This is a genomic window from Rubritalea marina DSM 17716 (assembly GCF_000378105.1).
Lineage (GTDB): Bacteria > Verrucomicrobiota > Verrucomicrobiia > Verrucomicrobiales > Akkermansiaceae > Rubritalea > Rubritalea marina.
This window is the reverse complement of sequence record NZ_KB899250.1, coordinates 1-57,671: the sequence shown is the minus strand read 5'-3', so window position 1 is coordinate 57,671 and position 57,671 is coordinate 1. Positions and strand designations below refer to the sequence as shown.

At 51.7% G+C, this 57,671-nt stretch carries 53 protein-coding genes and 1 pseudogene (1 of these 54 running past the window's edge); 31 read left to right on the top strand and 23 right to left on the bottom strand.

The window, feature by feature from the left end:
• Positions 1–770: the 3' portion of a sensor histidine kinase gene (locus F454_RS15540; protein ID WP_169334313.1), read on the top strand. It extends 811 nt beyond the left edge of the window; only the last 770 of its 1,581 coding nucleotides appear in the window; its start codon lies beyond the left edge, outside the window; it ends in the stop codon at positions 768–770.
• A gap of 82 nt (positions 771–852) precedes the next feature.
• On the top strand, positions 853–1,818 hold the full coding sequence (locus tag F454_RS0103955; protein ID WP_156817121.1) for a YHYH protein: 966 nt from the start codon (positions 853–855) through the stop codon (positions 1,816–1,818).
• Between the two features lie 146 nt (positions 1,819–1,964).
• On the opposite strand, the gene F454_RS16055 is transcribed toward F454_RS0103955, so the two are convergent.
• The 3 genes from F454_RS16055 to F454_RS0103930 form a co-directional block, all read right to left on the bottom strand.
• Positions 1,965–2,069, bottom strand: coding sequence for an AURKAIP1/COX24 domain-containing protein (locus F454_RS16055; RefSeq protein ID WP_018969326.1), 105 nt, complete (start codon positions 2,067–2,069; stop codon positions 1,965–1,967).
• A gap of 54 nt (positions 2,070–2,123) precedes the next feature.
• Positions 2,124–2,999 (bottom strand): ATP phosphoribosyltransferase, encoded by an 876-nt coding sequence (gene hisG, locus F454_RS0103940; RefSeq protein ID WP_018969325.1) that lies wholly within the window; start codon positions 2,997–2,999, stop codon positions 2,124–2,126.
• Positions 3,000–3,171: 172 nt separating this feature from the next.
• Complete coding sequence (locus F454_RS0103930) at positions 3,172–4,404, bottom strand: efflux RND transporter periplasmic adaptor subunit (RefSeq protein WP_018969323.1); 1,233 nt, start codon at positions 4,402–4,404, stop codon at positions 3,172–3,174.
• Between the two features lie 191 nt (positions 4,405–4,595).
• Between F454_RS0103930 and F454_RS0103925 the strand changes: the two genes are divergently transcribed.
• The 3 genes from F454_RS0103925 (at position 4,596) to F454_RS0103915 (ending at position 7,915) form a co-directional block, all read left to right on the top strand.
• Positions 4,596–5,672, top strand: a complete 1,077-nt coding sequence (locus tag F454_RS0103925) for a phosphate acyltransferase (RefSeq protein ID WP_018969322.1) — start codon at positions 4,596–4,598, stop codon at positions 5,670–5,672.
• Positions 5,673–5,713: 41 nt separating this feature from the next.
• Positions 5,714–6,145 carry a MauE/DoxX family redox-associated membrane protein gene (locus F454_RS15535; RefSeq protein ID WP_018969321.1) on the top strand — a complete coding sequence of 144 codons (432 nt, stop codon included), beginning with the start codon at positions 5,714–5,716 and terminating at the stop codon, positions 6,143–6,145.
• 186 nt (positions 6,146–6,331) lie between these two features.
• On the top strand, positions 6,332–7,915 hold the full coding sequence (locus tag F454_RS0103915) for a hypothetical protein (RefSeq protein WP_018969320.1): 1,584 nt from the start codon (positions 6,332–6,334) through the stop codon (positions 7,913–7,915).
• A 91-nt stretch (positions 7,916–8,006) separates the two neighbouring features.
• Here F454_RS0103915 and F454_RS0103910 read toward each other — a convergent pair whose 3' ends face one another.
• Both F454_RS0103910 and F454_RS0103905 read right to left on the bottom strand, forming a co-directional pair.
• Positions 8,007–9,191 carry a hypothetical protein gene (locus tag F454_RS0103910; protein WP_018969319.1) on the bottom strand — a complete coding sequence of 395 codons (1,185 nt, stop codon included), beginning with the start codon at positions 9,189–9,191 and terminating at the stop codon, positions 8,007–8,009.
• 98 nt (positions 9,192–9,289) lie between these two features.
• On the bottom strand, positions 9,290–10,165 hold the full coding sequence (locus F454_RS0103905; protein WP_018969318.1) for a metal ABC transporter substrate-binding protein: 876 nt from the start codon (positions 10,163–10,165) through the stop codon (positions 9,290–9,292).
• A gap of 143 nt (positions 10,166–10,308) precedes the next feature.
• Between F454_RS0103905 and F454_RS14100 the strand changes: the two genes are divergently transcribed.
• The 6 genes from F454_RS14100 (at position 10,309) to ribF (ending at position 16,052) form a co-directional block, all read left to right on the top strand.
• Positions 10,309–10,863, top strand: coding sequence for an 8-oxo-dGTP diphosphatase (locus F454_RS14100; protein ID WP_156817120.1), 555 nt, complete (start codon positions 10,309–10,311; stop codon positions 10,861–10,863).
• A gap of 17 nt (positions 10,864–10,880) precedes the next feature.
• The gene (locus tag F454_RS0103895; RefSeq protein ID WP_018969316.1) at positions 10,881–11,288 is read left to right on the top strand and encodes a hypothetical protein; all 408 of its coding nucleotides are present in this window, start codon (positions 10,881–10,883) and stop codon (positions 11,286–11,288) included.
• A 94-nt stretch (positions 11,289–11,382) separates the two neighbouring features.
• The gene (locus F454_RS0103890) at positions 11,383–13,221 is read left to right on the top strand and encodes an alpha/beta hydrolase family protein (RefSeq protein ID WP_018969315.1); all 1,839 of its coding nucleotides are present in this window, start codon (positions 11,383–11,385) and stop codon (positions 13,219–13,221) included.
• A 138-nt stretch (positions 13,222–13,359) separates the two neighbouring features.
• Entirely contained in the window at positions 13,360–14,349 is a 990-nt protein-coding gene (locus F454_RS0103885) for a DHH family phosphoesterase (protein WP_026292693.1), read from the top strand.
• A gap of 12 nt (positions 14,350–14,361) precedes the next feature.
• Positions 14,362–15,099: a tRNA pseudouridine(55) synthase TruB gene (truB, locus tag F454_RS0103880; RefSeq protein WP_018969313.1), complete on the top strand. Its 738-nt coding sequence runs from the start codon at positions 14,362–14,364 to the stop codon at positions 15,097–15,099.
• Positions 15,100–15,110: 11 nt separating this feature from the next.
• Entirely contained in the window at positions 15,111–16,052 is a 942-nt protein-coding gene (ribF, locus tag F454_RS0103875) for a riboflavin biosynthesis protein RibF (RefSeq protein WP_018969312.1), read from the top strand.
• 9 nt (positions 16,053–16,061) lie between these two features.
• Here ribF and F454_RS15530 read toward each other — a convergent pair whose 3' ends face one another.
• Complete coding sequence (locus tag F454_RS15530) at positions 16,062–16,715, bottom strand: L,D-transpeptidase (protein ID WP_018969311.1); 654 nt, start codon at positions 16,713–16,715, stop codon at positions 16,062–16,064.
• 79 nt (positions 16,716–16,794) lie between these two features.
• The gene (gene gmk / locus F454_RS0103865; protein WP_018969310.1) at positions 16,795–17,412 is read right to left on the bottom strand and encodes a guanylate kinase; all 618 of its coding nucleotides are present in this window, start codon (positions 17,410–17,412) and stop codon (positions 16,795–16,797) included.
• 253 nt (positions 17,413–17,665) lie between these two features.
• Here gmk and F454_RS15525 point away from each other — a divergent pair, with 253 nt between their 5' ends.
• Positions 17,666–18,280 (top strand): TetR/AcrR family transcriptional regulator, encoded by a 615-nt coding sequence (locus tag F454_RS15525; protein WP_018969309.1) that lies wholly within the window; start codon positions 17,666–17,668, stop codon positions 18,278–18,280.
• Between the two features lie 59 nt (positions 18,281–18,339).
• Here the strand turns inward: F454_RS15525 and F454_RS0103855 are convergent, their stop codons facing one another.
• From F454_RS0103855 to F454_RS0103835, 5 genes are all read right to left on the bottom strand, one after another.
• Complete coding sequence (locus tag F454_RS0103855; protein WP_018969308.1) at positions 18,340–19,623, bottom strand: M16 family metallopeptidase; 1,284 nt, start codon at positions 19,621–19,623, stop codon at positions 18,340–18,342.
• Entirely contained in the window at positions 19,623–20,297 is a 675-nt protein-coding gene (ispD, locus tag F454_RS0103850; RefSeq protein ID WP_018969307.1) for a 2-C-methyl-D-erythritol 4-phosphate cytidylyltransferase, read from the bottom strand. Before ispD ends, F454_RS0103855 begins: the two co-directional genes overlap by 1 nt.
• Before the next feature lie 6 nt (positions 20,298–20,303).
• Positions 20,304–20,750 carry a GatB/YqeY domain-containing protein gene (locus F454_RS0103845; protein ID WP_240471537.1) on the bottom strand — a complete coding sequence of 149 codons (447 nt, stop codon included), beginning with the start codon at positions 20,748–20,750 and terminating at the stop codon, positions 20,304–20,306.
• Between the two features lie 93 nt (positions 20,751–20,843).
• Positions 20,844–22,043, bottom strand: coding sequence for a LysM peptidoglycan-binding domain-containing protein (locus F454_RS0103840; RefSeq protein ID WP_018969305.1), 1,200 nt, complete (start codon positions 22,041–22,043; stop codon positions 20,844–20,846).
• Positions 22,044–22,162: 119 nt separating this feature from the next.
• A complete protein-coding gene (locus tag F454_RS0103835) occupies positions 22,163–24,040 on the bottom strand; it encodes a hypothetical protein (protein ID WP_018969304.1) in 1,878 nt (625 codons plus the stop codon).
• A 193-nt stretch (positions 24,041–24,233) separates the two neighbouring features.
• Here F454_RS0103835 and F454_RS15350 point away from each other — a divergent pair, with 193 nt between their 5' ends.
• Together F454_RS15350 and F454_RS16790 are read left to right on the top strand one after the other, a co-directional pair.
• Entirely contained in the window at positions 24,234–24,731 is a 498-nt protein-coding gene (locus F454_RS15350) for an NYN domain-containing protein (RefSeq protein ID WP_205618986.1), read from the top strand.
• Positions 24,707–24,826 (top strand): annotated as a pseudogene (locus tag F454_RS16790) (OST-HTH/LOTUS domain-containing protein); the annotation flags it as partial. The gene F454_RS15350 and the pseudogene F454_RS16790, both read left to right, overlap by 25 nt.
• A gap of 302 nt (positions 24,827–25,128) precedes the next feature.
• Here F454_RS16790 and F454_RS0103825 read toward each other — a convergent pair.
• Entirely contained in the window at positions 25,129–27,321 is a 2,193-nt protein-coding gene (locus tag F454_RS0103825) for an NADP-dependent isocitrate dehydrogenase (protein WP_018969301.1), read from the bottom strand.
• 221 nt (positions 27,322–27,542) lie between these two features.
• A complete protein-coding gene (locus F454_RS0103820; RefSeq protein WP_018969300.1) occupies positions 27,543–28,613 on the bottom strand; it encodes a 3-deoxy-7-phosphoheptulonate synthase in 1,071 nt (356 codons plus the stop codon).
• A 79-nt stretch (positions 28,614–28,692) separates the two neighbouring features.
• On the opposite strand from F454_RS0103820, the gene F454_RS14080 reads away from it, so the two are divergent.
• Positions 28,693–29,370, top strand: coding sequence for a lipoate--protein ligase family protein (locus F454_RS14080; RefSeq protein ID WP_018969299.1), 678 nt, complete (start codon positions 28,693–28,695; stop codon positions 29,368–29,370).
• A gap of 15 nt (positions 29,371–29,385) precedes the next feature.
• On the opposite strand, the gene F454_RS15520 is transcribed toward F454_RS14080, so the two are convergent.
• The gene (locus F454_RS15520) at positions 29,386–30,276 is read right to left on the bottom strand and encodes an FHA domain-containing protein (protein ID WP_018969298.1); all 891 of its coding nucleotides are present in this window, start codon (positions 30,274–30,276) and stop codon (positions 29,386–29,388) included.
• A 124-nt stretch (positions 30,277–30,400) separates the two neighbouring features.
• On the opposite strand from F454_RS15520, the gene ilvY reads away from it, so the two are divergent.
• The 7 genes from ilvY (at position 30,401) to F454_RS0103775 (ending at position 36,430) form a co-directional block, all read left to right on the top strand.
• Positions 30,401–31,279 (top strand): HTH-type transcriptional activator IlvY, encoded by an 879-nt coding sequence (ilvY, locus tag F454_RS0103805; RefSeq protein WP_026292690.1) that lies wholly within the window; start codon positions 30,401–30,403, stop codon positions 31,277–31,279.
• A gap of 160 nt (positions 31,280–31,439) precedes the next feature.
• Complete coding sequence (locus F454_RS0103800; RefSeq protein WP_240471536.1) at positions 31,440–32,210, top strand: HAD family hydrolase; 771 nt, start codon at positions 31,440–31,442, stop codon at positions 32,208–32,210.
• Between the two features lie 171 nt (positions 32,211–32,381).
• Positions 32,382–33,485 carry a porin gene (locus F454_RS0103795; protein ID WP_169334310.1) on the top strand — a complete coding sequence of 368 codons (1,104 nt, stop codon included), beginning with the start codon at positions 32,382–32,384 and terminating at the stop codon, positions 33,483–33,485.
• A gap of 190 nt (positions 33,486–33,675) precedes the next feature.
• The gene (locus tag F454_RS0103790) at positions 33,676–34,494 is read left to right on the top strand and encodes an undecaprenyl-diphosphate phosphatase (RefSeq protein ID WP_018969294.1); all 819 of its coding nucleotides are present in this window, start codon (positions 33,676–33,678) and stop codon (positions 34,492–34,494) included.
• Positions 34,494–35,150 (top strand): murein hydrolase activator EnvC family protein, encoded by a 657-nt coding sequence (locus tag F454_RS14070; RefSeq protein WP_018969293.1) that lies wholly within the window; start codon positions 34,494–34,496, stop codon positions 35,148–35,150. The genes F454_RS0103790 and F454_RS14070 overlap by 1 nt, the downstream gene beginning before the upstream one ends.
• Positions 35,151–35,192: 42 nt before the next feature.
• Positions 35,193–35,960 carry an imidazole glycerol phosphate synthase subunit HisF gene (gene hisF / locus F454_RS0103780; RefSeq protein ID WP_026292689.1) on the top strand — a complete coding sequence of 256 codons (768 nt, stop codon included), beginning with the start codon at positions 35,193–35,195 and terminating at the stop codon, positions 35,958–35,960.
• Between the two features lie 56 nt (positions 35,961–36,016).
• Positions 36,017–36,430, top strand: a complete 414-nt coding sequence (locus F454_RS0103775; RefSeq protein ID WP_018969291.1) for a DUF2721 domain-containing protein — start codon at positions 36,017–36,019, stop codon at positions 36,428–36,430.
• Here the strand turns inward: F454_RS0103775 and F454_RS0103770 are convergent.
• The 3 genes from F454_RS0103770 to F454_RS14065 all read right to left on the bottom strand — a co-directional run bounded on the left by F454_RS0103770 (position 36,427) and on the right by F454_RS14065 (position 41,164).
• Positions 36,427–37,821 (bottom strand): sulfatase, encoded by a 1,395-nt coding sequence (locus F454_RS0103770; protein WP_033367370.1) that lies wholly within the window; start codon positions 37,819–37,821, stop codon positions 36,427–36,429. The two genes, F454_RS0103775 and F454_RS0103770, sit on opposite strands and share 4 nt — an antisense overlap.
• A 94-nt stretch (positions 37,822–37,915) precedes the next feature.
• Positions 37,916–40,165 carry a tetratricopeptide repeat protein gene (locus tag F454_RS0103765; RefSeq protein WP_018969289.1) on the bottom strand — a complete coding sequence of 750 codons (2,250 nt, stop codon included), beginning with the start codon at positions 40,163–40,165 and terminating at the stop codon, positions 37,916–37,918.
• 72 nt (positions 40,166–40,237) lie between these two features.
• A complete protein-coding gene (locus F454_RS14065) occupies positions 40,238–41,164 on the bottom strand; it encodes an RluA family pseudouridine synthase (RefSeq protein ID WP_018969288.1) in 927 nt (308 codons plus the stop codon).
• 124 nt (positions 41,165–41,288) lie between these two features.
• On the opposite strand from F454_RS14065, the gene F454_RS15515 reads away from it, so the two are divergent.
• The 4 genes from F454_RS15515 to F454_RS0103740 are packed head-to-tail and all read left to right on the top strand — an operon-like array spanning position 41,289 to position 46,562.
• A complete protein-coding gene (locus F454_RS15515) occupies positions 41,289–43,766 on the top strand; it encodes a serine/threonine-protein kinase (RefSeq protein ID WP_018969287.1) in 2,478 nt (825 codons plus the stop codon).
• A gap of 45 nt (positions 43,767–43,811) precedes the next feature.
• Positions 43,812–44,663 (top strand): MYG1 family protein, encoded by an 852-nt coding sequence (locus tag F454_RS0103750; protein WP_018969286.1) that lies wholly within the window; start codon positions 43,812–43,814, stop codon positions 44,661–44,663.
• Positions 44,664–44,697: 34 nt separating this feature from the next.
• Entirely contained in the window at positions 44,698–45,645 is a 948-nt protein-coding gene (locus F454_RS0103745; protein ID WP_018969285.1) for an ABC transporter ATP-binding protein, read from the top strand.
• Positions 45,642–46,562 carry a hypothetical protein gene (locus F454_RS0103740; protein ID WP_018969284.1) on the top strand — a complete coding sequence of 307 codons (921 nt, stop codon included), beginning with the start codon at positions 45,642–45,644 and terminating at the stop codon, positions 46,560–46,562. Before F454_RS0103745 ends, F454_RS0103740 begins: the two co-directional genes overlap by 4 nt.
• Before the next feature lie 3 nt (positions 46,563–46,565).
• Here the strand turns inward: F454_RS0103740 and rlmN are convergent, their stop codons facing one another.
• The gene (gene rlmN / locus F454_RS0103735) at positions 46,566–47,675 is read right to left on the bottom strand and encodes a dual-specificity RNA methyltransferase RlmN (RefSeq protein ID WP_240471535.1); all 1,110 of its coding nucleotides are present in this window, start codon (positions 47,673–47,675) and stop codon (positions 46,566–46,568) included.
• A gap of 166 nt (positions 47,676–47,841) precedes the next feature.
• Here rlmN and F454_RS0103730 point away from each other — a divergent pair, with 166 nt between their 5' ends.
• Together F454_RS0103730 and F454_RS14055 are read left to right on the top strand one after the other, a co-directional pair.
• Complete coding sequence (locus F454_RS0103730) at positions 47,842–48,963, top strand: MFS transporter (protein ID WP_156817117.1); 1,122 nt, start codon at positions 47,842–47,844, stop codon at positions 48,961–48,963.
• Positions 48,964–49,164: 201 nt separating this feature from the next.
• Positions 49,165–50,481, top strand: coding sequence for an SAM-dependent methyltransferase (locus F454_RS14055; RefSeq protein ID WP_018969281.1), 1,317 nt, complete (start codon positions 49,165–49,167; stop codon positions 50,479–50,481).
• A gap of 26 nt (positions 50,482–50,507) precedes the next feature.
• Here the strand turns inward: F454_RS14055 and F454_RS0103720 are convergent, their stop codons facing one another.
• The 4 genes from F454_RS0103720 to F454_RS14050 are packed head-to-tail and all read right to left on the bottom strand — an operon-like array spanning position 50,508 to position 53,816.
• Entirely contained in the window at positions 50,508–51,293 is a 786-nt protein-coding gene (locus F454_RS0103720; protein ID WP_018969280.1) for a hypothetical protein, read from the bottom strand.
• A gap of 2 nt (positions 51,294–51,295) precedes the next feature.
• Complete coding sequence (locus F454_RS0103715) at positions 51,296–52,501, bottom strand: DCC1-like thiol-disulfide oxidoreductase family protein (RefSeq protein ID WP_018969279.1); 1,206 nt, start codon at positions 52,499–52,501, stop codon at positions 51,296–51,298.
• Positions 52,498–52,989, bottom strand: coding sequence for a hypothetical protein (locus tag F454_RS0103710; RefSeq protein ID WP_018969278.1), 492 nt, complete (start codon positions 52,987–52,989; stop codon positions 52,498–52,500). The genes F454_RS0103715 and F454_RS0103710 overlap by 4 nt, the downstream gene beginning before the upstream one ends.
• Entirely contained in the window at positions 52,986–53,816 is an 831-nt protein-coding gene (locus F454_RS14050; protein WP_018969277.1) for a sterol desaturase family protein, read from the bottom strand. Before F454_RS14050 ends, F454_RS0103710 begins: the two co-directional genes overlap by 4 nt.
• 218 nt (positions 53,817–54,034) lie before the next feature.
• Between F454_RS14050 and guaB the strand changes: the two genes are divergently transcribed.
• The 3 genes from guaB to F454_RS16050 form a co-directional block, all read left to right on the top strand.
• Positions 54,035–55,486: an IMP dehydrogenase gene (guaB, locus tag F454_RS0103700; protein ID WP_018969276.1), complete on the top strand. Its 1,452-nt coding sequence runs from the start codon at positions 54,035–54,037 to the stop codon at positions 55,484–55,486.
• A 103-nt stretch (positions 55,487–55,589) separates the two neighbouring features.
• Entirely contained in the window at positions 55,590–57,104 is a 1,515-nt protein-coding gene (gene guaA / locus F454_RS0103695) for a glutamine-hydrolyzing GMP synthase (protein ID WP_033367359.1), read from the top strand.
• A 332-nt stretch (positions 57,105–57,436) separates the two neighbouring features.
• A partial coding sequence (locus F454_RS16050) for a transposase (protein WP_205618985.1) occupies positions 57,437–57,671 on the top strand: 235 nt, incomplete at its 3' end.

Sequence of the window (57,671 nt, the reverse complement as noted above, 5' to 3'; positions counted from 1 at the left end):
ATTATTCTCAACGTATTGATTTGAGGAAGTCGGCCAATGAGTTGAGTGGTTTGGCCAAGGTGCTGAATGATAGTTTTGAGAAGATTGAGCAATCGTTCACGCAGCAGGTGCGCTTCACGGCTGATGCCTCGCATGAAATGCGCACCCCTTTGGCTGTTATTTTAGCCAAGTCTGAGTTGGCACTAGCACGGGAGAGATCGCCTGAAAAGTACCAAGAGACCATTCAATCTTGTTATGACTCAGCCTCGCACATGCAGGGCTTGATCGAGTCGTTGCTAGATCTATCGAAAGTCGACTCTGGTCGCTTTTCCATTCATCGAGCACCCGCTCGTTTGGATGACTTGGTCCATCATTGTACCGCATTGCTAGAGCCGCTGGCAGACAGGGCCTCACTGCATGTCGTGAGTGATCTGAGCCCAGTGGAATGCATGGTGGATGCCTCGCGCATGAAGCAGGTATTTATCAATTTGTTGAGCAATGCGATCAAGTACAACCGCGAAGGTGGGACGATACGTTTAGAGCTTGGTGTCGATGGCGAATCTTGGGTGTTGAAGGTCGCTGACTCTGGGAAGGGGATTTCTCAGGAGCACCTCCAGCATTTGTTTGACCGTTTCTACCGTGTGGAAGCTGCACGCACTGGCAAAGAAGGAAGCACTGGTTTGGGGCTCGCGATTACCAAGGCGATTGTAGAAGCCCACGGTGGCGCGATCTTGGCTGAGAGTGAGGTGGGGAGCGGTTCATGCTTCACCTTGCGTGTGCCACTCGCCTGAGCTCCTGCGATATCTCAAATTTTAACCCATTTTTAATCAAGCATCTGCTATCAATGACATGATGAAAATTGGTTCACACATAATGACTGTAGTATTCCTAAGCGTTGGGGGAGTGATGGCTCACGACGGTGATCACGAGCGCACTAGGCGTTCTACCCAATCGCTAGCTCGCGATAATGAGGTGAAGATCACGGTGGAGGGGGCTATGCGGGTGATCGAGTCGAATGGCATTCCAAATCACAGCACAGGCCGATTCCCGAACCGCAATAATCCAAACACGATATCGGAACAAAGCTATCGGTTTGAGATGCCATTGGAGCCTGAGCAGAACCCCGCTCCTACGGTTGCGCGTGGTATCTTTGGTGTGGCAGTCAATGGTGTGGTATTCGAACCAGGAACTGCGGAGCGCTGGAACAACCAAGCTCAGTGGAGTTATGAAGCATTGACCAGTGCGTTGAACCTCGGTCTGGATGAGAGCCATGCGCACGTACAACCGACGGGAGCCTACCACTATCACGCGATGCCAAATGGCCTGATCAAGGCCTTGGATGGTGCGAAAAAGTTTAAAGACAAGGAAATGGTGTTGGTTGGCTGGGCAGCTGATGGTTTTCCGATCTATGCTAAATTTGCATACAGTGATGCCGCTGATGCTGCGAGTGGGTTGAAAGAGTTGCAGTCCAGTTACCAATTGAAAGATGGTATCGAGCGGCCAGATAGCCCTGATGGGCCAGGTGGGGATGCCGATGGGAGTTTTGCCAGTGATTATGAATATATTGAAGGTTCAGGTGATCTCGATGCTTGCAATGGTCGTGAAGGGGTCACTCCGGAATTTCCAGAGGGTACTTACTACTATGTGGTGACTGAAGATTTCCCATTCATTCCAAGGTTTTACAAAGGAACACCTGACCCAAGTTTCAATCAAGGTCGTGGGGGGCGTGGTGGCCCTGGAGGTAGGGGAGGACCCGATGGGCACGGCCCGCCACCCCACGGCCATGGCCCGCCATCGGGCGGGAAACCGCCTCACGGGAACCGCCCACCCCGACGGTAGCGCCTCTTATTTCTCTCTTGGTTATGAAAGCACTCTTGAATGGTTCTTGAGTGCTTTTTTCATGAGAATGCTCATAAAAAAAATGCGTGAGCCCGAGAGCTCACGCATTTTTTGAGGAAGAAATTCTTCCGCTTCTTACAGGTCAGTTATGACTTGTAACGAAGGCGCTTCTTGTGACGATTTGCCTTCGAGCGCTTGGAGCGCTTGTGCTTGTTGATTTTTGCCTTACGGCGTTTTTTTAGGCTTCCCATAATTTTATGTTGGTTACGGTTCGATTAGATTGTGATTCGGCGTTGTGCGTCGGGTTAGCGAACGAGTTTATTGAGTGGGTACTCGATAATTCCTTCTGCGCCGAGTTCCTTCAGAGTTGGAATGATTTTGCGTGAGACTGTTTCTTCGATCACAGTCTCTACCGCGAGCCAGCCATCTTCAGCAAGCTGGGAGATAGTCGGACGGCGGAGTGACGGTAGTGTATCGATCACTTGTTGCAAAGATTTTTCTGGGAGGTTCATTTTAAGACCTACCTTGTCCCGTGCGTCGAGTGCGCCTTCGAGCATGAGGACGAGGCGCTCCATCTTACCGCGCTTCCATGCGTCTTCGTAGGCATCCTTGGAGGCGTAGAAGTGTGGGAATGAGGTGAGAAGTGTGTCGAGGATGCGAAGTTTGTTCGCACGGATGGAGTTTCCTGTTTCCGTCACATCGACGATGGCGTCAACGAGATCTGGTACTTTCACTTCGGTAGCGCCCCAGGAGAATTCGATGTCAGCTTTGACACCTTTTTCTTCGAGGTAGCGTTCAGTGATGCCGACGCCTTCAGTGGCAATTCGCTTGCCTTCGAGGTCGTGCACCGACTGGATTGGAGAATTTTCAGGTACCACGAGTACCCACTTGGTTGGGCGTGTGGTAGCGCGTGAGTATGGAAGCTCAGCGAGATCGACGAGGTCGGCACGGTTTTCGTATGCCCAGTCGAGGCCGGTGATTCCACAGTCGAGGAATCCAGAATCGATGTAGCCACCGATTTCTTGCGCGCGGATCATGTAGATATCGAGCTCAGCATCGTCAGATGATGGGCGAAGTCCGCGGTCAGAAGTATACACATTATAACCAGCTTTCTCAAGGAGCTTGAGAGTTGGTTCTTGGAGTGATCCTTTTGGTAAGGCGATTTTTAGTTTGTTTGCCATGGCAGTGAAACGCGTTGGGACGTGGCTTATGGACATCAATCCGCTGAGAAGCAAGGCAAATTTAGGGAAACTAGGGGGATTCTCTGAATTTGCGGCTGACCGAGCGCTTCAGGACGGGGAATTGAGAGCTGTCGATACTTCGCATTCGTGAGCTTGCCCACCTGATGGAGGGCTACATGCTCGGTTTGCTGGAGCTATTGGTGAGGACAGATTCTTGATTGAGAATACGCAGGGGGGCTCCCTCGGCAGCAAAGGATAGGCGTGTGGTTGCTAGTAGTTTGCCATCGAGTTCTGGCGTGTCTGTGTAGACGTAGTCGATGGTTGACCAGAGGATGTTGATGGTCTCGCGTTTGATGTGTTGGTCGACTGCGAGGATGATTTCATCTTTACCATAGAGAGCTGATCGTGGGATCGCGACCACATCTTGCAGCGTGATTGCTTCAATGGTGGCTGTCACTGGCTGGTTCATACGCAGCGGGTGCTTGCGTGAAACGCCATGGATGCCAAAGGGATCATGAACACGGGCCACCACGAAGAGTTCGCGCGAGTTTGGGTCTAGCTCACCTTCTGCTCGTACCAAGGTTGCCTCCCAATGGCGGTCAGGCATGTTGTTGAGCGAGTCATTGAGGGTGACGGGCACCTCGGAAAAATTGATCTCATCGATGTCGATTTTTCTGAGTTGGCGGATTGAGAGTGGGAGGCGGACTTCGGCGAATGCGGTTGGGTACAGCTCGCCTAGTTTTGTGCCAGTCCCGACCGACTGGCCAATACCGACATCACGCGAGCGCACGCGCGCATCGTATGGTGCTCTGATTTTACTACGTTCTAGATTCCGCTTTGCGAGTTCGTATGCGGCGAGGCGTGCGGCTAGGTTTGCTTTGGCTTGCTTCAGCTGTGGTTTGCGCAGGACGAGGTCATTGGGGGCTTTATCGAAGCCGATGTCTTCCCAATTACGCAATGCCTGTGCGGCGCGAGCTTGTTCTTGGGCTAAGCCGGCTTCAGCCTGGGCGACATTGGCTGATGCGGTAGCGATTTGGGATTCGAAGTCGCTTGGGTTGAGCTCGACGAGGACTTCACCCTTTTTGACGAAGGAACCATTGGAAAAATGGTCGGAAACCGATTGGATAATACCGCTGACCTGAGGGGTAAGGGGGGTGATGGAGGATGGCGCTGCTATCCCGTGAGAACTCAAGGTCACATCAAAATTGATTTTCTTGAGTTTGACCACTTCGGTCTGAATGGCGTTTTTATATGGGTTGTACTTGGCTTTTTTCCCGGCTTTTGCGACTGCGCTCTGCTTGCCACCATCGTTCTCAGCGCTAGGTTTCTTGGTGAAAAGCTTCCAGCCGGCAAACCCCAACCCGAGGATCACGACTGCTGGCAGAAATTTGAGAATCTTTTTCAAAATAGGCAATGGCTTGTTCTATACTATAACGAGGCAGCTGTAGCAGAAGTTTCACTAGGACGCTAATGAGAGTACGAAACTGTGTCATTATTTCAGGAAATAGCAAATTGTGACATGATCGTTTTTTCCATTGCTTCTGGCAAAGGCTGTGAACTAACATCCTCGAAGTATCTTTGTAGTACCAATTTTATATGAGCGAATCTAGCAAGCCAACGACGCATTCCAACCCACTCACGGATCATTTATTTGCTGCCCTGAAGCGAAACCCAAAGCGTATTGTCTTCACCGAGGGTGAGGATGAACGCGTGGTACGCGTGGCAGCTCAGCTGGTGGCTTTGGAGGTGGCTGTGCCGATATTGTTGGGGAATCGTGCGAGGATTCAAGCGATTGCGGTGAACTTGAATGTTTCTTTGATGTTTGTGAAGGTACTCGATCCACGCGACTCGAGTGATCTAGATCTTTTCTGCAAGCGTCTGGAGAAAATGGAGCGTTACCGTGGTCGAGTGGCTGCTGAAACTCGCGATGTGATGGTGAAACCACACAATTTTGCGGCGATGATGCTGCAGTATGGTCAGGCCGACGCGATGGTATCGGGCAATCAAGCGAATCCTGCCATCATTTACCGCGCCTTGATGCAATTCATTAAAAAGTCCCCTCACACGCCGCGCTTGTTTTCGGTGGTGGCAATGGCATCAGAGGAACTTCAACACTTTGGGAGCGAGGGGATGCTCTTCCTTGCCGACTGTGGGGTAAACCCTGAGCCAAGCGTGGAGGATCTGGCTGGTTTCGCCGTGGAAACTGGCAAGCTCGCCGAGCATTTCATGGGGCACACGCCTAAGGTCGCGATGTTATCTCACTCGACGCACGGCACCATGCCGACGACGTCATCCAAGCGCGTGGCAGCGGCTACCGTGCTGGCCCGTGATCTAGCAAAGCGCCAGAGAGTGAATATTGAGATCGATGGCGAACTTCAGGCTGATGTGGCTCTCGATATGGCAGCGGCAGAAGTGAAGCTTAAAGACGCACGCGCTGCGAAGAGTGCTGATGTCTTGGTGTTCCCCAATTTGGACAGCGCGCATATTGCCTTCAAGCTTCTCGAGCATGTGGGTGGTGCGAAGATGTATGGTCACCTGTTGTGTGGTTTGAGCCGTCCTGCTGCACAGGTGCCGAAGACTGTGACCGAGGAATCGCTGCTGGGGACTGCTGCGCTTGTGGGTGTGGAGGCGATCAAGTATCGCGATCTCTATCCGGATGGTGAGATTGTATGATCTATGCCGTTTGGTATAGCCAATGTTGAACCATTCATGAGATGTTAGCGACTGTCTTGCGACTCCTATTGGGCTTGGTATTTCTCGTTTACGGGGGAGCGAAGCTTCCTGACTTGCATGGTTTCGTCTTAGATGTTGCGAATTACCAAATAGCACCCTTCAACATGAAACCCTGGGATCAGGTGCTGGCCTACCTAGTGGTAGCTGCAGAGTTGGTGATTGGCGTTGCTTTGGTATTCAACCGAGCATTGCGTGCTGCATTGTTTGGCTTTTTAGCGCTGACATTGAGCTTCGTTGTCGCGATTTGTAGCGTTTGGGTGCGAGAGATCGATATTGATTGTGGCTGCGGTGGAGATCTTGTGACCTTTAATGGATATCCGAGTCATTTACTCTTCCTTTCCTTGATGTTAACCGCAACAGCTTATCTTTTGGTGGACCAGTTTTTCCCATCACCTCAACAGAAGCCAAACTAGAGAAACAGGTTCGAATTCACGTAGAGGATTTTGCTGAGCGGGTGGTTGATTGATGGCGCTTGGGCTGAGATGGATTGTAATCATGAACTCTCTGCTAGATCTTTGAGCTTGCGGTGTTCAGCGCAGATTTAGTAAATTAGTGGATTCTAAGCTCCTATTCATATTGATTATAGTAACAAGGTATCAATGAAGCACCGTCTGACTCAAACATGTATCTCCCTTGTCGTTTCTCTTACCTCTTCGGTGGTTCTTGCCGACTGGCGAGATGATGTGGGTTGGGATGAGCTTCAGGAATGGGCCAACCTCAGAGGAGTGACTCTTCCAGTAAGAGATGACTTAACGGTAGGGATGGTTGAATCATCAACCTATGTGGATTCGGTGGAAACAACGTACATGCCAGATCCGCAGAATGGTAATTTCTCTGATGAAACAATCGTGGATGTGCCAGGCACGAATGGGGCGGGTTATTCGGGTCATGCCAGCACAGTAGCTCGTTACTTTTTTGGTAATACGACGAGCTTTACCCCAGACGTTAATGAAGTGCGATCTTATGGCGTGAATGCGTTCATCAACACGATTTTATTCAGAAGTACAGGTTGGGATGAGGCAGTGATGAGTCATGCATACATTGGCAATCTTGGTGCGTTTCAAACCTACACACAGCAAGAGGTCACCGATTTCATTATGGCCTCGATTGATCAGCAGACAAATGTTTCGAATGTGATCAACATTGTGGGTACTGGCAATAGCTCTGGTAGTGCCCTTTCTGGACTGTTTAGTTTTGCGCACAACAATTTGACGATTGGGATCAGTGAAGGGACGCACACATCTGGTCAGGTGCCAGCAGGCTATGAAGGGGCAAATCGGCAGAAACCAGAGCTCGTCAACCCACAAGGTGCGACAAGCTATGCTACTGGTGCAGTGGCGTCCATGGCTCTATATTTGCGATACGGGGTGACGCCTAATGAAGGTGAGGAAACTGAAACGGCGGAGATTACGAACAGCGAAAAAGCGTTGACGATTAAGAGTATTTTATTGGCTGGAGCGAATAAACTGCCATTTGTTGATTGGTCGAACTCGAAGGAATTGCCACTGGATTCTGTATACGGTGCTGGAGAATCAAACATCTTGAATAGTTACCGTATTCTTCATGCTGGAGAGCAAGAACCGGGCTTGGTAAGTCGTTATGGCTGGAACTACGACTCAGTTGGTGGGACTGCTGTAGGGGAGGTTAATATGCGTGTCGATGTGTATGAATTCACGATTCCTGAGACGGCGCACGCGGGGGCACTTTCTGCGAATTTAAGTTGGAACCGCGATACGACGGGGACTGGTTTTGCGACAGCCTACTTGCCCTTGAATGACCTTTCTTTGACACTCAATAAATCTGATGGGAGTGAGGTATATCAATCTGATAGTAAGGACAACAACCTCGAACATATTTGGCAGCCAGAACTTGCTCCGGGTAATTACACTCTGCGTGTTGAACATCAATCAAGCTCACCCCAAGAGTACGTTCTGGCATGGCGTGTGGATCTTTATTCAGAAGCCCCTGAGAGCGAGCTTCAATTGGGTGTGGTAGACAATCAAATCCAATTCACTGGTTTGCTTCCCAACGAAGCCTATGTGATTCGGCGCAGTCAGGACCTGAATAGTTGGTCTCAGCTTGCCACGATCACGAGCAATACTCAGGGTGAGATTCAGTATACCGATGCTGGTGCTGGCTCAGGCTCACAGTACTTTTACCAAGCTCGCTGCTATCCCGATTGATTGGTCCCTGAATTCATAAAAAAAGCTCAGAGCCAGCTTGGGGCTGGTTCTGAGCTTTTAGTGTTAGCGGAATAATCCCTATCAAATAGAATTAGCGAATTTCGCCACCTTTGCCGAGGTCGAGCTGGACCTGCAACCAAATGGAATTTTCACTTTGTGATTCTTCGAGGCGGTCGTAGTTGTATTGAAGGCGAGCGTGGCCTTTGAAGATCTCGCTCAAGTCGAACCCGCGAGTCAAGGCTAGTGAAGTGCGGTGGCGACGACCAAGACCTTCGATCGGTTCATCAACACCCTGGGTGTAGTCGTAACGTGCACCAAGTTCCCAGTCATCCAAGAAACCATAGCCAACTGAGGAGTGGATACCCCACTCAGAAGCACTGCCTTTGACGTCACCGTCATCACTCTTGAAGTCGAAGGTGCGGTAGATTGGTTCGATGATAGCGCGAACGTGATTTCCTTTTGGTTCGAAGCCATTTTCACGCCAGAGGTAGGTGAAGTCGGTGCCGATCACGTGGCCACGTTCTTTAAAACCATTCTTACCAGTGAGGTAGGAAGCTCCGTAGGTAAGTGAGCGGAAGTCGTTGAATTGGTAGATGCCTTTGAGTCGGAAGTTGATGATCTCGTCTTGAAGGAGCGCGTTCTCCCCCTCGATATGCTCTTCGTGCTCGTCGTCGTGACCTTCTTCTTCGTCATGCTCGTCGTGACCTTCTTCCTCTTCAGAATGACCATGTCCGTGGGCCAATGCGTTGGAGTATCCAACAGAGAATAGTGATTTGTGCTCGAATGGAAGCCACCAGCTGAGCTCACCACCTTCGGAGATGAGGCCTTCATCACCGAGGAAACGTGTGGTGATTAGGTTGGCATCCACAAAGTCCCAGCTGTGCATGTGTTGGTTGTTCTGGGAGCCAACGCGTGCAAGCATGCGACCACCGCGTGCTTCGAAGCCACCTGGAAGTTCCACAAACTTGGCGAAGACTTCTTCGATTTCTCCATCAAACTCATTGTTTTCGTTATAAAATCCGAGACCACTGATGAAGCCTTGAAGGTGTTGGCCGTATCTTGCGGATGCGCTTAATTCGATACCTTGAAGGGTGAAGTGGTCGTTAGGATCGTGCGCGTGGGTCGCAAGAGCTGCTGTGTCCTTGAGTGAAGAATCACCTGCGGCCATGTTGAGGTGCGCATTGAAGTCGACGCTGAAGTTGTCGAGGAGTTCATTGGCCTGAGCGATGCTGGCACAGAGGCCAATCGCACTGAGGGCGAGCTTAGTAGTTCTCATGTTTTGTATGTATCCTTGGTGTGTTGTGTTCGTTGGCTCAGGCTGTGATTGGTTTCACAAATGAAGCGCGACTGAAGATGCGGAGGGAGAAATGTGCTTTATTGCAGCGCTTGCTTGATGACGCTGACGTTGTGTCTGAACAATTCTTTGATCGTTGGAGCGGTGTCGCCATAGAGAGCCGGAGCAATTTTGGTTCCTGTGGAGTTTGCGATACTCTGGATGCCTTTTGAGTTGGCCCCTTTTTCTGGGAAGATTGCTTCGACTTTGCGCTTTTTGATGATGCTGATCGCTTCTGCGATGTATTGCGGAGAGGCGGATTGTTGTTTGTTGAGCCCCTGAATCGGGATCGCTTGGAACTTGAATTCCTTGCAGAAGTAGGTGAATGCTGCGTGTGCTGTGGTGAGCAAGCGTTGCTGGCGCGGGATGCCAGCGAGTTCTTTCTTGCACCATGACTTGAGTTTACTGAGCTCGTTTCGATAATTCTTTGCTCTTGCTTTGTAGTAGGCTGCATTGGTGGGGTCTGCTTTGCCGAGTTCTTTGGCTAAGGCTGTGCTAGCGCGGCGCCAGGCTTCAATGGAGTGCCACCAATGGGGGTCAATTGCTCCGAAACTGTGTTTGGGGCAGCATGCGTACACCGCAGAATCACCAGAGATCTTGATTGAAACGACACTACGACCTAGTTCGATGACTTCTGCCTGGCTGCCCACAATGCTTTTGAGTTTTGGTAGGTAGCTTTCTAGTCCCTTGCCTGATGCTATATAGAGTCTGGCCCCTTGAGCTTTGCTGATGTCACGCGGGGTCGGGCTAAAGTCATGCGGATTGCTCATTCCCTCAGCAAGGTTGATCACAGAAACTTTGTCTCCTCCGATCTGTTGGGTTAAGTCTCCAAGCAGTTCACTGAGGACAGCCACCTTCAGGGGGGCAGCAGAGGCGAGATTGGCAATGAGTAAAGTGATGAATATGAGAAGTTTCATGTTTTCAGGGCTTGTATTAATGCAACAATATTACAAATGCAAGTGTGTAATGTTAATGCTTGAAGAATTTACGCAGTGAGATGATCGTATGCTTGAGTTGAGCTGGTTAGGGTGTGTAACTTGTGTCCATGGAATCGACATGCATGCGTGAAAGTGAGATTGATTGGACAAACTGGCGTGGGGAGATTCTTGCGACCTTGATGTTCATTGAACGTGATGGCGAGCTACTGTTGATTGAGAAGTTGACGGGTATTGGAGAGGGGAAGATCAATGGACCAGGAGGTAAGATCGACCCAGGTGAGACTGCAGAGCAAGCTGTGATACGTGAGTGCCAAGAGGAACTCCATGTCACTCCCAAGCAACCGGTGAAGATGGGCGAGCTGCATTTCGCGATGTCTGACATTCCAGACATTCATTGCCATGTGTTTATGTCTTATGATTTTGATGGAGTGCCTACAGCAACGCGCGAGGCGAATCCGAGGTGGACAAAGCTGAGTGAAATCCCCTTTGATCGGATGTGGGAAGATGATCGTTATTGGTTGCCACAGATGCTTGAGGGACAGGTCTTCAATGGGAAGTTCGAGTTTGAGGGAGAAGAGATCCAGTGGATGGAGGTGGAATTTGGTGAGTCTGCCAAGGAACAATGGCTAGGAGAATCCGTGGATGGAACCAGCTCGGGGTTGACCAGTGCGGATTGAAGAGTATAGCTAGCGTGATGAATCAAAAAATTTTACCAGGCAAGGGATTAGCTGATTTACCCTTTGGCGCCACCCGTGATGAGGTGCTGAAAGTCTTGGGCGAGCCCGACGAGAAGGATAGCGTTGACCTTGGTGATGAAGAGTCTATCGCTTGGCACTATTGGGATCTTGGGATTTCACTCAATTTTGATGAAAGCGCTTCCTATGCATTGTGTACGATAGAGGTCGCGAGCCCTGAAGTGACTCTCTTTGGGCAAAAGTTGATTGGCAAAACCAAGGATGAGGCTATTTCCTTTTTGGATCTGCAGAAGATTGGCAAGCATGTGCCAGAGACCAGCCGTGGGATTGCCTACCCAGATGTGGAGCTCACGCTCTGGTTCAATGGTGGTGAGGTGGCTGAGATCCAATGGAGTGTGATGGATTAAGCCCGCACATGTGTTGCGGCTTCTCGCATTATCCTAAATATTATTGAAACTCTGGGTTGATACACGCTGCTAGATTGTGCGTAATTGTCGTCACATGAAACACGCAATTTTGGGGCTTTCGTTGCTCGTCTCACCCGTTTTATCCCTCCACGCAGCTGATAGTCTCAGCCCGTTCCAACAAGCCAGTGATGTGCCACAAAATGCTGTGGACCTCTGGGCTACTTTTGATCCTAGAGCTGATGCTCTTGAGGTGAACGTGCACAAAGAATGGAAGAAAGATGGGGTGGTTACGCGGCTGATTACCTTCAAGCTCGGCACCTTCAAAGGGGTGGAATCACGCATCGCTGCTTATTATAGCTTCCCTGAAAACGGAAAGAAGAACGCAGCATTTGTCTGGGCTCACGGAGGTGGCCAACGTGCAGACCGTAATCGCAGCCATTATTATGCTACTCAGGGCTTTGCGACGGTAGACATCAACTGGGGTGGGCGCCCTCTAGAAGAGGAACTCGATCCGGAGAACCAATGGGGGACGGATTGGGGGGCTCTCGATCCCACGCAGGGACCAGGGTTTTATGCTAAGGCAAAGCGTAAAGGCTTCAAACGCACTTTTGTGGCTGATGAATTTACGATCGATCCGATCATGAGCCCGCGTAACAGCAACTGGTTTCAGCTTTCCTTAGCGGGGCGCCGTGCGATCACATTCCTCGAGCAACAAGCAGAAGTGGATCCTGAGCGCCTAGGCTTCACAGGCTTTTCGATGGGCGGGACGATCACCTCGATGACCTCGATCGACAAACGCTTGAAGGCGGTGGCTCCATTTGTTGGTGGTACTGCCAACTTGAACAAGAATTTCCCAGGGATGCAGACTGGGAACATGATCCATGGCATCAAAGACATTAAGCTCTATGAGACGACGATCGACCCAGGAGCATATTGGCCTCATGTGGATATCCCAGTGATGTTCATCACCTCGACCAATGACTTTCACTCAGCTTTTGAGCGCATCAACCAGTCGATGGATTTGCTGCCGCATGACCATTGGCGTGTGAGTGGGAACATCCATGCCAATCATGGTCCAGGCCCTGAGCAGTTGGTCATGGTGAATCAGTGGTTCAAGCAGTACTTGGTGGGTGAAGAGCAACACATCCCCAAGACGGCGCAAACGACGCTCGATATCAAGGGCGGCAACGCGACTTTCAAGGTGACACCGGATCAGCCGGAGCGCTTGGAAGCATTAGAAATTTATTACAGTTACGATCCAAATTCGATCACGCGTTTCTGGAAGAGTGCGGAGGCTGTGAAGCAGGCAGATGGTAGTTACAGCGCAACCATTGCAGTTCACGCGAACTTGCCAATCTTCAGCTACGCGCTTTGCCGCTACAGCCTACCTGAAGAACAGGTGCTCGAGCGCGGATCGACGAAGACCTTGAGTATCAATTCAACGGAGCAGGTGTACCTGCCTGAAGACTTGGATCTCGCCAAGGGTTATGCGGCCCTCAAGAAGACCGGGCTATTCGATGACTTTAGTGCTGGGCTACAGAACTGGAGCACCCGTGGGCACGGTTCTTTCAAGACCTATAAGTTCCAGGACCCTGAGCTAGATCGAGCTAATGATAAGGTGTTGCAGATCACGTTGAAATTGGCCAAAGATCAATCAATACTCGTGGGCTTAGGCACGGATAGTAAGTTCCTCGGCAATGGCCGCGATCAAGGGAACTTCCATTGGGGCTGTCGTCTGAACAAAGAAGGTAACAATGTGATTTCGATCAAGAACACCGACTTCAATACCAAGGAAGACGAGACCTTGGAGTGGGATCGTGTGGTGGGCTTTACGCTCACCCTTACCGACGAGAAAACCAAGAGAAAGTTGAATCTTGAGGACCCAAGCAACATGAAGATGCTTCAGCGTATTGAGCTTGTTGATGCTGAGTGATTGACACTCGAAGAAGGTAAATCTAGCCGGCCTCGTGATGGTACGAGAGCCGGCTTTTTTGTGCCTGATGAATAAGGGGTTAAATTTCTTGCCAGTGGTCGAATGCTGGCGACAATCGCGGATATTCAAGATTTCACCATGAGTAACGCCACATTTTCCGAGATAGCCGAGCTGCTTCGTCAGCATGATTCTTTTGTAGTGATGAGCCACGTACGCCCGGACGGCGACGCGATTGGTTCACAGTTGGCGCTCGGCCATGCGCTGGAAGAAATGGGCAAGACTGTCCATTACATCAACGAGGATGGTCTACCTGACAATCTTGCATTTCTTCCGCATTCTGAGCGTATCGTGAAGCCGGCTGGCGAGGTGCTCGATGTTGATGTGGCGATTGCCCTCGACTGTGCCACGAAGCCACGTTTGGGAGCGAATGCCTTGGTCGCTGCGGAAAAGGCGAAGCTTTGGTTGAACATCGACCATCACAAGTCAAATCCAGGCTATGGCGATGTCAATTTAATCGACTCTAGCTCACCTGCGACTGGCCAGATTCTTTATCATTTAATCACCAGTGAAGGCTTGCCTATGAGTGCCGTCACACGCGATGCGATTTACGTGGCAGTGTCTACTGATACTGGGTCTTTTCAATATAGTGGCACCACTGTAGCGACCTACGAAATGGCGGCAGATCTCGTGCGACAAGGATTGGATGTGGGGGACATCAATGCCAAGACATATGATTCCCATCCCTACCGAAGAGTCGAGTTATTACGTCGCTTGCTCAATAGCTTAGAGATGTCTGAAGGTGGTCGCCTAGCCGACTGGAAGCTGGCGTATGCCGTGCAAGAAGAGCTATCACTCAAGCCCGAGGATAGCGAGGGTTTGATCGACATGATTCGTGCCATTGAAGGGGTCGAGGTAGCTGCATTCTTTGAAGAGCTGCAAACCGGAGAGATCCGGGTTAGCATGCGCTCGAAGAATCCAGCCATCGATGTCTGCGAAGTCGCCAAGCAATTTGGCGGTGGCGGGCACACCATGGCAGCAGGTATTCGTACTGAGGGAAGTTTGGATGGTGTGCGCGGCGAGGTTCTTAAGGTGCTCACTGCGCAGATTGCTGCAGTGGCTTCAGTATAAGCAACATTTCTTATGGAGAATCCAATACTCGAGGAGGTGCCCAGTGGCGTTTTGGTTGTCGATAAAGACGGCGGCATGACTTCTCATGATTTGGTTGCGATCACGCGACGTCAGTTAAAATTTAAGAAAATTGGCCACTGTGGCACCTTGGACCCAATGGCTACCGGGGTGATGATGTTGGTGATAGGGAAGGCGACCAAACTTCAAGATCGATTGATGTCTGAAGACAAAGTCTACGATGGCTCGCTGAAGCTCGGTGAGACAACTGGCTCGCAAGACAAGGAAAGCGACATTGAAGAAATTAAAGAAGTGCCAGCATTCAGCGCCGAGGAGATCGACCAAGCGTTCACCACATTTTTGGGCGACTTTGAGCAAATCCCACCCATGGTTTCTGCGATCAAAAAGAATGGTGTGCCACTCTACAAACTAGCGCGCCAAGGAAAGACTGTGGAGCGCAAGCCGCGAGCCGTTAAGGTGATGGACTTCCAACTCCATCGCGTGGCATTGCCCGAAGTCGATTTTACCGTGGAGTGTACCAAAGGCTTCTATGTGCGTACTTACGCGCATGATATCGGACAGCATCTAGGCTGTGGAGCTCATTTGATTGCGCTACGGCGCACGCGTTCTGGCAAGTTTGATCTCAGCCGCGCGATCAAGACAGAGGACCTCAAAGTGGCCACGCGTGAGCAAATCATCGACAAGATGATCAAATTAGATGAAATTCACGAGATGCTTGGCTCTGCGGAGTAAGTTGATTGATCATGCGTGTCTATCCAACCATTGATGAACTGCGAGATGCCCAGGGGGATGTGCACCTTGCGCTCGGGGTATTTGATGGTGTGCACGTTGGCCATCAAGCTGTCATTGCACAGGCTACCAAAGCTGCAAAATTGTCGCGTCAGGCCTCGGTGGGTGTTCTGACGTTTGATCCTCACCCGATACGAGTCCTCGCGCCAGCTCGCGCACCGCGCCGCATCCTCGCTTCAATTGGACACAAGGCTGAGCTCGTCAATCAACTGGGTGTTGATTTCCTCTGTGTTCAGGAATTTACTGTGAACTTTGCGCAGCAGGAAGCCGAGGTCTTTATCCGTTCAATCGTCGACGCCTGCCAGGGGAGGCTGGCCAGTATATCTGTTGGCGAGGACTGGGTCTTTGGCAAAGGGCGTGGAGGTAATGTCGGTAAATTACTCGAATGGGGCGAGATGTACCAATTTGATGTTCACGCTGCAGCTCCGGTAAGAGTCGATGGTGAGCGCGTCAGTAGCACGCGTATCCGCCAAGCCATTCGAGATGGTAGTCTAGAAGCAGTCGAGCAAATGCTCGGTCGTCAATTTGCAGTCCGTGGCACGGTTGAGCGCGGGCGTCAACTTGCGCGTCAGCTCGGGTACCCTACCGCCAATGTGGTGGCACACAACGAGCAATTGCCGCCCGATGGAGTCTGGCAGCTCGAGGTGAAGATTGGGGATACACAGTACCACGCGATTGGCAACTTGGGACGCCGCCCTACGGTGGAAACTGAGGACGCGCGTCGTCTGCTGGAGGTGCATGTTTTCGGCTTCGAGGGAGACCTCTATGATGCTGTTGTCGAGGCCACGTTCATGCGCTACATCCGCGCAGAGCGGAAGTTTGATTCTGTAGAACTACTCAAGGCACAAATTGAAGCCGATGTGGCGGATGTGAAAATGGGGCTCGGGATCGAGTAGCCGTGGCCTTTAACGGATGACTACGGGGGTTCCGACACTGACCTTGTCGTAGACAAGTGGGACTGCTTTGTAGTAGGTGCGGATACACCCATGCGAGACTGGGTAGCGCGGCACCTTACCCTGGTGCATTCCGAGTCCTTCCCAGGAAATACGCATCCAATATTTCATCGAGGCACCCACAAATTTACCCCCAGCAGGTATGGGGTCTTGGTTGATGTTGGCGTCGCTATTGGTGACGTTGCCATCCGCGTCATAGATTTTACCATAGAGGTTTGAACGCTTATTGGTACGGATCTTCTTCAGGATGCGGTATTCGCCTCGTGGTGTAGGAAAGGCCGATTGACCGGTAGAGACTGGATAATCCATGGCCACGTATTCGTTGTTGTACAAGAGGTAGCCTCGCTGACGCTGCAGGTCGATTTCGATCGAAGTATTGGACTTGTCGAGCTGCTCCAGTAGATGTGGGTCGATGAAGATAGAATAGGTGTCCGGGTAGTTTTTTGAGGACACAAAATGATCATAGGTGCCTTCACTATACGGATTGACAAAGACCGCATTGAGCTTGTCTTTTTGCCGTGAGTTGGGTGTTGAGACCGTGTTCGTGCAGCTCGCAAAACAAATGGCGAGCAATGCAGCAACAATGAGGTGAATCGAGAATGGCATGGGGGTGCACCAGGGTTAGGTGGGTCTACCATTGTAAGTGACTCAAATGAATGCATCAAGCATTCTTGAATCGTTCCGCTCAACCTACATCAAGCGTCTTCACATCCAGCCGCGAGGTCATGAGCCGTTGACTTTGGAGCAGTGCCAAAAATTGAAGGTAGTCTTCTTCATGCGTGCCGGAGCACAAGAGGTAAGAATATTGATCCTTGTAAGCCATCTCTTCTAACGAATTATTCATACGTAGTTCGATGACTTCGTCGCTGTCAGTCCCTCTACCTGTTAGGCGTTTACGGAGTTCTGCGACAGTGGGTGGCATGATGAATAAGTCGACTAATGCCAATTTGATGCTTGGGTTTTTGGAGTTGCGCACGAGAGCAGCTCCTTGAACGTCGATGTCCATGACCACGTCTTTTCCACTTTCTAGCTTTGTGACAACTTCGCTGAGAAGTGTGCCATAGTAGTTCCCATGAACCTCTGCAAATTCTAAAAATTCTCCCTTCTCAATCTTCGATTTAAATTCATGAATGCTAAGGAAATAGTAATCGACACCGTGGGATTCTCCCTCTCTGGGTGCACGGGTGGTGCATGAAATTGCATATTCAGCTTGCTGCTCAGAGGCGAGTCTTCGGCATAGTGTGGTCTTCCCTGAGCCTGATGGGCCGGAGATTAGGTAGAGAATTCCTGAACGTGATGGCATGCGGGAAAGGTGTCTGGATGGCGTTCATTCATCAAGAATTAAATCGTTTGTCCGCATGGTGTTGCGGGCTTTTGCTCTAACGTTTGTTTTGTGTCATGTGAGCGGTAAAAAAATTAGATTAATTGAGTTTGCGAATTAGCGATCCTCAAGTAGTCTTTATTTGCCCCTAGGTCATAAAGCCATGTGTACAAAACTTTTGTGGATGTAATCGTTTAGAGGAGAGTTGGGCACAGAATCAATTACGTAAATTGTAATGAATACAAGAGATCAAATACTGGCATCAGCATGGAACTTGTTCACTGAGAGGGGATTCGAAGACGTTTCCGTTCGAGATGTGACCAGCGATGCAGGCGTGAATTTAGCATCAGTAAACTACCATTTTGGGAGCAAGGATGGCTTAATTCAGGAGGTGGTGAAGCAGGTGTTGAATCCGATGAATGCTGCTCGTATGGAAAGCCTCAAAACCTTGATAGAGCAGACTGGCAGCATTGACAACGTGTCCTTGAGGCAGGTTGTGGAGTGCTACGTTCGACCGATGGCATTTCCAGAAGAGCATGGTGGCAACCATGATATTTTGGCGATGTTGGCAGCACGGTACTTAATCAAGCGCAACTACGATATTCCCTTGAGCGTCAATCAGCACTTCGCTGATGTGTTCCAGAACTTTGTGATTGTGATTGCTACTAAGGTGCCGCACATGGAGAAGGACGCGATTTTACGTGCTCTCATGTTCACCGTTGGGGCCGCCTTGCATTACCAATCTTTTGCGGAAATCGCGCAGAAAATCAAAGGGGAAGAGCCCGCTCTGGACCGAGAGGAGTCGTTCAACTCATTGATCGATTTTGTCTTGCCAGGCTTTGAACGCTAGGGCAAATCCTTGTGCAAGCCACGTGTTTGGCTCAAGTGGCTAGTGGCTACTTGGCTTGTTTAGAATGCGAGGCTTGCTACTTTTGATTCGAAGCTTGAGTGCTCTACTGGGCCGATGGAGGCGATGTGTAGGTTGTTGTTCGTGAACAGCAACTGAGAGAGGTCCTGGACTTCTGTCAAGGTGACTGAGTCGAGCAGGTTGCGTGTCTCTACTGGGTCGATGATTTTACCGAAGGAGGTGAGGGAATCTCCCATCCAGCCCATCTGGGAATGTGGGCTCTCTAGGCTGATCTTAGCTTGGCCCAGAGCGAAGCGCTTTGCTTGGTCGAGCTCTTCCTGGCTGAAGCCAGTAGATTTGATTTGGCTGAGGGTGCGGCTGATGGCCTCCAAGGATTCATCAAGTTTGCTATGATCGAAGGCTGCGTCTATTTCGAAGGTGCCTGTGTCTTCGAAGAGCGAGAAGTCGGTAGAGATATGGTAGCAAAGGCCGAGTGATTCGCGAAGCTCTTGGAACATGCGCGAGCTCATCGTCTCGCCGAGCAGTAGGCTGAGCATGCGCAAGACATGACGGTTTTCCGAATGGCGCCCTTCGGTATGAAATCCAGCAGCAAAGTGGATTTGCTCGATGTCTCGTTGTTGGTGTAGGAGGGACGCTCCTTGAGTCTCAATCGGGCGCTGGAAGTGCTGGCAGGAAGGTCTCAAGTGGTGCCCGCTTGGCATGATTGCACGGACTGTGTTGAGCACCTCAATGTGCTTCGCTTTACCAGCGACGACGATGCTGAGTCCTTCACAGGTGTATTGCTTGGAGGTGAACGACTTCAGCTCCTTGCTATCGATTTGAAGGATACTTTGTTCCGACCCTGTGATAGGGAGGCCCAATGCATGCTGGCCCCAGAGGACTTCGGAGAGGAGGTCGTGTAGGTGCTCGCTAGGGTTCTCGTAGTACATTGCGATCTCTTCAGAAATCACATCACGTTCTTTCTCGAGTTCGGCTTCGGCATAGGTTGAGTGCCACAGCATATCGCCCATGATTTGTAGCATATGCTCCATGAGCTCGGCCGGGCCTCGGGCTTCGAGGCAGGTTTGGTCCTCGGTGGTGTAGGCGTTGACGGTGCCTCCAGCGCCCTCGATGGCAATGGCGATATCGCGCGCGCTGCGCTGCTGCGTGCCCTTAAAAATCATGTGTTCCGCGAAGTGGGCAATGCCATTGAGGCGTGAGTCCTCATGGCGGCTTCCTACAGGGATGTAGAACCCTACTGAGACGCTCTCGCTGAATGGCATTTCACATGTTGCCACGTGAAATCCCTCAATCTGGTCATGGTGGTAACTGGCGTTGGTGAGCATCAGTGGCTGTGTTGCTGTAGGATCTCCGCGAGTGGGATGTCCTCGGGGAAAGTGATTTTGAGGTTGGGCGTGGTATTCGCTTGGATGAAGGTGGCGACGCCCATGTGTTCGACTGCCGAGACTTCATCAGTGACGAGCAATTGTTCTTTGACTACCTTGGCGTACGCTTGATCGAGGAGCGAACGGCTAAAAATTTGAGGGGTTTCCATGCTCCAGAGGTTCTCTCTAGAGACGCTCTCGCTGATTTTTTGCTGGGCATCGGTGCGTTTCACAGTGTCGGTGATGCGCTTGCCCGATGTGGCGGCTTGATGTGCTTGAGCTGCCTTGAAGGTGGCCAGTGTCTGCTGTGCGCTGATGAGCGGGCGTGCGCCATCGTGGACGGCCACCCAACGCGCTTGTGCGTCGAGGGCATGCAGGCCGTTGAGTACCGAAAAGTGGCGTTCACTGCCGCCATCGACACGTAAGACTTTTTTGAGCAGCTCAGGCGCGAGCTGAAGTTGTTCGAGTCGAGAGGCTGGGCTCACGAGCACCAGGCGCTCGACGCAGTCCATCGCCAGGAAGGTCTCCATGCTGTGCTGGAGTACTGGCTTGCCATTGAGCGGTGCCATAAGCTTGTCAAAGCCCATTCGCCTGCTTGAACCAGCGGCTACGATGATGACCGAAAGTGTCTCCATGCTAGCTTAAGAAAGTGCCTGCATCACGGCTTGTGAGAGTGTCTTGCCATCGGCACGACCTTCTGTGCGCTGCTGTACCAGTGGCATGACTTTGCCCATGTCAGCACGTGAACTGGCACCAGTTTCAGCTACGACAGCGGACACGATTGCCGCGATTTCATCAGCGCTGAGTGCTGTGGGAAGGTATTTTTCAAGGACTGCAATTTCAAGGCGCTCGACTTCAGCGAGCTCTTCACGTCCAGCACTCAAGTATTGTTCTACGGAATCGACGCGCTGTTTGATTTGCTTTCGAGTGATGCTCATGATGGCCGCATCGTCGAGCACGGTATCGGCATTGCCGTCCTGAATCGCTGCATTTTTGATTGCCGTCTTCAACGCGCGGATGGTGCCCAGGGCTACTTTGTCCTTGGCCTTCATCGCGGTCTTCATATCGGCTGTCAGTGTGTCGTTCATGCTCATGTTGAGCACTGTGCCGAGACCTTGGCGGAAGTACAAGCTTGGAGTCTGGAGATGCTTCAGATTCTGATCAGAGGCGGCAATGAGCCACTATTTTTGAGGCACATAGAGCTCCGAGCCCTCGGCTAGAACGGTGTCTGAGTTGAGTCTCAGACCATTGAGGATGTTGATTTTATCGACAGTGGATTGGTGTTGTGCCGCAAATTCGCCAAAGGTCATCTGTTTTTCGACTTTCACGGTGGTGATCTTGCCGTCGATGCCGGCATTGTTGGATGCAGTCTCGGTGAGTGGCTCTTTCACGTCCTCGTTGCTGGCACCAGTCGTAGCGGCTGAGGGCTCAGGAATTTCCTGCACCGGTTCAGGTGCTGGTTCTGGAATTTCGACTTTAGGCGGCTCTGGTGCCGGAGCGGGAGCGGCTGGTGCCTCAGGGGCTGGAGCTGCAGCCGGAGTAGCGGCAGGCTTTGCTTGGGGCGCTGCTTGTTTAGGAGCAGGAAGGTACATCTTGCGGCCTGCCCACATCTTGCGAGGGTCCAGTCCTGGGTTCACCGCCTTGATCGCCGCTACGGTGGTGTTGTGCTTGCGTGAAAGGTTGAACATGGTGTCGCCCTGCTGGACGATGTAGGGAATCGGGCCGCTTGGTGCTTCTTCTACGACAATGGCTGCTTTTGGCGCTGCTGGTTTGTCGGCCGGAGCTGCTGGCGTTTCCTCGACCACTGGAGCCGGCTTGGTGCCCGCTGCTGCTGCAATTTGTTCTACGGTTTCTTTAGATTCTGCACTGGCTGGTATATTGACGCGCTGGCCAATACGTAGAGCATTCGGGTTGATTCCAGGGTTGATTGCCAGAAGCTCGGCCACGCTGGTGTCGTGCTTGCGCGCAATCTTGGTCAGGTGGTCGCCGGACTCGACAGTGTAGTAAGCTGGAGCTGCTTCGACAATGAGTGCCTTGGCTGGTGTGACTGGCTTAGCCTCCTCCTCTGGAGCCTTACCCTCTGCCACAGCCTCAGCTGTTTGTGCGACCTCTGCTGGCGGGAGCTCCACGCTGTCAGCGAGAGAGGGCGCTGGGATGTCGATACTTGGCGGCGGGATGTCGATCGGCGCTGCTGGCTTACTCGCAGCTGCTTCCGTCGTCGCCGGTGTGGCCTCGTATTTGGAAAGCTTTTCCTTGAGGTCGTTGATCGTTTCTTCCTGTTGCTTGATCCGCTCGCGCAGGATCTCAAGCTCAGAATCAGCGAGGGCAGTGGAAACGAGTGTCGCGCTTGCTAGGGCCGCAGTACAAACCAAGGATTTCATTGCACACAACGATCTGCGATTCCCTCCATGATGTAAAGTTAGAAAGTATTAGAGTCGCTGATAGGGACTAGGTTTTCTTTGTGCTAGGTACCATGATCATGTGACCTAAGCGTGTGAGATCAAAACTCGATACTTGGTTCGGTGATTTTGATAAGTTCGAATGAACTGTGTTTTTTGTCTTCGGTACTCCAAGCGTACTTTGTTGGGAGAACTCCCCAATGGTGGGCTACATCGAGCGGAATGTTGAGGCTTCCGCTCTGAGAAGGAACCCCTTGATTAAAAGTGTAAATGTACTTGGTTGTACCTTGATCCGTGTGAACAGGTGAACCATTGATGAGGTAGAGCAAGCGTGTAACGGCTGGAGCTGAGGTATTCGCGTGGTGGTACTGGTTTCTTCTGAATGGTTTAATTCTTGTGGAACGACTTGGGAATTCATTGCGGTTGGCTTGGTCGCAATTGCAAAGCTCTAGGCATTGATCGGGTGGCATTACAAAGGGTGAAGGGGTGTCTTCTAGAACTGTTGAGAAATGATACCCTTCATTGATTAGAGAACGTGTGGAGAGTGTTTTCGTCTGATGGTTGTAACTGAAGGCTTTTTGAATGTGTGGTAGCTTGGCTTCAGCAATGCCATCACCATCATAATACACTTTTACAAGGGTCTCAGTATTGGCTCTTCCTGGGTGCTTTAGGCGATAATGGAGGACACAAGCAGGAAGCTGAAAGCTTTCTCCGATGTTGCTTTTCCAGAGCTCAGCTCGGATATAGCTCTCGAAATTGAGCTCATGGCGGGATAGTTTAAACTGCTTTTTGCCCTTGCGGAAAATGTAGGCATGATCGGTAGAGCCGACCAGGCTAGCATCCATTGTCTTGCCTGATGAAGAGGTCCAAGTCGAAGTAAAGGGGCGCTTCTTTTTAAAGCCATCTTTAGTGCAGGTGTCCCATTCGACAATGACGTGGTGGTGCTTCTTCGGCGTGGCTTTGTATTGATCAGCAGAGTAGACGAGGGATGTTGGGGGCGGTGTCCAGGTGTCTCCCACTTGGAGGCGTTTGTAGGGAAGACAGATGTTGAGTGAGCCTCTTCTAGAATGCTGAATAGCGAAGCTCATATCGTAGGAAAGGAAATGATTTGGTAGTTCATTTTGATTGAATAGCTCAATCGTGTAGGAGTGTGGCTTACCTGGAATTGGGATAAGTTTGCCGCTAAACTTATGACCCCAAGTGTTGAATTTGATGCGCCCGTCCAGATCGGCACTCACGAGGGTGACGCAATGCTCCGCTTTGTAATTACCTGCATAATAAACCGAGAGAGTCAAACAGGCAGCCGTGTTGTTTTGTGTGTAGAAGCATAGTTTCCCAGGTGTAATATCTTTGATTTCGAAAAAGGGGAATAAGAAGGGACGGGTGAGGTTTTTCTGAAAAAATCTAGCAGTCCCATGGGCTAACTTGCTCAGACGGGTTCCCGAATTCATTCCCGTAGAGCTGAGCATTGCCAATTCTGAATGCATCCAATCGACTTGATCCTCATAATCGCGCTTTTTTTTAAAAGGGAGAAGCTTGCGGTTGTCCCACCATTTGAGTGAATTGATCAAGCTGTTGGGAACACAGTCCGTCCAGGAGTTTCCATAATCCTGCTGATTCAGGTTCTGAATGAAGCTACGGTCTGCATCATCCCAGCCAACTAGCTGCCAACCTCTCGGAGGAGTGGGAGGAAACTCAGCGGGTTCTTCCAAGAGATTACCCATCCATTCTTTGACGAGATTTGGCTGAGGTCGGTAGAGCCTTACTTTGTTTTGTGACTCCTCACTTAGCTTATGCTCTTGAATCGTGTGTAGTGCACCTTCGGTATCGGCATACATGAGCCAGCCCTTCTGAAAGACGATCACTTGCACTTCTTTTGTTTCACCCGATTTGAATTCGAGCTCCATCTTTTCAGCGAGTAGCGTTGCTGTTAGGAATAGGAAGCTAAAGATCCAGGCTATGGCGTACTTAAGGTGCATAATGTTCGATCTAACAATATAAAACAGGTTTGAATTGAATTTGCCTATCGTAAGTTTTGAGGAAGTGTGCGGCTGCTTACTATAATTTCAAGGGAATCATAATCGATGTATAGGGAGTCTGTTGAAGTCTCGACATGATGTAGTTTTTTGTTAGGTGATATCAATATCTAATAGTTCTCATAGTTCGAGTGTTGTGGTTTTGATCGATGCTGATAATACCTCACTGACTGCTATTCCTGGTATTCTCGAAGAAATAGCAAAGTTTGGATCTACTAGTGTTAGGCGAGCCTATGGTGACTGGAGTAGTAAGCATCTTAGTGGTTGGAGGAGGGTGATGTTGGATCATTCGATTCAACCCATCCAACAATTTGCATACACAACAGGTAAGAATGCCAGCGATATAGCGATGATCATCCAAGCTATGGATTTGATGCACTCTGGTCGCTTTTATGGCTTTTGCTTGGTGTCTAGTGATTCCGATTTCACTCCATTGGCAATGCGCTTGCGAGAACAAGCATTGAGAGTTTATGGGTTTGGTGAGAAAAAGACACCGAAGCCATTTGTTGAATCTTGCGACAAATTCACCTACATTGAACTGCTTGGTGATTCTGAACAGAAAACTGAGGTTGATACGAAAGCTCCTACGGATCCCAAGTTGTTTAATTTATTAAAAATGCCATTGATGCAATAGGGGAGGACAATGGCTGGGCTCAGCTCGGTGGTGTAGGAAGCCACATCAATAATAAATCTCCGGATTTTGACCCCCGCATGTGGGGCGCTACTAAATTGTCCGACCTAGCAGAGCTGATACCCAAGGTCGAAGTGAAGCGTGCGGACGGCGGAGTGATGGTGAAGATCATTCAAGCAAAGAAGAAGGCTGCGAAAAAAGCGGCTAAATGACGTGTTAGAGGGGAGCAATGGGGCTGGAATATTTAGCTGCTGTGACTCAGTTCTGAGGCAGGGTAGTGCCTGCTTGTTTGAGGCCACAAAAAAGCGCTTCCGACTGATCGGAAACGCTTTGAAAGTAATGCTAGCTACTTGCTACTCACTACTGGCTACTCTTAAGAGGCTGGAAGCCTCTTAAGCCGTTAGCCGAGCTTCGCGAGGATCGCGTTGTAGGTGGCGGATGGGCGCATGATGGCGGATGCCTTTTCGTCGTCGAAGAGGTAGTAGCCGCCGAGGTCAGCTGCTGGGCCTTGGGCTGAGTTGAGTTCTGCTACGATGGTGTCTTCGTTGTCTGCAAGTTCCTTGGCGATTGGCGCGAAGGCGGCTTGGAGCTCTGCGTCTTCTGTCTGAGCAGCGAGTGCTTCAGCCCAGTAGGATGCGAGGTAGAAGTGTGATCCACGGTTGTCGAGTTCACCTACCTTGCGTGATGGTGACTTATCGTTTGAGAGGAACTTTTCAGTGGCGAGGTCGAGGGTCTTGCCGAGTACGGCGGCCTTCGGGTTGTTGTTCGCTGTGGCGAGGTGCTCGTAGGAAACTGCTGTGGCGAGGAATTCGCCGAGGGAGTCCCAACGGAGGTGGTTTTCTTTTTCCACCTGCTGCACGTGCTTAGGAGCGGATCCGCCAGCACCGGTCTCGAAGAGTCCGCCGCCGTTCATGAGAGGAACGATGGAGAGCATCTTGGCTGAAGTGCCGAGCTCGAGGATTGGGAAGAGGTCGGTGAGGTAGTCACGGAGTACGTTGCCAGTCACAGAGATGGTGTCTTCGCCAGCCTTGGTGCGTGCGAGGGTGAACTCAGTGGCTTCTGTAGGAGCCATGATGTGGAGCTCGAGACCTTCTGTGTCGTGGTCGAGGAGGTAGGTGCCTACCTTCTGGATGATCTGAGCATCGTGTGCGCGGTTCTCGTCGAGCCAGAACACAGCAGGTGTGCCAGTGGCGCGAGCGCGTGTGACGGCGAGCTTCACCCAGTCTTTGATTGGAGCGTCTTTGGCCTGGCATGCGCGCCAGATGTCGCCTTCTTCCACTGTGTGCTCGGTGAGTGTGTTGCCCTCTGAGTCGAGAACCTTCACCACGCCGTTGGCTGGGATTTCAAATGTCTTGTCGTGTGAGCCGTACTCTTCAGCTTTCTGCGCCATGAGGCCAACGTTTGGCACGGTGCCCATGGTGCTTGGGTCGAAGGCGCCATTTTCGCGGCAGAAGTCGATGGTGGCTGCGTAGACGCCAGCGTAAGAGCTGTCAGGGATGACTGCCTTGGTGTCTTGTTGTGCGCCAGCGGCATTCCACATTTGGCCAGATGTACGGATCATCGCAGGCATGGAAGCATCGATGATGACGTCGGATGGTACGTGGAGGTTGGTGATGCCTTTGTCGGAATCTACCATTGCGACTGCAGGTGCGTCTGCGTAGCAGGCATCGATGTCGGCTAGGATTTCAGCTTTCTTGTCGGATGGAAGTGAGTCGAGCTTGGCTACGAGGTCGCCGAAGCCGTTCTTGGTGTTGACACCGAGCTCAGCGATAGTGGCTGCGTGCTTGGTGAAGACTGGCTTGTAGAATGCTTCTACGCCGTGTCCGAAGATGATTGGGTCGGAGACCTTCATCATGGTGGCCTTCATGTGGAGTGAGAACAGGACATCCTTGGCTTTCGCATCGGCGACTTCTTGTTCGAGGAAGGAAACGAGTGCCTTCTTACTCATGAATGTGGAGTCGAATACTTCACCTTCAAGAAGTGGGATGGATGGCTTGAGAATGGTTTCTGTGCCGTCTGCAGCGGTGAAGACGATCTTGGCTTCAGTGGCCTTTTCGAGGGTTACGGATTGCTCGTTAGAAGCGAAGTCGTTGGCGCCCATGGTGGAGACGTGTGACTTGGAGTCCTTGGACCAAGCACCCATACGGTGTGGGTTGACCTTGGCGTAGTTTTTCACGGCGCCAGGTGCGCGGCGGTCGGAGTTGCCTTCGCGGAGCACTGGGTTCACTGCGGAACCTTTGATTTTGGAGTAGCGCTCTTCTGCGTCTTCGTAGTTCGGGATGTCGTATCCAGCGGCTTGAAGCTCAGCGATGGCTGCCTTCATCTGTGGCACGGAGGCGGAGATGTTTGGAAGCTTGATGATGTTGGCTTCAGGTGTCTTGGCAAGTTCACCAAGTTCTGCGAGTGCGTCACCGATCTTCTGATCTGCGGTGAGGTTCTCTGGGAAGCTAGCGATGATGCGGCCAGCGAGTGAGATGTCGCGAGTCTCCACTGCCACGCCAGCAGTCTTGGAGAACGCCTCGATCACAGGAAGGAGCGAGTAGGTCGCGAGTGCTGGTGCCTCGTCTGTCTTGGTGTAGATAATAGTTGCCATGTTCTAATTAGATTCGATGCGCGCGTGTTTAGAGCATCAGAGACTGTTGGGCAAGTGGGAATTGTGTCTATTGAATGAGGAATCGTGCTATAAATCGTCGATATCATTGTTGGTGATGATGAGCAGATTTCATAGTGACTGTGCTTTTGCTTGATGCGGTACAAAAAAAGCCAGCTACCCGGTGAGCTGGGTAGCTGGCTAGAAAAGCGAGAGGGTATGGTTTAACTATTTTGGGCACGACGCTTCTGCACCGCTTCAGAGAGCTGAGAGATCACATCTTCTGTGCTCTGCCAACTGATGCACTGGTCGGTGATCGACTGTCCATAGACGAGCTGTGATGGATCGTCGCCAAGTTTTTGTGCGCCTTCGATGAGGTTGGACTCAATCATGATTGAGGCGACTGCTTTGGAGCCTGCGCTGATTTGTTCGCAGAGGTCGGCGACGACAGCCGGTTGGTTGCGGTAGTCTTTGCAGGAATTGCCGTGTGAGGCATCGACCATGAGCTGTTCTGGCAGTCCTTTTGCCGTGAGGCGTTCTGCACAGGCGTCCACATGTTCTTTGCTGAAGTTTGGTCCGTCTGAGGAGCCTCGCAGGATGATGTGGCCTGCATGGTTCCCGGCGGTGGTGACAATCGCTGAGACACCTTGTTTGGTGACAGAAAGGAAGTGGTGGGAGCCTTGGGCTGCTTGGATCGCGTCGAGGGCGATCTGGATTGTGCCGCGCGTGCCATTTTTGAACCCGATCGGCATGGAAAGGCCAGAGGCTAGCTCGCGATGCACTTGAGACTCGGTGGTGCGAGCTCCGATAGCGCCCCAGGAAATGAGGTCGGCGACGTACTGAGGTGAGATCGCATCGAGGAATTCAGTGGCAGCAGGCATGCCCATGGTGTTGAGTTCTAGGAGTAGCTCACGAGCGATGCGGAGGCCGCGGTTGATATCGAAAGAACCATCGAGGTGAGGGTCATTGATCAAGCCTTTCCAGCCGACGGTGGTGCGAGGCTTTTCAAAGTACACACGCATGATGATACAGAGGTCTTCTTTGTGTTGCTCAGCAAGCGACTTGAGGCGCTCTGCATATTCGATGGCGGCGCTAGGGTCGTGGATCGAGCATGGGCCAACGACCACGAGAATTCGGTCGTCTTTGCCAAGAAGAATGTCTTCCGCTTCACGGCGAGCTTTGGTCACAGTTTCCACAGCCTCATCGGTGATGGGAAGATAGTAGGAAAGTACCGCTGGCGAGATGAGTGGGGAAATGGCCTGAATACGGATGTCGTCTGTCTGTGTGTTGTTCACGGCACCAATGTGTCTGTAATAGAAGAGGATTCAAGTAATTAGTTTGAGAGTTTGAGAAATCCAAATAATATCATCGTCAATGGCTGAGTTCCTATTTGATGTGTTGGATGTTTGGGTGGATCTGGACCCGCGCAGTGGCGCTGAGAATATGGCCGTGGATGAACTTCTCTACACGCAGCAGCGTGAGCGCCCATTGTTGAGGTTTTACCGCTGGAATTCGCCTACGGTTAGTCTGGGGTATTTTGATAGGCTCGCGGAGGCACAGGCGATGTTTGATGATGAGGTGGGTTTTGTGAGGCGCTGGACTGGCGGGGGGATGGTGGACCATCGGCTGGGGGGGACCTACACCTTGATCGTGCCTAAAGCATATCATCTTGCGACGCTGCGTGGTGATGCTAGTTATTATGATATTCATCAGGCTTTGGTGCGTAGCCTGGCGTTGAATGGGCAGCGAGTGTCACTTTGTGATGGGAGTGTGGCGACTGGGGGGCGGGATTGCTTTCGTAATCCAGTCGCTCAGGATGTGGTGAGTGACAGTGGTGCCAAGGTGGCAGGCGCTGGACAGAAACGTGGTCGTTTCGGACTGCTGCATCAAGGGTGCGTGCAGGCGGCAGGAGATGCCTGGCAAGGGTGCTTTGCTCAGCAGCTTTCTCCCAAGCTCGTCATGATGACACAAAAAATCCAGCCTGAGCGGATGGCTGTGGCTGGATTGGTGCAGGCGCGCTATGCTAGCGCGGAGTGGCTACAGAAGCGATGAGCGCGGGGCTTTGGCCTATCGCTCGTTGTTGTTTTGCGTTTCTTCTTTGTCAGGAGCTATTTCGTCTTGATAATAGCGGGTGAGGTAGCCGGCGCTGAGTGCAAGGATCGCAAGCGCAGTGCAGGCGCAAAAGCCGATCAGTTTGGCCAAAGGGTTTGCCTTTTTCGGAGGTAGAGGCGTGACTTGAGGTCTAGCTGCTGCTGGTGCAGCGGCCGGAGGTGCTTGGTATGTGGGAGCCTGGTGTGGCGGTGCAGCGGCCGGAGGCGCTTGGTAAGCAGGAGCCTGGTGTGGCGGTGCAGCGGCCGGAGGCGCTTGGTATGCGGGAGCCTGGTGTGGCGGTGCAGCTGCCGGAGGCGCTTGGTATGCGGGAGCCTGGTGTGGCGGTGCAGCGGCTGGAGGCGCTTGGTAAGCGGGAGCTTGATGTGGCGGTGCAGCGGCTGGGGGAGCTTGGTATGCAGGAGCCTGTTGAGTGGGGGTGGGGGCTGCGAGATCTGCCACTGGTAGCTCTGGTTCAGGTGCTGGTAGAGGGGCCGTCTTTGGCATTTGTGGCAGTTCATTGGAGGAGGATAGTGGCGCTGGCCCTTCGTTTTGAAGGTAGGCGACTTCCTCATCGCTGAACTGTAAATCAATGTGGACTTCACGACCAAGTGTGATGGTCTCGTTGCTGGCAACACCAATGCGGTCGAATCGTTCACCATTGACTTTGAGGCCATTGGTGGATCCCAGGTCCTCAACAATGTAGCCACCGGGCACTCGGAGAAAATTGCAGTGGTTGCTGGATATCGACGGTTCATCAAGTTTGATGTCGCATCCCGCAGCTCGGCCGATGCTTAGTCGTTTCGTATCCAAGCTCACACTATAGGGCTGATCTTGTTTGTTCGGTTCGATGATTACAATTCTTGGCATGGCAACTTAGTTAGTAAGTTGAAATAAAGAGCCATCTTTCAGATGACAATCATTTTCATCATAAAGCTTTGTTCAAATCTTAATCTTGTGGAGCGCTAAAGCTATGGTTTAGCCTCTTGGTACTGTGAATCAGCACGAAATTAAACATTTCCTTGCACTGGTAGAAACGATGCATTTTGGCAGAGCGAGTGAGTTGTGTAACCTTAGTCCGTCGGCTTTGACTCGCAGCATTAAGCGTTTGGAAGCCGTTTTGAATACGACCTTGTTCATCCGCGATACTCGCCAGGTCCAGCTCACCAGTGCGGGCGAGAAGTTTTACACCTATGCACACAAGGCTCAGAAAGAATGGGAGGGAATCTGTAGTGAATTGGTCGATGATGCTTCGGTAGAAGGACGCTTGTCTATCTATGCTTCGGTCACGGCGGTTTACAGCCTATTGCCTGACTTGCTTGAGGGGTATCGAGCTGCATTTCCGAAAGTGCGGCTTAATTTGAGGACTGGTGCAGCGGAAGAGTCATTGGATGCTTTGTTTGCTGGGGATATTGACATGGCTGTAGCGGCTCTACCTGATAGGCTGTCTGATCGTGTCGATTTCCTGCCCCTACAAACTACTCAATTAGTCTTCATCAGCCCGAGGGGCGCAGGCTTCGATGATCATTATGAAACCCCAGCGGATATTGGTAAGCTGCCACTGGTGCTACCTCGGAGTGGGGTGTCACGGGGCAGGGTAGACCAATGCCTTCGCGAGCTCGGCGCGCATACGGCTCGCATCACTGAGGTTTCAGGGAATGAGGGAATCATCGCCATGGTGCGCTTGGGCTGTGGTGTGGGCGTGGTTCCCCAGCTCGTTCTGGATCGTAGCCCGTTTCGAGATGAGGTAGAGCTTTTAGAAAACGCGCCTTCACTGGAACCCTATGTGGTAGGCTTGTGTGCCACTCGCAAAAGCCTATCTCGATCGAGTGTGGCAGCGATGTGGGAATTAGCGAAAAAGCATTCGCAGTAACATCTCTGTTGTATTGCGATGCATTCCTATCTCGTAAAGCACTCGTTGCTTCCAAGCGAAACTGTGTAGGGATGTTAGTATCAAGCGCTTCATCAACCAAGCCCATCAAACGCTTAGTTTGGCGCTTGCCAATCCATGCGAAGTCAGAGAGTGTGATGCAGTGAATTCTGCGGAACTAGCAACCGAGAGCTCGTATGAGTCCCCTAACGGATATGCACTGTTTGACTTAGATCAAACATTGATTCCTTGGGATACTCAGTTGCTCTTCTGTAATTATATCATCCGTAAAGAACCGTTACGCGTTTTATATATCCTCGGGTTCATCCCATTCCTGCCATTTGCGAAGTGGCTTGGCCCAGAGACCATGAAGCGCATCTTTCTCAATTATCTAGCAGGGATGGATAGCCAGAAGTTAGATGGCTATGCTAGAGACTTCGTGGACACCCTGCAGCCTGCAGACATCTACGATGAAATCAAAGCCGAGTTAGATAAACACAAAGAGGCCGGGCAATTGGTGATTCTGAATTCTGCTAGCCCAGAAATTTGGGTGAAATACATTGCCGAAAAGTTTGAGGTGGATCATTACTTCGGCACCCGAGTCGATTACGGTAGCCGCATCAGTCTCTTCCCAGATATCATTGGTTCTAACAATAAAGGCGGTGTCAAAATCAAACGCATGCAGCACTTGTTCCCGGAGGGTTGGAGTAAGGGAGATGTGCTTCCGAATAGCTCTGGGTACTCTGATAGTCACGCTGATTTACCGATGTTGATGCTATGTGAGCGCAACATCATGGTTCACCCAACAGAGAAATTGTTACACGAAGGTGAGCTATATGGATGGAAGTTGATGCAGCCGGATCGACCGACGCACAATCGCTTCTCCTTTGGGGTTGCTTGCCTTAAGCAGGCACTAGGCCTTTATCGTTCTTAGTCGGGACGTGTCTGGTCCTTCGACTCATGGTGTGGCTTGGAGTAATGTGACAGAATAAACACATTAAATTTATTCCTGAAATGCGAAATTGTTCTAGAAGTGTGATCAACGAAACGAATTAGCCAGCGCGTGATGCCAGCGTTCCTTCGTGAAAAATATACACTTATAACTATGAATAACAAAGTAGTAACAACAATGATCGGTGCAGCTGCTCTTTCCGGCGCAGCACTAGCAGGTGAAGTAGCTCCTGTTCAAGAAGCAGCAGGCGTAGTCTTCAAGGCTAAGCAGAAAGAAACAGTTGAAGTACGCTTCAATGGTCGTCTTCACCTCCAGTACGATGCACTCGATGCAGAAGACAATGGTGAAAAAGTACCAAGCACAAACCACTTCTACTTCCGCCGTGTTTACCTCGGTGCTAAGGCAAAGCTTTCCAACGGCTTCTACGGTGAGACAGTTCTCTCCCTTGCTGGTGATGATGCTCCTGAGCTTGGTTTCGACAAAGTATACATCGGCTACAAGGCGGCTGACTACGCAAACCTCAAGTTTGGTTACATCAAGGTACCATTCGGTTTCGAAGAAAATTCTTCTTCAGCTAAGATTCCAACAATCGAGCGTTCCGCAGCTAACCGCTTCTTCGCTGATGACATCGACTTCTCTGCTCGTCACACAGGTATCCACTCCACTGGTAAGCTCGGTGCAGGTTTCTCTTACGGTGCGTCATTCGTAAACGCAGCTCAAGGTGAAGGTTCCCGTCTCGGTGGTACTGCAAGCGCAAGCAATGCATTCGCTGGTTTCGGTCGTCTTCGTTGGTCAAACGACAACTTCACACTCGGTGGTGACTACGGTTACCAGTCTGAAAACGACGTTGTAGGTGACAAAGTTACAGCTTGGACTGGTTACGCAAATGCTAAGTTCGCAGGCGTAAACCTTCTTGGTGAGTACTTCTCCGGCGACCTCGGCGAAGAAGGTGACTCACAAGGTTACTCACTCCGTGCTTCATACCGCTACGACAAGTGGGAGCCAGTTGTACGTTGGGCATACCTCAAGAACGACAAGTTCGGTATCGACACTGACGAGCTCATCCGACGTGCTCCAGTTGTAGGTATCTCAGGTGAAGACTCAGAAATCAAGTCCCTCTTCGTAGGTGTTAACTACCACGTTTCCAAGGCTGTTAAGCTCATGGTTGGTTACGAAAATGCTGACGCTGAAAACGGCGCAGGCGACGACAAGAACGAAGTATCCGGCGTTCGCGTTCGTGCACAGCTTCTCTGGTAAAACGCACGGTAGGGTATAGCCCTGCCAAACGTTTACTAGTTAAACTATCTATCCGTGGAGCGTCCTGAGTAATCAGGGCGCTCTTTTTTTGTTCAGGTGATCCAGGGAGTAATATCTGTTGGGTAGTGATAGATTTAGGTTGCTCATATGGGTCTCTGCCTTATGATCAGCCAACTAACAATTTGTAACAATGGAGATTTGGAAGGCAGTGGTAGTCGGGATAGTGCAGGGATTGGCAGAATTCCTCCCGATTAGTTCAAGCGGGCACATCGTGCTCACTGAGTATTTATTGGGGATTCGCGAGGTGGGCTCAGGCCATCATGGTGACTTGGCTTTTGAGATTGTGCTGCACTTGGGAACGCTTATGAGCGTGTTGTTATTTTTTAGGAAGAGTCTGTGGAAGTTGGTGCAGTCACTGTACACGCCGAGCATGGCTGCGGAGCGGAAGATGATTCTAATGTTAGGCTTGGCGACGGTCCCAGCAGTGATCGCTGCATTGCTTTTCAAGGACTTCTTTGAAGCAGCGCCAGGGAATCCGGTTTTGGTGGCCGGGCTATTGATTGTGACTGGTGGAATTTTGTTTGTGCCTCGTTTGATTCAATCGACCAAAGGTGAGCCTGGTTGGCGCAGTTCTGTGGTGATGGGGATCGGCCAAGCGTTTGCGATTCTTCCTGGTATTTCACGATCTGGCTCTACCATTGCAGCTGGATTGGTGGCTGGGGTGAAGCCGGATAAGGCTGCTGAATTCTCTTTCTTGATGTCGATTCCAGCAATTCTCGGTGGCTTTGTCTTTACCATGAAAGACAAGGTGGAGTCCACTGGATCCGTGGGCGCCGCGATGGAGGAATGTTTCTCAAATGCATATTTAGCTGGGGCGGCGGCGGCGGCTGTGGTCGGCTTTCTAGCGATTTATCTGGTGATGGGGGCTGTGAAAAAAGGCAAACTAGAATACTTTGCCTATTATTGTTTCGTGGCTGGTATTGCGGGGATGATCTACTTTTCTAATTGATGGGTCGACCTCGCCATCCACTCAGCCCTTGGATCTTACTTGTCGCCATTCTAACACTTCTGGTGAAGCCTACAGAGGCAGGGGTGAAGGTGCGTCTTGCTGATGGTTTTGACTACCCAGTGGGAAAGCCAAATGCCGAGGGATACTACAAGGCGCGAGGCCTACGCTTGCGTAGTCCCGTGCATTTCGGTGAAGACTGGAATGGTCGTGGAGGTGGTGATACTGACCTGCATGACCCGCTGTATGCGATTGCGGATGGCGTGGTGGCATTTGCCTACGACATTCGTGCTGGATGGGGGCGTGTGGTGATTGTGCGTCATGCGTATCGCGACCCAGAGACCAAGCAGATTCGTTACATCGACGCACTCTATGGGCACTGCCGTAAGATGTTGGTGAAGGTGGGGGATAAGGTGAAGCGCGGCCAGCAGATCGCTACTATGGGAAACAATCGTGGGATGTATCGTGCCCATCTGCATTTTGAGATCAGGCACAACCTCAAGGTTGGGATGCACCGCAGTTCGGTTGGGCGCACGTATGCGAACTGGGCAAACCCTAGCAAATTCATCGAGAAGTACCGTCGCTTGAAAAAGGAATCCAAGAAGGTGGCGGTTCCCACGGGAACCTACAAACCCTACCGCAACTTCAAGGGCTTGTGATATCGGATTGACGATTCTAGCTGAGTGGTTATTAGTCGCTGCATGCTCGCAAAGCGAATTATACCTTGTTTGGATGTGACCAATGGTCGTGTGGTGAAAGGCACCAACTTTGTGGACCTCCGTGACGCTGGGGATCCTGTGGAGTGTGCGATTGCTTACAACGAACAAGAAGCAGACGAGCTAGTATTTTTGGACATTACGGCGTCTTCGGATGGTCGTGATACCATGGTTGATGTGGTCAAGCGCACGGCCGAACATTGTTTCATCCCGCTCACTGTTGGTGGTGGGATCCGTAAAGTAGAAGACATGCGTGAGATGCTGATGGCGGGTGCTGACAAAGTGGGGGTGAATACCGCCGCCATTCTCAATCCGAGTCTCATCGATGAAGGTGCGGTTGCTTTCGGAAGTCAGTGTATTGTGTGTGCAATTGACGCGAAGAAAGAAGGGCCAGGTAAGTGGGGGATTTACACCCACGGTGGTCGCAAACCGATGGGTATTGACGCTGTTGAGTGGGCTAAGGAAATCTACAACCGCGGTGCTGGTGAGATTTTGCTGACCTCAATGGATGCGGATGGTACCAAAGATGGTTACGATATCGAACTCACAGCCGCAGTGAGCGAAGCTGTAGGAATCCCAGTTATTGCCAGTGGTGGTGCAGGGAATCTGCAACACATGGTGGATGTTCTTGAGGGTGGCAAGGCTGACGCAGTGCTTGCTGCGAGTATCTTCCACTTCGGCCAGCACACGGTGGGTGAAGCGAAGGATTACTTTGCCGAGCGCCATATCCCAGTGCGACCGAGTGTGCAATAGGCTGGAGCCTATCGCGCTTGCCATTGCTGGGGCTACTGGCCCATACTGGCGTCGCCATGGATATTGATATTTCCACACCCGCCTTACTGTTTCCGGCGGTGAGCTTGTTGTTCCTGAGTTACACCAATCGCTTTCTTGCTCTCTCGGCATTGATTCGCAAGTTGCACACGGATTGGATTCAATCGCCGCAGCACTGCAGCGATCATTTACTTGCGCAGATTGCCAACTTACGCAAGCGCTTGATCTTGATTCGTTGGATGCAGGTGAGTGGTGCGTTGAGCTTGTTCCTCTGTGTTTGCTCGATGGGGGTCATGCTTTTTCAGCTTCAAAGCCTGGGCGCGGTAATGTTTGGGATCGCGTTGGTGTTGATGGCTGTGTCGCTGGTGGCATTGGTGCGGGAGGCTTATATTTCTGGGGGAGCTTTGAACATTCTTCTGGATGCTACAGGACAGCCGAAGGACAGCTGTTAGTTTGCGGTTTTTGGCGCAGTGCGCTGGTCGTAGCTGGGGTTTAATTCTGTAGGGATTGGAGCATGGAGTTTTTTTCTCCAATTCTGAAGCATCCCCATCAACTCTTCGGTTTTTTCTGGCATTTGTTGCGCCAGATTATTGCTTTCACCTTGGTCGGCACTGAGGTCGTAGAGTTCGATGCCACCATCTTCAAAGTATTGGTGCATCTTCCATTTACCATAACGAATTACGGATCCTGGGCGGGTGCGGAACAAGGGGTCGCGCCCTCCATCTTCATCGCTATATTTTTCCAGATAAATAGGAAAGTGCCAGTAGAGTGCCCGGTTTGGGATGGATCCTGATTGGGTCATTAATGGCATGAGGTTGGTGCCATCGATTGGCTTCCCGGGTTTGGGTGTGCCACCCACTGCGTGGACCATTGTTGGGTAGAAGTCTAGCCCGGTGATGGGGACATCGCAGGTCGTGTTCGCTGGGATTTCATTTGGCCAGCGCATCACGACTGGTACGCGGATGCCACCTTCATAGTATGCGCCTTTGCCGGAGCGTAGTGGTGCTTGGCTGCTGAATTTGGTGATTCCTCCGTTGTCTGAGCTAAAGACGAGGAGGGTGTTGTCGCTAAGTTTGAGTGTGTCCAGGGTGTCGAGTAAACGACCAATATTTTCATCGAGTGCTTCTACCATGGCCGCGTACTGGCGCTGCACGCCTTTGAGTTCTGGGTAGTTTTTTAGGAGATCTCGGCGACCTTGTATGGGGGTGTGGACCGAGTAATAGGGGAGGTAGAGGAAGAAGCTTTGGTCCTTGTGCTTGGTGAGAAATTGGATCGCTTCATTGGTGAGGCGGTCGGTGAGGTATTCATCAGCGGGGCCATCTTTGAGGTGCTTATTTTTGTATGGTGGGTAGTAACCTCCGGGTGGGGTGCCCCAGTGTGCGCCAGCAATGTTGATGTCGATTCCTTGTTTCTCGGGGTCTTTACCCACGTGCCACTTACCAATCTGACAGGTGAGGTAACCAGCAGCCTTCATTTCGTCGGCGAGTGTCACGCAGTCGTTGTCGAGGTGCGTGGTGTTTGGGGTTGGGATCAACTTGCGTGTTGCTTTTTTGCCGCGCTCGGAAGTGCCCACAGTGTAGACGCCAGTTCGTGGCGCTGCTTGGCCGCTGAGGCAAGCGGCTCGGCTTGGAGCGCAGTTGGCGGAGGGCGCATAGGCTTCCGTGAAGACCATTCCTTGCTTCGCTAGTCGGCTTAGATTCGGAGTGTGGTAGCGGGTGTCGCCCATGAAGGCGACATCCATCACTCCGAGGTCATCGGCATTGATGTAGATGATGTTTGGTTTTTCTGTGGCCAAACAATAGCCCGTGAGTACGAAGCTGAAGAGCAAGAGTAGGTGTTTCATGGAGAATGAGATCGAGTGGAGAATGGTGTGGCGTGATTCAATCAAATGCTAGAGCCACTGCGGAGTGGTGGTTCGAACCACTTGAGGGGGAGGCTTAGATGCCAATCTTTTTCTCAAAATTCTGGTTCGGCGCGAGTCCGGCTCTCAGGGCATTGTTGTAGGCTTTAATCGCCTGTTTGTTGTTGCCCATCATGTTGTAGATGATCGAGAGGTTGAAGTGTGCTGCTTCGAAGTTGGGGTCGAGTTCGATCGCATTATTGAAGTGTTCGATGGCACTTTGGTAGCGATGGTTTCTGCCTTCGATGATTCCACGGTAGAGGATTGCTTCTTTGTAGTCTGGTTTGAGGGTGATCGCTTGTTCGATTGACTTGCTGGCGAGGTCGTCGTCTTCGAGGTGGAAGCGTGTCATGCCTAGCATGAAGTGGCTGTAGGGATTGCGCGGGCGCTGCGAGGTACTAAGCTCAAAGATTTCCTCTGCTTCGTTGTAATTTTGTAGGCGCATTCTGATGACGCCGCGGTTGACGAGAAAACTGAAGTCAGGGATCGAGTCGTAGGCTTCATCGTAGATGTCTTGGGCAAATTCTAACTGCCCTTTACTGACGAGTTTGGTGGCGATGGTGTGGAAGGTGGAGATGCGTTCATCGGCTTTAGCTTTGGCAATCTGTTGGTCAAAGCGATTGGATCCTGTGAGTGGGCTACGCAGGGTGCTTTCGGATTGGTGCTCAAGCACGACTTGGCGCTCGCGCTCGGTGAGTTGTATATCCTCGCCAGCGATTTCGAGGTATTCTTTGGTGAAGGAGGAACTCGCTGGTGCGAGCTTTTGGTATTCCATCCATAGCAGGCGTTCAGCTTGGCGGCGTCGTGAGGATTGCGCGATCAAGCGATTGACTGTTTTCTTGAGAATTTCTGCTTCTTCGCGCGCAGCGGGGTCGTCTTGTGGTGCGTTGTTGCTGGCGATGAGTTGTTCTTGCGTTTGCTTTAGGCGTGATTCTAGTTGGGAGATTCGCTTGCGGAACTCTGCGTTTTCTTGGCGCTTGAGGATGAGCTGGTGCTTGGCGATGGCCAGGCTGTTTTCTGCTTCTGTGACGCGATCAAGGGCGACATTTTTGTCGCTGTGGAGTTGTTTGAGGTGCTGCTTTGCAGTGCTGAGCTCGCGGCCGAGTCGCAGGTTTTCGCGCATGAGTTCTTGGGCGCGGTCTGCATCGCTTAGTTTGAGCATACTACTGAGCTGGTCACGCTCGGCAGTGACGTTGGTGAGTTCTTCACGCAGTTCGTCAGTGAGGATTTCTGATTGGGCGACACGGTCGATGAGGTCAGCAATTTCATCTTTCTGGCGGGCGATGGTGTTCTCGGCATTTGAGAGTTTCCGCTTCAAGCTGGAGATTTCCTGGCGCATTGATGCGACCACGTTGGCTGTGTTGGTTTTTGCGCTCTCGAGTGACTGAACTTTGAGTTTTAGCTCGAGTTTGGTCTCGGCGAGTTCTTTGCTCAGTTTTTGGTTTTCAATCGTTTTTAGTTCGATTTTTTTGGTGGCATTGCGGTGGGCATTGACGAGGAATTTGAGTTCTTTTTCTTGCTGAGCTTTGATTTGACGTAATTTTTCTACATCGGCTCGGAGTGGTGCGGTGGCGAGTTTGGTGCGAGTTTGTTGGAGTTCTTCGATAGTGGAGAGCAACTTTTGTTGGTCATTTTTACCGAGCTCTCGGCTGCGTTTGAGTTCGCGTTGGAGTTTGGCGATTTCTTGGTTCAGCAGTCGGCTTTGGTTACTTTCAATCCCGAGCCCTCGCTGGCTGTCTTGGAGTTTTTTCTGAAGCTCCACAATTTTCTGTTGGTAGAGGGAGGCTTCTTGGCTGTGTTTTTTCTTAAGTTGATTGAGCTCTTGTTGCTGCGCATTGATGCGTTGGTTCATGCGGGTGAGCTGGGAGAGTTGTTCGTCCTGTAGCACATTGGTGGTTGTGGGGTCAGGGATCTGGGCGAAGCTATTTTCGTCTGTAATAAGGTGCTGCAACTTGGCCTTCTCAGCGAGTACTACCTGCTGCGCTTTGGGTTCTACATCCTTGATGGCTTTGCTAGTGAGCTCGATGCGACGGTGGACGAGTTCTGGTTTCCAAGCAGGAAATGATGCTGCGAGAGATTGGTAGTACTTGAGTGCTTGGTGGTAGTTTTCCCACGCTTGCTTGTACTTCTGGTCTTGCTCGCATTTCTTTGCTTCAGAAACAGTCTGGTAGGCGGAGAGGAATAAAGTGCCCGGGCGTACAGGGCCTGTGCTATCGGCAGCCAGTGTCAGAGTGCTGATCTGAGCACAGAAGAGGGCAAGGGCAATCTTGACGAGGATAAAGCGCATAGGTATGGCAGGCTTTTACGAGATTGATCCTCAGAGTGGAAGGGTAAAATTTGTGCTGCGCCTCTCCTTGCATCAGGCCTCGACGGGATCTGTGTAGAATCGATCTGTCCAGGGATGGAATTCCTCGGGGATCGGGGCGCGGAAGGTGAGTCGCTCCTCGGTGACCGGGTGCGTGATGCTCAGACGACGTGCGTGGAGCATGAGGCGGCCAGTGCTGGTTTTCTGATGTTTGACCTTCGCGTATATTGGATCGTCGAGGATAGCGCAGCCGATGTGGAGCATGTGAACGCGTATTTGGTGGGTGCGGCCGGTGTGGAGGTCACAATGGATGAGCGAGCTATCGGTGAGGTCATCGTGGCCGAGGCATTGGTAGTCTGTGATGGCGGTTTTTCCTGAGCCAGGATTGACTACTGCCATTTTCAAGCGGTTCACTGGATGGCGTCCGATGTGGGTGAATACCGTGTCATTTTCCTTGAGTGGTGTGCCATTGACCACTGCGAGGTATTGCTTTTTTGTGCTGCGTTCTTTGAATTGTGCCACGAGGCTGCGGTGGGCTGTGTCAGATTTAGCCACTACGATGCAGCCCGAGGTGTCTTTGTCTAGACGATGAACGATGCCTGGGCGGCCTTCTCCTCCTTCTGCCGCTAGCTTGCCGTGGCAATGATGTAATAGCGCATTCACGAGTGTGCCGGAGTTATTTCCCGCTGCTGGATGAACGACCATGCCAGTGGCTTTGTTGAGCACGATGAGGTGCTCGTCTTCAAAGAGGATTTCTACCGGGATGTCCTCTGCTGCGACTTCCTCGTTCTCTGGCTCGGGGATGTCGACTGCGATGGTGTCGTTGTGTTGGACTGAATACTTGGCTTTGCAGGCCTTGCCATTGACTGTGACATTGCCTGACTTGATGAGGGTTTGGATCTGCGCGCGCGACATGTCATCTATTTTCTCGTTGAGAAAGATGTCGAGTCTAGCTCCAGTAGTATCGGCTACAATTTCCATAGTCAGAGGCTTGTATAGAGCGATGTATGCTGATTGTGAGAAGCGATAAATAAAAAAATGCTGTTGGTCATCAGATAAAAGGGGTTGAGTATTGTTAATAATTGTTAAATATAGGATCTAGCAAATGGAGGACGAACCCCTAGATTTTGAGATAGAGCTCGAAAAGTGTCCGGCATGTGGTGGAGAAATGGAGATCACCATGTTGCCGATCTACACCAACGTGCAGTGCCCTCACTGTGGAGAACACACCCACGTGAAAAGCCGCATCGGGGGATATCAGATTTTTAAGCGTCAAGGAGTTGGGGGGATGAGTGTGGTGTATGGTGCCACCGATGTGAGCCTTGGGCGCAATGTGGCGATCAAGTTGTTGAACGAGGAATACTCGCAGGACAAGAAGCGCGCGGCAGAGTTTGAAAAAGAGGCGCAGATTACCGCCTCAATCAGTCACCCGAATGTGGTCCGTGTCTACACGGTGGGACAGGAATTCAATCGTTACTACATCGCGATGGAGCTGGTGGAGGGAGAAAGTCTCGAAGAGATGATCGCTCGCAGTGGGCCGCAAGATGAGGAAATGATTGCCAAGTTGGCGATTGAGATTGCGGATGGCCTCTATGCTGCGCATTCCGAGAATTTGTTGCACCGCGACATGAAGCCCGGCAATGTGTTGATTGACCGGGATGGACACGCGAAGATTGTAGATTTTGGTTTGGCATTGATGACGTCTGGTGGGACTGCCATTGCTGATGAAGTATGGGCCACACCGTATTATGTCCCTCCTGAAACGCTTGAGATGAAGCCTGAGGATCTGCGTTCAGATGTTTTTGCTCTGGGAGCGAGTCTGTATCATGCGCTGTCAGGTAAACCTCCATTCACCACCGAGACGCGTTCGACCACAGAGCTACTAAAAATCAAGCAAGAGGTTGCTCCTCTAGAGGAGGTGGCTCCGAATGTGAGTCAGGCGCTTTGTGATGTGATCAACAAGGCGATGGCTTACGAGGTGGGGGATCGCTATCAGGACTACGCAGAGCTCAAGCAAGCGTTGCGCAAGGTGGATGAGTATTATCAATCTGGGCGCGATCCCAAGGTGTTGGAAGATCCGGTCTCATTGGAAGAGGTTTCGCGCGCGCGCTCTGCTTCGCGGCAGAAGGCCACGGGTTCATTGATCGCTGTCTTTTGCTTGATTGTTGTTGCAGGGATTTTGGTGGTGATGGATCGCGGTGCTGAACCTGTGGTGGCTCCGGTGCTTAGCGAGGTGGCTGAGGTGCCAGAACCAGAAGAAGAAACTGAGGAAGAGCTTGAGGCAAAAGCTCAAGAGGCGGTGCGCCTCATGGTGGCCTCGATGATTCGAGATGCTCAGACGCTGATGGAGGCCAAGAAGTTCAGCGATGCACAGAAGGTGTATCTCGCCTTGGCGATGGAGCCGAATGTCGAAGGTGAAACCGTCTATTGGGCTGGTGTTCACTCGGCGATGGCCAGCTGGATGAAGGGAGATTCTAACCGAGCTCGTAGAAGCTTGCACCAAGTACTCAAGCGTCGTCAGGAGCAAGAGAGTGAGCCGAATGAACTGGAGCAGCGACTGCGTGCGGCGCTGAGCGAGTTACAAGGGTTTGACTCAGTGATGCTGCGCGAGGAAGGCGAAGTGGGGGAAGACCTTCATCACATCATCTTATTTGCTTCGGCACTCAAGGAGTGGGAACAGGGGAATTGGAAATTCGCCGTTTCGAAATTCCGACGTGTGATGAGTGCCTTTTCTAGTAGCCATGGTACAGCGGGAGCCTACTACGAATCAGTCAGTCGTGACTACCTTGCGGACTATCAAGTGCTGCGCAACTACGCGGGTGCACAACCAGAAATTAATGATCGTCGCGATGCAGATGCAGCCCTAGCCAAGCTAGGTAAGTTGGCAAAGGCGCTGAAAACTCAGGGAAGAGCACCCTACAATGTCATGCTCTGGAAGCAGCAGGTGGGCATCCGTTTGCTTGAAGCCCAAACGCGACGCGAAGAACATCAGGAACGCATCAAGCAAGAGGAAATAGCCGCTGAAAGATCGTGGCAAAAGCGACAGGACGACATTCGTGCTAGTATCGAAGAGCACCGGCTAACGCAGCTTGCTGATGAGCTAGAGGCTGCGAAGCCGCGCACAGATGAGGGTAAGGAATGGATCAAGCAGCTTTCTTACCTTTCTGGGCTGGTACAGAATCTCTTCAAAATCACCGAGAAGGAACTAGATGGTGAGCTCTTTAATTTTGCTCTGAAAGGCAGTGAGGGGATTCATTACACTCTCATCTTGGGTTCTACACCTGACGGCTTCCTCGTGTCTGACCAATCAGGTGTGGAGAGTCTGCTCAAGTGGGACATGGTTGATCCTTCAGATTTTATCGACCTTCACCGACAATTGATTAGTTCTGAGCTATCTGAGTCTGCCCGCCGCGAAGGCCTGGTGGCGTATGCCTACCTCACTGGTTTGGAAGAGTTTGCCGAGCTTGGTGCGATGAAGTTGGCTGAAGATGATGAGGACTTTGCCCAGCGCTGGATGGCATGCATGTCGATCATTGAGAGTTACGGGGTTGATTCTAACGATGAATCTGATTCCAGCGAGTAAGCTTGGAAGTGTTGACATTCGCAATTTCTAAAGGATGCTAGATGCATGAGTTTAGAGCGGATTGTGACTCATCCTGGTGGTGCCCATAAGGATGATTTTTTGGCCTGTAGCTTGATGATCGCGCGCTATGCTGTTCCAGTATTGCGGCGTGAGCCAAGTGCGGATGATTTGAGTGACCGCTCCACAGCAGTGGTGGATGTTGGGGGCGAGCATGCTCCAGAGCAGATGAACTTTGATCATCACCAATTTCCGGCAAACTATGCGCCGACTTGTGCCTTGAGTTTGGTACTCAAGCATCTCAGATTGTATGAAGAGGCGCGTGAGTTCTGTGATTGGCTTGAGACCACGGAATGGATAGACACTCGTGGGATCGTGAAGACCTCGCAATGGTTGGGTGTTGATCGATTGACTGTTGCAAAGCTCAACTCGCCGGTAGACATCACGCTTCTAAGACGCTTTGCCAAGGAGCAAGAGCACCACCCAGGTCAGCCGATCTATGAGGTGATGCGAATGATTGGCGAGGACATGATCAGCTACCTCGAAGGGATGCGCACGCGCATGGATGAAATCGCAAATGCCTGTGAGGTTTGGGAGCTTGGCGAAGGGTTTAAAGCGTTGTTTATGCCACGTGTCGATGCAGATAATGGTGAACTGTCCGCCTGCATGAGCCGCTATATTGAGAAGAATCAACTCGGCTGTGCCGCGATGGTTTACCCGGATCGTCGTGGAGAAGGATATGGTCTGAGCCGTTTTAATGATGATCTCAGATTGGACTTCACCCGTGTGAATGATTGTGAGGATGTGCATTTTGCCCACAAGGCGGGTTTCATCGCGAAAACGACAGCATTAGAAGTCGACCGTCTCAAAAACATTCTTCATACTAGCTGGGTGGGTTGATTTCTCCGACCCTCAGCAATTTCTAGTTTAGGTGATGACCGAAAACCCATACATGCCGGCAGTCGATGTCAGGGGAGTGCGCAAGCGCTACCGTGGTCGTTTGCAGGCCTTGAAGGGGGTGAATTTTACTGTGCCTCGTGGCGAAATTTTCGGTCTGTTAGGTCCTAATGGCGCAGGCAAGAGTACCTTGTTGAAGATTCTACTTGGGATCATTCGGCCATCGACTTGTTCTGGAGTGATGCTCGGGCAACCAATTGGTACGAAATCGGTGCTACAGAAGGTAGGCTACCTTCCCGAGAATGTTCAATTTCCTGACTACCTGACTGGCAAGCAAGTGGTGCGATACGCTGCTGGGATGTCAGGGGTTTGCCAGAAGTTTTGTCGGAAACGCGAGGAGGAGCTCTATACCTTTGTCGGGGCTCAAGGCTTTGCTGGGCGCAAGCTACGCACCTATTCAAAAGGAATGCGCCAGCGGATTGGCTTGGCGCAGGCATTGGTGAATGACCCCGAGCTGATCTTCCTTGATGAACCGACCGATGGGCTCGATCCCGAGGGCCGTTGTGAGATGCGCCAGATGTTGCTGCGCCTCAAGGAACAGGGGAAAACCATTGTGATTAGCAGCCATTTGCTGGGTGAGCTTGAAATGCTCTGTGACCATGTGGCAATTCTCAAGGAAGGTAAAATGGTTGAGCAAGGGAGGCTCTCGGAGTTGCAAGCAGAGTCGTCGCGGACCGAAGTGTTGGTAGATGGATTGATCGAATCACAGCTTGAGAAGGCATTGTTCGACATTGCACCCATGAAAGTCGATGCGGGTAAATTGAGCATCAAGAATTTAGAAGCGGCCAAGCTCCAACAGCTTATTGATCTACTTAGGAGTGAAGACATGACCATCACAGGGATTGCTCAACAACGCTACAGCTTGGAAGAAATTTTCGTGGATCGAGTGACAGATTCGGACGTGACAGCAGGAGGGGAAAGATGATTCAAACTGTCACCATTCTGCTCGAAACGATGCGCATGCTGCGCGCTCGATTTCTTTTCTGGGCATCAGCGACACTGAGTGTGCTATTACTAGTACTGTACGCCTCGATCGGGTATGCAGGTGAATCGTGGAGTATTTTCTTTGGAGCTTCAGAATTTCATGGCAGTAGCTGGGCGATGGATGAGCAAAGCAATAGTGTGCTCTATCAGCAAGTGTTTCGCGATGCCATTGTGCCATATTGGTTAGGTAGCGGATTCATTCTGCTCTCCTTGCTTACGACGGCCTCAGTATTCCCGGAGTTCATCCGTGGCGGACTGATTGAAGTATCTCTTTCGAAACCAATATCACGCGTGCGCTTGATTTTACTGAAGTACCTCAGTTGTTTGATTTATGTGGGGTCACTTCTATTGGTGCTTTGTTTGATCGGCGTGATCTCCATTTACCTGCGCACGGGAGTGCTCAATCTTTCGCTTTTCTGGGTGGTGCCAATCGTGACTTTTGCCTACAGCTGTTATGCTGTGATCATGGCGTGGGTCGGTGTCATCACCCGCTCTAGCCTGATGGCCTTGATGGCTGCTGTGTTCTTGTCTGCTGCAAGTTGGGGCCTACAAATTGCGCAACAAGGGGTGGAAAGCGGGGTTGCTCAAATCGAGGCCATGCACTTGGATGAGGAGCCAGACGAACTCATCAAGCTGAAGCAAAGTCAGCGCTACCTGAGCACGGTGAACCGCCTACTGCCGAATGTTGCCGCAATCACGGATCGCCTTGAGTCAGTGATTCAGATCAAAGGTGAAATCCGCACTGTGGGGGGGACAGCAACTGCATCCAAAGGCAATCCCTGGTGGGTGGCTGCTCTGTTCCAAGTGGTGGTGCTCAGCTTCACCTGCTGGCAGTTCAGACGCCGGGATTACAATTAGAGATTATGATTCCGCGGTTTTTTTCATCTCCTTGAGGCGGAGCTGGCCGCAGGCGGCGTCGATGTCATGGCCCTTTTCAAGGCGCATGGTGGTCATCACGCCAGTGGCTTTAACGGTATCGCGGAAGAGCTTGCAATGCTCGTCGCTCGGGCGTTCCCACTCGAGGCCTTCCACGGTGTTGTAGGGGATGAGGTTGACGAAACCGCCGAGTTTTTTAGCTTTTTGAGCGAGTATATTTGCCTGCTCAAGCGCATCATTGATGCCTTGGATGAGGATGTACTCGAGGGTGATGCGTTGCTTGTTGGTGCTGGCGAAGTAATGGAGAGCGTCGAAGAGTTCATCGACATCCCACTTGGAGTTCACCGGCATGATCTTGTCGCGTACTTCATTGGTGGCACCGTGGAGTGAGATGGCGAGTGAGACCTGTTGCTCGCGTTCAGCGAGTTTGCGGATCATGGGAACGAGGCCTGAAGTGGAGACGGTGACGGAGCGTGGTGCGAGGTGCAGACCCCAGTGCCCGACAATAATGTCGAGTGCTTTGTTAAGGTTTTTGAAGTTGGCGAGTGGTTCGCCCATGCCCATGAAGACGACATTGGTGACGGTCTTGCGGCTGTGTTCCTGAATGGCGACGAGCTGGCTGATGATCTCTGCTGTGCTGAGGTTACGGGTGAGGCCGTCGAGCCCGGAGGCACAGAATTTGCAGCCGTAGGCGCAGCCGACTTGGGATGAGACACAGACAGTCATGCGCTCGGAGCGGGTGCCGTCTTCTAGCGGTGTGGCTGGAATGAGCACTGATTCGATGTAGCGTCCGTCGTGGAGCTGGAACAAGTACTTGCGAGTGGTGTCTTCTGAACCTTGAACCTTCACAATCTGAGGGAGCTCGATGACGAAGTGCTCGATCAGTAATTCTCGGTACTTTTCAGTGATTGAGTCAATCTGCGAGAAGCAACGGATATTCTGTCGGTAGATCGCTTCCATCACTTCTTTGGCATGGAAGGAGGATCCTCCGTGCTCGGTGAAGAAGGTGCTGAGGTCATCACGTGTAACCCCTAGGATGTTCTCTTTCGTGCTCACAGACTTGTGAGTGCCAGATTCTTGAGAAAAATCACGCACAATTTTGACTTTTGTTCTGACGTGCTCTGAGCGTCTGCTCAATCGTTTTCTCCTTGCTATTGAGTGAGTGTGGGCGCACGACAGGGTGGTGATTTGGTCGGAGACATGGCGTAGAACATTTACCTTAGATATCCTACGCTCTGTGCCGATGGGGGTGACTGAGACCGTGAGCTCAACCTTCGCCATGTTCATTGCTGTGGCAATGCTCGACCTGGGTAGTCTTGCCAAGTCTTTGATCATCGCTGGCCCAGCCTGTGGTTTGATTTTGAGTTTATTCTCTGTCGCCATTGTGCGGCGGATCGGATGGTCGGCCAATGTCTCTGCAGCCCTCGGGTGGATGGTGGCGTCCATGGGTTATGGCTTGGTAGCCATGACGGAGGGGAATGCGCATGCCTTTGTGGTGGGCGCGGTGACAGGACTCACGACTCACACACTGGCGGCACCCTTGCAGGCACAAATCTACCGCGAGCATTATGCGGACTCGATTCGGGGCCGTTTGTTTTCATTGATGGGTACGTCGCGAGCGATCGTGGCGGCAGTGTTCGCCTTCTATGCCGGTCGTTGGTTGTTTGAGCATGATGATTCCTATGCGGGTTTGTTTTGGGTATTCAGTGGCGCGAGCCTCATGAAAGCATTCTTTACCTTGTGCATGGAACGGGTGTACTTGCGCAAGAGTATGAAACTCTCGATTTTGGGTTCATTTGGGCACCTCAAGGCTGACCCAGTCTTTCGCAAATTGATCAGCTCTTGGATGGTGCTAGGCTTTGGAAATTTACTCTGCATGGCCTTGTTTGTGGAGTACATCACCAACCCGATTTACAACTTCGGCTTTGGTGCTGAGAAGGTGAGCTTGATCACGACCACGATTCCCATGCTGGTATTCATCGTGTCGATCGTCGCTTGGGGGGCGATCTACGATAAGGTGGAATTTTACCGCCTTCGTGTGATCATCAATGTCTTTTTCTTTGCTGGTCTGCTCGTCTATTATTCAGTTCCTAGTTTCTGGGGGCTTTGCTTTGGGATGGTTCTGCATGGTATTGGCAAGAGCGGGGGGGTGGTGCTTTGGTCACTCTGGACCACCAAGTTTGCCCCTGCCGACAAGGTCAGCGAGTACATGAGCGTGCATACCTTTTTCACTGGTGTGCGCGGCATCGTCTCCGCTTTCCTTGCTTTTGAACTGGCTCAGTGGGTTGGACCCACCATTGTTGCGATTATTGGCGCCAGCTGCATCTTCATCGCCTCACTCATGCTCCTGCCCGAGCTGAAGGCGAATTGGAAGAAGGGGTAATCGTTATTTGAAACTAGTGAAATGGTGTAGCCATTACTTCATGGTTGCCCATTCCGCTTAGTGTCGATGTTTCAGTGTTAGCTCTGGGTCTTATCACGTAGATCTTTCTGGGATTTAAGTGCAGATGCACTCTTGTAAGGCGCTCCCCCATTCGCTAAAGATGCGGTGAGCTAACATTAGTTAGATTAGATTTTTTTATTCATGATGACCCTGACCCATTCTTCTGAGGCAGCTGAAGCGAAGGTGCAATCCTTGCTAGAGCTGATGGAGCAATTGATTTCGATGCCGCGTGATTTTGCGTTGGCCACACCGTTGGTGCAGGCGATGGCAGATGGCTTGGCTGAGCTGACTGGGGTGTCGGTGGAGGAGGAGATGCTGACGCGCGACGATGCTGAGACGCAACATGGCGTGGCCATTTCGCCGGTGCAGGCGGCGAAGTGTCTGAAGGAACCCTTGCGCACTCAGGTGTTCATGCAAGGGGTGAAACAGGCGATCGAGGATGCTCTGGCAGCGAACGAGCGCGTGCGCATTTTGTATGCGGGAACTGGGCCCTATGGCTTGTTGCTATTGCCGTTGGTGGCGCGCTACTTCCGCGAAGCGCCACTAGATATTTGCTTGATCGACATCCACGCGCGCAATGTGTCCTCGATCCAGCACTTGGTGTCGCTCTACGGCATTGAAGAGCGCGTGGTCTCGGTGGATGAAGCAGACGCCACGCTGTGGCAGCCGAGCGCGATTGATGCCTTTGATATTCTGATTTCTGAAACGATGACGGCGATGCTGCGCCGCGAACCACAGGTGAAGATCTTCGCCCACCTTGAGCAATTTTTGAAGCCCGAGGGCGTGCTCATCCCGCAGGAGATTCAGATCCACGCATCCTTGGAATCTAATGATGGCAATGAGAGGGTGCTTTTGGGGCACGTCTTCACCTTATCGCGCGAGACTGCTCAGGCGGCGCGCGAGGAGCGGATGGATGCCTACCAGGGGGTGCTCGAAGTGCCGGATGGGGAAGGACTACCGACGCGCTTGTGCGTGGAGACCGATCTCAAGGTCTATGGCGAGCATTGGCTGAGGCGCAATGAGTGCAGCTTGAACATGCCGATCTATGTGGATGCTCTTTACTTTGGCGAACGACGTCAGATTCCCTTTCACTACGACTTCTCAGAATCGCCGGACTTCATCTATGACACACCACACTACCAGCCCGACCCACAGCTCACTAGCCGCGAGGACCGAGGCTCCCTTGGCCTTATGCACCTGAAGCGCTTTTGGCACAAGGTGCAATTGGATAAAGCCGGGCGGCTGGACAGGGAGCTTCGCAGCCAGGAATTTGATTTGGATTTCACCCTGGTTCAGGCGTGTGGTGGACAGCTTCAGCAATGGTATGAAGCTGCCTACAGCCAGCACCCACCGGACTTTGAGAGCTTTGAAGCGTGGGTGCAAGCAAGCCATGCATTAGACGCTCCGCGTTTGGCGGTAGTGAATGATCAGCTACAAGCCCCGTGTGGATGTGAGTGAGCGGCTTGTTTGGGCCCCATTGCCAGTCATTGCGCCATCGTGAGAGTGGCTGAAGCTTTGTGGCGCGGGGCTCCCCAAGCGCTGATGACTTGCTTGGGGGTGAGCACATCCATGAAGCCTGAGCGCTGCATCGGGTAGAGACTGAATCCCGCATAGTGTAGCGCTGCCACGGCGAGGGTGGTGCAGGTGTAGCTCGATTTGATTTCATCGAGGGTGTTCGGGTATATCATGCCATTGCTTATGCCAGACGTTGCTGTGTAATCATACTTGGGTGCTGGGTGGGAGGAGTGGCAGAGGTGTTCCACAAATTCAGTCAAACGTGCTGAGTCAATCGCCCCTGATGGAGCTCGGTACACGTTCCAGGATTTCCCATCGAGGTAGCTGAGGTCCTCATCGATGTTGCAGCGTTGCTTCATCGCGACCTGCAAGAGCTTTAGTTCTCCTGAGGCAGGGTGTTCGACCACCACGGCAAGGTGGCCGAAGCTGAAGAGCTCGTAGGGCAGTTTCTGAATCTTGCCCCGCTTGAGATAGTGACGCGCTTCTTTGTGCGGCATGTAGAAGGCGATGACATCACCCGCTTGGAGTTCAGTCATATCGGGTGCATCGTGTTGATGGTGATTGTGGTGAGCAACCGGCTCTAGTTGGGTCGTTGCTGTGTTCGCCCGTCTACTTGTTCTTCGTTCACTCGGAGCCTTTTCCATCAATGAGAATGGAAAGATCCCTGTGTGAGCTTTGCCTTTGCCGATATTTCCTGAGCTGAAAAAAATGAGTGCGAGCAGGAAGGTGCATAGTTTGAGTTGTTTCTTATTCATGGTTAAGGAAGGAGTTGTTGACGTTGTTCTTGAGTTGGAATGGGGCACAGGGTGCTCATGGAGTACCTATGGTTTGCGATGACTTGGTAGAGTTTGTTTTTGAGAAATTGGGGTAAGTAATGCAGTGCCCAGATCAACGAGCCGTAGCCACCAGCGAGATAGAGGGAGCGAAGGATCGCATCGGCACCGCGCCACGTTCGCGCATCGGCTGCTCCAGCATGTTCCAGGAGCACTGCGGCGTCTGCGGCCTGGCCAGCGTCTTGGATTTGGTATTGCTGTGCGGTGAGACCTTGCAGTGTGCTAAAGGAGAGTGCCCGCTCTGGGTCTAATCTTGTGAGTACCTTGATAGAGCTGTGGCAGAAGCTGCATGCACCATCGACAAAGAGGATGTGTGTCCCACGGCGAGCTGGCAGCCAATCCCGCTGGAAGGTGAATAGATGAAACAGGAGCATGCCGCAGCTGAGGTCGGCGAAGTCGATCACGCACATGATGCCTATGTGCATCGCAACGGTGGCGAGCCAAAGCCAGGGCCGAGCTTGCTTGATCAATGCCAGCGGGAGGAAGAGGATCTCGAGTGCCAGTGTGAACCAAGTCAGGAGCATCAAGAACACGGGTGGGAAACTCAGCATGAGCTCACGCAATCCATTTGGTCGCGCCAGTGGGTTCTCGAGCACAAAAGCGAGTGCGGAGCCATCACACCAGCTGGGGCTTGAGAGTTTCAAGATGCCGGAGAACGAGTAACCGATAGCGAGAAGCAACCAGGCGGTCTTTTTGATGGTGGAGGGAAAGTGCCAATCCGCTGACTCTGGTCGATTGAGGACCCATGTTTCACCATGGGGGATGAGTGTCAGGAAGATCAATAGCAACCCAGTGTAGGCTTGTGATGGATTTGAGATGAGTGGGTTTGCTGTGAAAAGGCAGGTGGAGAGGTACCACAGGTAGAAGGCTGCAGTTTTTCTCAGCCTGCCCACGATGATACAGATGGAGGCTAGGCAGCCGAGACTGACCATCGCGCTTGCTAGATGTGGGGTGGCGCTGAAGAGCGGGTTGGGCCACATCCCTTGAAAGGGACTGGGGCTAGTGTCAGAAAAAATGACCGAGTAACTGAAAAGCTCTTCGGCATAGGGGAGCAGTTGAGCGAAATGAATGAGTAAGTACGTCCCAAAGAGAATGCGGAATAGGCTGAAGGCTGTGCTGTTGTGGTTCATGGAGTGAGTAGGTAGTTAGAGTGATTGAGCTTGGGGTTTTTGGAGCGGATAGTGAGTTGGAAGTCTGTGCTGCCCTCTGGGATGCCAAGCTCATCGATGATGGCATGCGATGAGAGCAATGCTTGTTGGAGGCCACGAGCTCTGAGTTCTGGCGAGAGGGCGGGGCCATAGGCGAGTAGAGCACCATAGACATTGCGCCGGTTGTAAGGGCCACGGAGTTTGGAGTAGACTTCAGGGCTCAGCTCAAGCGCGCTGCGTTCGCCATTGGGGAGGGTGTATTCTAGCGTGAAACTGCAGGCGAATGTCTCGAAGGCTTGTTGCTGTTCATAGCTGTGTGCGATGCCAAAGACTTTGGTGTAGGGGGCGATCTGCGAGGCGAGCCCGAACCCTTTAAGCGCTTTGTTGGAGAGCGCCTCTCCTAGCATAGTCGAGCAGCCGAGCAGCAAGAGGAGGGCGCAGGAGCCTTTGACGAATTTGGATGTTTTCATGGTTTGGTGTTTTGCTTTGTTTGAGAGGCGTGGCAGGCCCAACGCTTGGAGCAGCCGATACAGCTGGGAAGCAGGTGTAGGGGGGAGACCTTGTCGGAGTTTTTTGAGAGCACATCGCGGAAGGCGAGGATGTCGTCGATGCGGTCTTCTTTTTGATCTTGGAACCCACAATGCTCGACACGCTTTCGTGGGTTCTTGTAGGTTCCAAACAACATGTCCCACAGGGGGATGTCGGAGTAGTTGTTGGTGTGGCGGTAGCGTTGGTGATGCACGCGATGCGACTCAGGGCGCTGAAATAATGGGCCGAGCCACACGGGGGTTTTGATATTCCAGTGGTAAAAGAGCTCAGCAATGCCGGTGGCCAGCGTGATCAAGCCAGCAGCTTCAATGCTGCAACCGAGTATCAAGTAGCTAATGGTGGAGCTGATCAATGCGTTGAGAGTGATCTCTACGGGATGCTTGTAGAATGACATCAACACCTCCATGCGCTCGGGGGAATGATGCAGCTGGTGGCAGAGTTTCCAAAAGAAGCGCGACTCATGCCGAAGCCTGTGCCAGAAGTAATAGAGGAATGTGGTGAGCAGGTAGCCAATTCCAAGTTGCCAGGCTAGATTCACATGGAGGCTCAAGGCCCATGGAGGCGTGATGCTGCTCAGATGTGGCTCGATTGCATAGCCAATACAAAGAACGATGAGTAGTTGGCAAAGGTTGGTTAAGGCGACTCTGGCCCACCAGTTGTTGACTTTCGGCAAGTCATTGGCTGGCCATAGTTTTTCTATCAACAGCATGACGGCTGTGGTCGGTAGCATGATCAGTAGTGCGGTCATGCATGTGAAACTAACAGTCGGCTCTTAATTATTTAAATCGATAATTGATGATACTCTATTGATTGAATCAATGTTTTATAGGTCTTAGCTAAATGAGATTAATGACTTAATACGTATTCATGCTAGGCGAGCAGTCTGTGAGTGAGCACTAGACTGACAAAAACGCTTCAGCGAGGGTTTGCGCTTGCAATATGGGGTGAAAACCTCTTGTGTCGTGCATGGCAGAGATTTCTCTTGGACTTTCATTTGATGACGTTCTTCTCGTACCGCAGCACAGTGCGGTGATTCCGAATGAGACGGACATTTCCTCTTGGCTCACCCCAGACATTGGTTTGAACATTCCTGTCGTATCTGCGGCAATGGATTCTGTATCGGAAGCTGAGCTCGCGATTGCGCTCGCCCGTGAAGGTGGCATTGGTGTGATTCACCGAAATAATACGATCGAAGAGCAGGCAGCCATGGTGGCTAAAGTGAAGCGCTCAGAAAATGCCGTGATTCATGACCCTGTTACTGTTAGCAAGAACATGACTCTTGCGGAAGTGCGCGATATCATTGCTCAAGAAGGTTTTTCTGGCTTCCCAGTAGTGGATGAAGACAACAAGTTAGAAGGTATGGTCACTGGCCGTGACATCGGCTATGTGGAGAATAAGAACCGCGCGGTGGCTGATGTGATGACTCCGATCGACCGTCTCGTGGTTGCCCCTGCGGACACTTGTATCGAAGAAGCGCGCCGCATCCTCTATGAGAACCGTATTGAAAAGCTTCCACTGATTGACGGTTTCGGCTCGCTAGCGGGTCTGATTACTGGTGCGGACATTGAGAAGCGCATGACTTTCACTCACTCGGCGAAGGATGCCAATGGTCAGCTGCGCTGTGGTGCGGCTGTCGGCCCTGGGCCGGATCACATGCAACGCGCTGAGGCGCTGGTGGCGGCTGGTGCGGATGCGCTCTTCATCGATGCGGCTACTGGCCACACACAAGTGGTGATTGAGGTGATCAAAAATCTTAAGACACTGGGAGTTCCTGTTGTTGCTGGTAATGTGGTGACGGCTCAAGGAGCCAAGGATCTCTGCGATGCAGGGGTTTCAGCGGTAAAAGTGGGTGTTGGTCCTGGTTCTATCTGTACCACTCGCGTGGTGGCAGGTGTGGGGATGCCTCAGTTTACGGCGATTCAAAATGTGGCTTCCGTGGCGCGCGAGCGCGGCGTGGCTGTGATTGCTGATGGCGGTATTCGTTATTCAGGCGACATTGTGAAAGCGATGGCAGCAGGGGCGGACCTAGTGATGCTGGGATCCCTACTAGCGGGTACTCGTGAGTCACCTGGTCAAACGGTGCATTTCCAAGGGCGTCGCTTCAAGACCTACCGAGGCATGGGCTCACTCGGCGCCATGCGCAAAGGCTCTAAAGATCGCTACAGCCAGAATGCTTCTGGTAAAATGGTTGCTGAGGGTGTGGAAGGCCGCGTGCCTTACAAAGGCCCAGTAGCTGATGTGGTGTTCCAGCTCATGGGCGGACTGCGTTCCGGTTTGGGCTACGTAGGTGCCCAAGATCTTGCCTTGCTTCGCGAGCGTGCAGAATTCACTCAAATCACGGCTGGAGGCCTTCGCGAATCCCACGCTCACGATATCACCATCACCGAAGAACCGACGAACTATCAGCCATTGGGTTAATTGTTTTGAGTTCTTAGTTTTTAGATAAGTTTCTGCGCTGGAGTGCAGGATGCTTGTTCTCTATCAATACTCTCTATTTTCTACTTCAACTATCATGGAAGAAATCAACCACGTAGCCGTTCTCGATTTCGGCTCACAGTACACCCAGCTTATCGTGCGTCGCGTACGAGAGCTCGGCTATTTTGCTAAGTTATATCTACCAGAGCACCTAGATGCCATTGGCAAGCCCGGTGCGATCATCCTCTCTGGGGGCCCAAAGAGCACCAGCGATGAGGATGCTCCAGATATCGATTTTGATCTTCTTAAACGGTACAAGGTTCCCGTGCTCGGTGTGTGCTACGGCATGCAGTTGCTCAACATCAAGTTTGGCGGCTCAGTAAAGAAATCCAACCACCGTGAGTATGGTCAGGCTGGATTGTTCCCCGTCGAGCAATCCGGACTTTATGCGGAGATTTCTAAGGAATCTCAAGTGTGGATGAGCCACTCAGACACGGTCGATAGCCTGGGAGATGACTGCACTGTGATTGCAAAAAATCAACATGGCACGCCAGTTTCACTGCAGTGGGGGGATACGTTCTTCGGTATCCAGTTCCACCCAGAGGTGACCCACTCACACGAGGGAACTCAAATTCTCAAGAACTTCCTCGATGTGGCGGGCGAGCTCGCTCCATTCCATATCGAAGACTTCAAGCAAGAACTGATCGATGGCATCCGCGAGCGCGTGGGCCAGAAGCAAGTTGTCTGCGGGGTGTCTGGCGGTGTTGATTCCACAGTGTTGGCGGTACTTCTGCACGAAGCAGGGGTGAATGTGAAAGCCATTTACGTGGATCAAGGATTGATGCGTAAGAACGAGACTGAGGAAGTGAAGAAGAACTTCAAGCGCATGGGAGTGCCGATCCAAGTGGTCGACGCCTCTGAGCGATTCCTCACAGCCCTCGCTGGTGAAGGAGATCCTGAGAAGAAGCGCAAGATCATTGGCAACATGTTCATCGATGTGTTCTGGGACGCTGTAGGCGATGCCGAAATGCTCGCACAGGGCACGCTCTACCCAGACGTGATCGAGTCCGCCTCCAACGAGAATTCCAAGGCTTCCACGATCAAGACCCACCACAATCGCGTCGACCGCATCCTTGAAATGCAGAAAGAAGGCAAGGTGCTTGAGCCATTGGCTGAGCTCTTCAAAGACGAGGTGCGCGAGCTCGGTGCCAACATGGGCATCCAGCAAGACATCCTCGACCGCCACCCATTCCCGGGACCGGGCCTTGCCGTACGTTGCCCTGGAGTGGTGACCAAGGAACGCCTCGACATCATCCGCGATTGTGATGACATCTTCATTTCAGAACTGAAGGAGAGTGGCTGGTATCAGAAGACTTGGCAGGCTTATGCGGGCCTCATTCCGGTAAAGACTGTTGGAGTGAAGGGTGATGAGCGCTCTTACGAGTACGCCACCAACCTGCGCGCCGTCATCTCTGAAGATGCGATGACTGCCGACTGGGTTGACCTACCAACTCCATTGCTGCGCAAGGTTTCTAGCCGAATCCTCAATGAGGTGTCCGGCATCAACCGCGTGCTCTACGATATTTCATCGAAGCCACCAGCATCGATCGAGTGGGAGTAGTGGCGCAGCCAACGTCATTGGTCTAGATGACGAAACCTATTTACTAAGCGACTGGCTCATGGCTCAGTCGCTTTTTTGTGTTTGGAACAGCGGTAGATGCAAGAGGGCCGAGATCGTACCAAGTGAGCTCACCTTCAGCACAACTGCTATCAGTCGATCTAGGAAGGAGCGAATCGGCCATGTGAACAAATTGCTTCACAGAATGAACTGAGTACTTGGTAAACGGTAATGGTACTTATTCCTATTCCTATATCCTATTCCTTCTATTCCTAGACAGACTAAATTGAGAGGATCGTTGATGCCACAGGGCTTCCCGTGTTACAATCTGCTCTATGTCCTCCCCTAGAACCCTAGCGCCTTGGGCCGGTAAAGAACTCAGACCCGCCATCTACCACTGTGTCTCGCGTGTCGTCGACCGACAATTCCTCTTCGGTGATCGCGAAAAATCGAAGTTCGTTGAGATCATGCGCCTCTATGAAGAATTCTGCGGCGTCCGCGTCCTCAGCTTCTGCATCATGAGCAACCACTTCCACATTCTCGTGGAAGTTCCGCCACGGCCACCTGAAG

Coding starts and splice junctions, on each gene's coding strand:
- F454_RS0103740 (WP_018969284.1), top strand. CDS start 45,642: ATGATTCAAACTGTCACCATTCTGCTCGAAACGATGCGCATGCTGCGC.
- ribF (WP_018969312.1), top strand. CDS start 15,111: ATGCGTGTCTATCCAACCATTGATGAACTGCGAGATGCCCAGGGGGAT.
- F454_RS14100 (WP_156817120.1), top strand. CDS start 10,309: ATGCGTGAAAGTGAGATTGATTGGACAAACTGGCGTGGGGAGATTCTT.
- F454_RS14055 (WP_018969281.1), top strand. CDS start 49,165: ATGATGACCCTGACCCATTCTTCTGAGGCAGCTGAAGCGAAGGTGCAA.
- F454_RS0103905 (WP_018969318.1), bottom strand. CDS start 10,165: ATGAAACTTCTCATATTCATCACTTTACTCATTGCCAATCTCGCCTCT.
- F454_RS14070 (WP_018969293.1), top strand. CDS start 34,494: ATGGGTCGACCTCGCCATCCACTCAGCCCTTGGATCTTACTTGTCGCC.
- F454_RS0103770 (WP_033367370.1), bottom strand. CDS start 37,821: ATGAAACACCTACTCTTGCTCTTCAGCTTCGTACTCACGGGCTATTGT.
- truB (WP_018969313.1), top strand. CDS start 14,362: ATGGAGAATCCAATACTCGAGGAGGTGCCCAGTGGCGTTTTGGTTGTC.
- F454_RS0103825 (WP_018969301.1), bottom strand. CDS start 27,321: ATGGCAACTATTATCTACACCAAGACAGACGAGGCACCAGCACTCGCG.
- F454_RS0103775 (WP_018969291.1), top strand. CDS start 36,017: ATGGATATTGATATTTCCACACCCGCCTTACTGTTTCCGGCGGTGAGC.
- F454_RS15530 (WP_018969311.1), bottom strand. CDS start 16,715: ATGCCATTCTCGATTCACCTCATTGTTGCTGCATTGCTCGCCATTTGT.
- F454_RS0103955 (WP_156817121.1), top strand. CDS start 853: ATGACTGTAGTATTCCTAAGCGTTGGGGGAGTGATGGCTCACGACGGT.
- guaB (WP_018969276.1), top strand. CDS start 54,035: ATGGCAGAGATTTCTCTTGGACTTTCATTTGATGACGTTCTTCTCGTA.
- F454_RS15520 (WP_018969298.1), bottom strand. CDS start 30,276: ATGCCAAGAATTGTAATCATCGAACCGAACAAACAAGATCAGCCCTAT.
- F454_RS0103835 (WP_018969304.1), bottom strand. CDS start 24,040: ATGCACCTTAAGTACGCCATAGCCTGGATCTTTAGCTTCCTATTCCTA.
- F454_RS0103890 (WP_018969315.1), top strand. CDS start 11,383: ATGAAACACGCAATTTTGGGGCTTTCGTTGCTCGTCTCACCCGTTTTA.
- F454_RS0103925 (WP_018969322.1), top strand. CDS start 4,596: ATGAGCGAATCTAGCAAGCCAACGACGCATTCCAACCCACTCACGGAT.
- F454_RS0103855 (WP_018969308.1), bottom strand. CDS start 19,623: ATGCTCACCAACGCCAGTTACCACCATGACCAGATTGAGGGATTTCAC.
- F454_RS0103910 (WP_018969319.1), bottom strand. CDS start 9,191: ATGAGAACTACTAAGCTCGCCCTCAGTGCGATTGGCCTCTGTGCCAGC.
- F454_RS16055 (WP_018969326.1), bottom strand. CDS start 2,069: ATGGGAAGCCTAAAAAAACGCCGTAAGGCAAAAATCAACAAGCACAAG.
- F454_RS0103845 (WP_240471537.1), bottom strand. CDS start 20,750: ATGAACGACACACTGACAGCCGATATGAAGACCGCGATGAAGGCCAAG.
- F454_RS14080 (WP_018969299.1), top strand. CDS start 28,693: ATGGCTGAGTTCCTATTTGATGTGTTGGATGTTTGGGTGGATCTGGAC.
- F454_RS15535 (WP_018969321.1), top strand. CDS start 5,714: ATGTTAGCGACTGTCTTGCGACTCCTATTGGGCTTGGTATTTCTCGTT.
- gmk (WP_018969310.1), bottom strand. CDS start 17,412: ATGCCATCACGTTCAGGAATTCTCTACCTAATCTCCGGCCCATCAGGC.
- F454_RS15525 (WP_018969309.1), top strand. CDS start 17,666: ATGAATACAAGAGATCAAATACTGGCATCAGCATGGAACTTGTTCACT.
- ispD (WP_018969307.1), bottom strand. CDS start 20,297: ATGGAGACACTTTCGGTCATCATCGTAGCCGCTGGTTCAAGCAGGCGA.
- F454_RS0103720 (WP_018969280.1), bottom strand. CDS start 51,293: ATGAATAAGAAACAACTCAAACTATGCACCTTCCTGCTCGCACTCATT.
- F454_RS0103745 (WP_018969285.1), top strand. CDS start 44,698: ATGACCGAAAACCCATACATGCCGGCAGTCGATGTCAGGGGAGTGCGC.
- F454_RS0103915 (WP_018969320.1), top strand. CDS start 6,332: ATGAAGCACCGTCTGACTCAAACATGTATCTCCCTTGTCGTTTCTCTT.
- F454_RS0103790 (WP_018969294.1), top strand. CDS start 33,676: ATGGAGATTTGGAAGGCAGTGGTAGTCGGGATAGTGCAGGGATTGGCA.
- F454_RS0103750 (WP_018969286.1), top strand. CDS start 43,812: ATGAGTTTAGAGCGGATTGTGACTCATCCTGGTGGTGCCCATAAGGAT.
- F454_RS14050 (WP_018969277.1), bottom strand. CDS start 53,816: ATGACCGCACTACTGATCATGCTACCGACCACAGCCGTCATGCTGTTG.
- hisG (WP_018969325.1), bottom strand. CDS start 2,999: ATGGCAAACAAACTAAAAATCGCCTTACCAAAAGGATCACTCCAAGAA.
- F454_RS0103715 (WP_018969279.1), bottom strand. CDS start 52,501: ATGAACCACAACAGCACAGCCTTCAGCCTATTCCGCATTCTCTTTGGG.
- F454_RS0103795 (WP_169334310.1), top strand. CDS start 32,382: ATGAATAACAAAGTAGTAACAACAATGATCGGTGCAGCTGCTCTTTCC.
- F454_RS0103765 (WP_018969289.1), bottom strand. CDS start 40,165: ATGCGCTTTATCCTCGTCAAGATTGCCCTTGCCCTCTTCTGTGCTCAG.
- F454_RS0103710 (WP_018969278.1), bottom strand. CDS start 52,989: ATGAAAACATCCAAATTCGTCAAAGGCTCCTGCGCCCTCCTCTTGCTG.
- F454_RS15515 (WP_018969287.1), top strand. CDS start 41,289: ATGGAGGACGAACCCCTAGATTTTGAGATAGAGCTCGAAAAGTGTCCG.
- F454_RS0103895 (WP_018969316.1), top strand. CDS start 10,881: ATGAATCAAAAAATTTTACCAGGCAAGGGATTAGCTGATTTACCCTTT.
- hisF (WP_026292689.1), top strand. CDS start 35,193: ATGCTCGCAAAGCGAATTATACCTTGTTTGGATGTGACCAATGGTCGT.
- F454_RS0103885 (WP_026292693.1), top strand. CDS start 13,360: ATGAGTAACGCCACATTTTCCGAGATAGCCGAGCTGCTTCGTCAGCAT.
- F454_RS0103840 (WP_018969305.1), bottom strand. CDS start 22,043: ATGAAATCCTTGGTTTGTACTGCGGCCCTAGCAAGCGCGACACTCGTT.
- F454_RS14065 (WP_018969288.1), bottom strand. CDS start 41,164: ATGGAAATTGTAGCCGATACTACTGGAGCTAGACTCGACATCTTTCTC.